Consider the following 54,183-nt stretch of genomic DNA (forward strand, 5'->3'; position numbering starts at 1 on the left):
GCCCCCTCGCCCGGCGGGCGCGCCCCGGGCGGGCCCCGCGCGCGCGCGGCCCCCCCGCCCCGGCCCCCCCCCCCCGCCCGCGCGCCTCACCCTGCCCCGGCCCCCGGGGCCGGCGCCCCCGGGCCCCGCCGCTCTGCCTGTGTGCGCGGCGGCCGAGCCTGCGCCTGCGTCCGTCGTGCTGTCTGCGCCTGCTCTGTTCCGCGCGTGCGTCCGTCGCGAGTGTGTGCGCGCCTGCCGTGTCTAGCGCGCGCGTCCCTCGCGACTGTGTGCGCGGCGACCGAGCCCACGTCTGCCTCCGTCGCGGTGTGTGCCCGCATGCCGTGTCCAGCGCGTGAGTCCGTCGCGACCGTGCGCCGGCCTGCCGTGTCCAGCGCGCGCGTCCCTCGCACTGTGTGCGCGCCTGCCGCGACCGCGCCCGTCCGTCGCAGCTGTCAGGAGACCAAGCCGGCCAGCTTGCGCAGTGACTCGTTGAGCGCGGCCGTCGCCGAGTCCTTCAGCTTGCCCGCCATGAGCGAGACGGCCGCGCCGGTGAACTCGCCGTCGATGCGGACCGTCGTCGCCTCGCCGTCGGGGGTGAGCGTGTAGCGCGTGGCGACGGTCACCGCCATCGGACCCTTGCCGCGGATGGCCAGCACGCGGCCGGGCTCCAACGTCTCGATGGTCCAGGTGACCTCGGCGGGGAAGCCCATGAGCTTCATGTTCTCCTCGAAGGTGCCGCCCACTTCGAGGGTTTCGGGGCCGCCCTTCGGGAAGCTGGTGTGGGTCGCGTTCCATTCCCCGTACGCGGACCAGTCCGTGAGCTGGGCCCAGATCTTTTCGGCGGGCGCCTCGATGCGTGCTTCCGCGCTGACTTCGGCCATGCGACCACCCCTTCGTGTCGGGCGCTGCGCCCGGCGCAGCTACGGTGTCGCGGAACGTAGCCGCAGGCCGCGGAACATTCAATACTGATGAACCGTCAGGAATTGTGGAGGGGTGTAGAGGGGTGCGGACGGGGCGGTTGCGGGTCAGCCCACCCGCCGTATCACCGCCGCGTCGAACAGGTCCCAGGCGCGCGGGTGGGGACCCTCGTCGTGGCAGTGCCACGCCTCCCAGAACAGGTCGGCGAGCAGCGCGTCCTCGGGGGCGTACACCCGGTACACGTACTGCCTGCCGTCGATCGCCGGCAGGGCGACCAGCCAGCACCTGCTGTCCATGTTCCGAGGGACGAGCGCCGGAGCGGGGCGGTTGCGCACGGGGCGCGTGGCAAGGCGGCGCACGCCCCCCGGGGAATCGGCGCGAAGCCATTCGTCAGCGCGAAGTCATCCGTAAGGAGGAGACCGCTCGTGGATGCCCAACCTGTGTCGGACGCGCAAATGCTGCCCGCCGAGGATGCCCCGGCCCGAAGAGGCTGATGGGGTAGGGGTTGTGCCATCCCGTATCCCCCAGCAGTCCGCCGCCGAGAGCGGCCCGAACCGTGCGGAACTCGATGCCGGGCTCAGTGCCGAGCTGGCCTCGGTGGTCTCCGGCGCGCGCAGGAGGGCACTGCGAGACGGGGACCGGCAGATCGACACCGCCCATCTGCTGCACTCACTGCTGGAGTCCGACCCCGAGGTGCGCGCCGTGTTCGACGGCGGGCCGCACGTCGCCCGGCTGCTGGGATACCTCGTGCAGCGCAGCATCGGCTACGGACTGCGCTGGCAGAGCACCGTCGAGGACTCCGGTGCCGTACCGGTGGTGGCCGACGCGGGCTGGTCCCCGGTGGCGGCCGGTGCCATGGAGGCGGCGCAGGAGCGCGCCGTACTGCGGGGTGACGAGCCGGCCCGCGGCCTCGATCTGCTCGCGGCGGTCGTCGCCGAACCCCAGTCGCGGGCCGTCGAGGTGCTGGGGCGTGCGGGAGTCGACGCCGGCGAGCTGCTGGGCCGGATCGAGACCGGATTCGAGGAGCACGTCGGCCGGGGCGACAGCGGCCGCTGAACGGATCTCGACGCCCGGCCGACTCGCGGACCCCTGCGGTCCCGGCGTTGAAGCCTGCCATCGGTTACGCCTCGTCCGGCGTCGGCCAGGTGATGCCGGCCGGCGATAGCCGCGTCGGCGTCCAGTCGTTGAGACAGGTGTCATTGGGGATGACGCTCATGTCATCGCCTGTCATCATGTGCCGGTGCATACGTCTCAGGGCAGTCAGGGCAACCGTGGCAGGGGCGTCGGCCTGGGCCTCGCGCTCGGGTCGGCGGTCGCCTTCGGTGGATCGGGTGTCGCGGCCAAGCCGCTGATCGAGGCGGGCCTCGACCCGCTCCACGTGGTGTGGCTGCGGGTCGCCGGCGCCGCGCTGGTGATGCTGCCACTGGCCGTACGCCATCGCGCACTGCTGCGTCAGCGCCCCGCGCTGCTCGTCGGGTTCGGGCTGCTCGGTGTGGCCGGTGTCCAGGCCTGCTACTTCGCCGCGATTTCCCGTATCCCGGTCGGCGTCGCGCTGCTCGTCGAGTACCTCGCGCCCGCGCTCGTGCTCGGCTGGGTGCGCTTTGTGCAGCGTCGGCCCGTGACGCGCGCCGCGGCCCTCGGAGTCGTCCTCGCGGTCGGCGGACTCGCCTGCGTGGTCGAGGTGTGGTCGGGGCTCAGCTTCGACGCCGTCGGACTGCTGCTCGCGCTGGGCGCCGCCTGCTGCCAGGTCGGCTACTTCGTTCTGTCCGACCAGGGCACCGACGCGGGCGAGGAGGCGCCGCACCCGCTCGGGGTGATCGCGTACGGGCTGCTCGTCGGCACCCTCGTGCTGACCGTCGTCGCGCGGCCCTGGACCATGGACTGGTCCGTGCTCGGGGGCGGCGCGGACATGAACGGCACGTCGGTCCTCGCCTCGCTGCTCCTCGGCTGGATCGTGTTGATCGCCACCGTTGTCGCGTACGTCACCGGAGTGCTCTCCGTGCGCAGGCTCTCCCCGCAGGTCGCGGGCGTCGTGGCCTGTCTCGAAGCGGTGATCGCGACCGTCCTCGCCTGGGTGCTGTTGGGCGAGCACCTCTCGGCGCCGCAGATCATCGGCGGTGCGGTGGTGCTCCTCGGCGCTTTCATCGCGCAGTCGTCGGCGCCCGCGAAGTCCTCGGACGGGTCGGTCGCGAGCGGTGCGAGCGACGCCGAAAGGGAGTTGTCCGCTCACGGGACCGCCGTCTAAGGTGCGGATCGTGCCTTTGACGCTCGTTCTTCCGCCTCCGGCCGCCTGAGGCGGGCCCTCCGGAATTCACGCCCGGTCCCGTGCCGGGCGGAACGGTGCTGCCCGCAGAAGAAGTCCGAGGACCTTCCGTCCGTACGCCGATGCCCTGTGCCCGCTGCCTTGCGTGCCTTGCGCACCGACCGCGACGTGGTCCCTTCCTGAACTTCTGCGTATCTGCGGAGAGAACACGTGTCGAACGCTGCTTCCGGCCTGCCCATCGGGCGAGGCCTCCTCTATCTGATCGTCGCCGGTGCCGCCTGGGGCACCGCGGGTGCGGCCGCGTCCCTGGTCTACCGGGCCAGTGACATGGGACCGATCGCCCTTTCCTTCTGGCGCTGCGCGGGCGGACTCGTGCTGCTGCTCGCCGTACGGCTGCGACGGCGCCGCACGGTCGCGCCCGCCGTTTGTGAGCCCCTCGGTCGCAAGGCCCTGCGGATCGGCGTGACCGGCGTCGGCCTCGCCGTCTTCCAGACCGCCTACTTCGCCGCCGTGCAGGCGACCGGCCTCGCCGTCGCGACCGTGGTCACGCTGGGCGCCGGGCCGGTGCTCATCGCGCTCGGCGCCCGGCTGACCATGGGGGAGCGGCTCGGGCGCGGCGGGAGTGCCGCCGTCGCCGGGGCGCTCCTCGGGCTCGGGGTGCTGGTGCTGGGCGGCGGGGGTGCGACGGTGCGACCCTCGGGCGTCGCGCTCGCGGTCGTGGCCGCGGCCGGGTACTCCGTGATGACGTTGCTCACCCGCTGGTGGGGACGCGACGGCCGAGTCGACGGATCCGGCACGACGGTGTGGACGTTCGCCGTCACCACCGTCTGCCTGCTGCCGCTCGGGCTGGCCGAGGGGCTGGTGCCGCACGCCGCCCAGCCGGCGCATGTCCTGGCCCTGGTGGCGTACATCGCCGCCATTCCCACGGCCCTGGCCTATGCCCTGTTCTTCGCGGGCGCCGCCGCCGTCCGTTCCGCGACCGTATCCGTGATCATGCTCCTGGAGCCGGTGAGCGCGGCCGTACTCGCCGTCGGGCTGCTCGGCGAGCGACTCACCGCGCCGACGCTCGCGGGCACCTTGCTGATGCTCGGCTCGGTCGCGGGGCTCGCGGCAGCGGAAACGCGCGGCGCGGGCGCCGACGGGCGCCCGGCACCCGAGGAGGAAACGGCACTCGTCTGAGGCACCCGGTGCGGGCCCTTGCACGGGCCCGCACCGCTGCGCTCGTCATCTGGGGAGGGCCAGGGTCACAAGGTGGCCAGATAGTCCGGAACCTTGATCCCGGGGGCCAGGTCGTCGGCGGGGATCGGGGCGCCGAACCCCTTGGTCAGGGGCAGGACGCCGGTCCAGTGGGGGAGCGGGAGGTCCTCGGGCTCGTCGTTCGGGCCGCCGGTGCGCAGCTTCGCGGAGACCTCGTCCAGGTCGAGGCGGATGACGGCGGTGGCCGCGAGTTCCTTGGCGTTGGCGGGGCGGGAGTCATGCGAGCGACCGGGGACGACATGGTCGACGAGGGCATCCAGGGCCTCTCGCTTCTCGTCCGGGTCCGTCACCTGCTGGGCGATGCCGTGCACCACCACGGAGCGGTAGTTGAGCGAGTGGTGGAAGGCCGAGCGGGCCAGCACCAGGCCGTCGACATGGGTCACGGTCAGACAGACGGGCAGCCCGCGATCGGCCTGGCCCGTCATCCGCAGCGGGCGCGAGCCGGTCGAGCCGTGCACGTACAGGCGCTCGCCGACGCGGCCGTACAGCGTGGGCAGGACGACCGGGGCGCCGTCGCGCACGAAGCCGAGGTGGCAGACATAGCCCTCGTCGAGTATCGCGTGCACCAATTCACGGTCGTACGCGGCACGGTCCTTGGAGCGGGTGGGGACGGTGCGGTCGGTCGGGGCGTAGGCGGCGGGCGGCGTCGCCCCGGGCTGGGCGCTCGTCTCCGGCATTGCGTTCTCCATTGCACTAGTGCATAATCTGCTTTGTGCTAGGAGAGTATCGGATCGAAGGGCGTCGCGCAGTCGAGATCGCCGCGAGCGTCGAGCGCGGGGTGGGGTCGGGAGATCTCGAGCCGGGTCAACCGCTGCCGCCGATGCGGGAGTTGGCCGATCGGCTCGAGGTGAATCCGAATACGGTCGCGGCCGCCTACCGCACGCTGCGCGAGCGGGGGGTCATCGAGACCGCGGGCCGTCGGGGGAGCCGGGTGCGTGCAAAGCCCGCCACCACGGGCCGCGAGGACATCCGCGTCGAGGTGCCGGACGGCGTGCGCGACGTGGCCGACGGCAACCCCGACCCCGCCCTGCTGCCCTCTCTCGCCGAGGCGTTCGCGGCGGCGGCCGAGCGCTCGGACCGCGACCCCGTGATGTACGGGGAGGCCGCCGTCGAACCGGAGCTGGAGCGGCTCGCGCGCGCCGACCTCGTCGCGGACGGGGTCCCCGACGGGCCCGTCGTCGTCACGTCCGGATCGCTCGACGCCATCGAACGCGTGCTGTCGGCGCATCTCAAGCCCGGTGACGCCGTCGCCGTCGAGGACCCGGGCTGGGGCAGTCTCCTCGACCTCGCCCCGGCGCTCGGGCTGCGCACGGTCGGCGTCGGTGTCGACGAGGAGGGGCCGCGTCCCGACGACGTACGCCGTGCGCTGGAGGCGGGTGCACGGGCCCTCATCGTCACGGACCGCGCGCAGAACCCGACCGGCGCCGCGGTGAGCGCCACGCGTGCGCGTGCCCTGCGTTCCGTGCTCGAAGAGCACCCGCACGCCCTGCTGATCGAGGACGACCACGGCCACCGGATCGTCGACCTTCCGCTGCACCCCCTGGCCGGGGTGACGCACAGCTGGGCGTTCGTGCGCTCCGCCGCCAAGGCGTACGGCCCCGACCTGCGGCTCGCCGTCCTCACCGGGGACCCCGTCACGGTCGACCGCGTGCACGGGCGGCAGCGGCTCGGGCCCGGGTGGGTGAGCCGGCTGCTGCAGAAGGCCGTCGTGCACCTGTGGACCTCCGGCGCGGTGGACGTCGGGGCCGTGGCAGCGGCGTACGGGCGACGCCGGGACGCGCTGATCGACGCCCTGAAGGAGCGCGGCGTCGAAGCGCAGGGGCGCAGCGGGATGAACGTGTGGATCCCCGTCCCGGACGAGACCGGGGGGGTCGCGCGGCTGCTGCACTCCGGCTGGGCGGTCGCGCCCGGGGCACGCTTCCGGATGAGCGCGCCGCCCGGCATCCGGATCACCGTCTCCACTCTGACCCCGGACGACATCGAGCCGCTGGCGGATGCCGTCGCGTCCGCCGTCGCCCCGGCACCCGCACGCCGCTACGTCTGAGGCGTCGACGTCAGCGGCGCGGCTTGGCCTGGGTGAGCGCCGCGCCCGCGAGGACGATCACGGCGCCGACGGGAGTCGACCAGGTCAGCGACTCGCCGAGGATCGCGACGCCCGCCGCGGTGGCTATCACCGGGATGAAGTACGTGACCATCTGGGCCGTCGTCGGGCCGACCTCGGCGACGATGCCGTACTGGATGAGCATGGCGAGGCCCATGCCGAGGGCTCCCAGGGCGACGATCGCGAGCAGCGGGACGAGGGGGAAGTGGCTCGGCAGAGTGGTGAACAGCGGGGTGACCAGAGCCAGTTGGGCCGTGGCCAGCAGCAGCTGGGCGCCGGTCATCGACAGATGCGAGTGGCCGGTGCCGGCCAGCGTGCGGCGGACGTAGATCCAGCCGATCGGGTAGCTCAGCGAGGCCAGCAGGGCCATCGCCGTGCCCGTGGTGTCCAGGCCGTGGAAGCCCTGCCAGACGCCGAGGACCGTCAGGACGCCGAGGAAGCCGATGCCGAGACCGGCGACCCTGCGCCGGGTCGGCCGGTCCTCGGAGAGGGCGATGAGGGACAGGGCCATGCCCCACAGCGGAGAGGTCGCGTTGCAGATGCCGGCGAGCGTGGACGGGATGGTCAGCTCGGAGTAGGCGAAGAGTGAGAACGGCAGCGCGTTGAGCAGGAACGCCGCGACCGCGAGGTGTCCCCAGGTCCGCGCTCCGCGCGGTAGCCGCTCCCGCTTCAGGACCATCGCCGCCGCGAGCACCGCGGTCCCGAACAGCAGCCGTCCGAAGGTGACCTGGAACGGCGCGTAGCCCTGCGTGCCGACCTTGATGAGCAGGAAGCTGAAGCCCCAGATGAGGGAGAGGACGCCGAAGCGGACCCGCCAGTCGAGGGCGGCGCGACGGCCTGCGGCAGTGGTGGGTGAGGCGGCGGTGCGCGGGTTGGCGACGGTGCTCATGGACACCACGATGAAGGAAACGATCTCGTAGCACAAGCGAGATTTATCGAGCGATATCTCGTAGCATTGCTTACATGTTGAATCTGGAGCGCCTGCGCACCCTCGACGCCCTCGCCCGGCACGGCTCGGTGAGCGCCGCGGCCGAGGGGCTGCACGTGACCACGTCGGCCGTCTCGCAGCAGATGTCCAAGCTGGAGCGCGAGGTGGGACAGCAACTGCTCGCCAAGAACGGCCGGGGCGTGCGCCTCACCGACGCGGGGCGGCTGCTCGCCGACCATGCCGCCCGCATCCTGTCCCAGGTCGAGCTCGCTCAGGCCGACCTGGAGGCGCAGCGCGGTCAGGTGGTCGGTGAGCTGCGGATCTCGGCGTTCCCGACCGCCGCGCGCGGACTCTTCCCCGGCGCGCTGGCCACGCTCCGCAGGGACCATCCCGGACTGCGGGTGCGCTCGTGCGAGCTGGAACCCGAGGCCGGGGTCGCCGGGGTGGTGCGCGGCGACCTCGATCTGGCGGTCGTGCTCGACTGGTACAACAAGCCGATGCCGCTGCCCGACGGCCTGGTGAAGGCGTCGATCCTCGACGACCCGGCCGATGTGGCGATGCCGGTCGGGCACCCCCTCGCGGACCGTGCGGAGGTCGACCTCGGCGACTTCGCCGACGACGAGTGGATCACCTGGGCCGAGGGCGAGTTCTGCCACGAGTGGCTGATATTCACCCTCCGCTCCAAGGGCGTCGAGCCGCGCATCGGGCACCGCGCCGCGGAGACCCACACCCAGCTCGGGCTGGTCGCCGCGGGTCTCGGGGTCTGTGTGGCGCCGCTCCTCGGGCGGCATCCGGTGCCCGAGGGAGTCGTCACCGTGCCGGTGCGGCAGCGCGTACGCCGTCATGTCTACGTCGTGTGGCGGGCCGACGCCGACCGCCGGCCGTCAATCAGAGCGGCGGTGGACGCCTTGCGCGGGGCCGGGGAAGCCGTCAAGTGAGCTACCCGGCGGGGAGTTTGCGGAAGTCCCATGAGGCGATCGCCTCCGGGGTCAGCCGCATCCAGGCGTGCCGGCCATCGTGCGGCATCTCCTCCAGACCGAAGTTCTTGCGCGCGAACAGGGTCTCCGGGACATCGAGTTCGGCGCGGAGTTCGCCGGTGCGGGGTATCTCGCCCACGAACTCCACCGTGCCCGACAGCTCCACGCCCCGCAGTTCCCCGTACTCCTCACCGGAGTCGATCACGACGGCGATGCGCTGATCCCGGCGCAGCTCCGTCCAGCGCTTGCTGCGCACCACGGAGTACAGCCACAGCGAGCTGCCGTCCCAGGCGAACCAGAGGGCACTCACATGCGGGGCGCCGTCCTTCGAGACGGTGGCGACGCGGCAGGTGCGCTGGGTGGTGAGGAACTCGTCCAGTTCGCCGGGAGTCATCATGATCTTCCGGCCTCTGCGCTGAGTCACGGCCATGCGGTCCCCTCTTCTTCCACTTCTTCCACGGGGAGCTTTCCCGTGGATCTCGTACGTCGACAAAGATCCTCTGACGTCACGTCAGAAAAGCATGGGCCGTCTTCCGTCCTCGCGCAATGGCCGTTACGCTCGCCCGCTCCGACCCTCGACGACAAGGGGAGCCATGCCGTCGTACGAACAACTCAGTGAACTCCTCGACCCCGTCACCACGGTGCTGCTCACTGTCGAGTGCCAGCAGGGTGTCGTGGGCCAGGACAGCGCGCTGCCAGAACTCGCCAAGGAGGCGCGGTCGTCCGGAGCGCTGGGCAACGTCGCCAGGCTGGTGGCCTCCGCCCACGAGAGCGGCGTGCAGGTCATCCACGCCATCGCCGAGCGGCGCCCGGACGGCCGGGGCGCGAACCGCAACGCCCGGCTCTTCCGCGCGGCCGAGCGGCTGCCCGTGCGCCAGCTGACCGGGACCACAGCCGTGCGGGTCGCACCGCCCATCGAGGTCGCCGAGGAGGACTTCGTCGTACGCCGCCTGCACGGTCTGTCGCCCCTCGCGGGCACCGACGTCGACGCGCTGCTGCGCAACGTCGGCTGCCGCACTCTCGTCGTGACCGGCGTGTCGGCCAACGTGGCCATACCCAACGCCGTGTTCGACGCCGTGAACCGCGGCTACACCGCCGTCGTACCGGCGGACGCCATCGCGGGGGTGCCCTCCGACTACACCCCCGCGATGATCCGCAACACGCTCGCCCTGGTCGCCACCATCACGGCGACCGACGACGTGCTGACCTGCTTCAAGCGGACGCGCCGCTGAAGTCCCCAGCGCTCACGCGAGTGTGATCGAGTCGCCATCCACGGTGATCTTGGTGGCGGCCAGAGCGGCCGTCGCGGGCCCCTTCTTCACGCTGCCGTCGGTGGCCGAGAACTGGCTGCCGTGACATGGGCAGTTGATCACGCCGTTCGAGATGCCCTTCACCGCGCAGCCCTGGTGGGTGCACTTGGAGGAGAAGGCCTTGAAGGTGCCCGCCGTCGGCTGGGTCACCACCACACCCTGATCGGCGAAGACCTTGCCGCCGCCCTCCGGGATGTCGGTGGTCTTGGCGAGCACCGTGCCGCCGGCACTCCCGGCCGCGGCGTTGTCGCCGCCGCCCGAGCTGCCCCCGCTCACCTCGGTCGAGCCGGACGACTTCTTGTCGTCCCCGCACGCGGTCAGCGCGACGGCGAGCCCCGCCGCGCCGACCGCGGCCACCACAGCCCGGCGAGCCGGTGCCGGGACGGGGTGAAGCGATTCGCTGGTCATGCTGACTTTCCCTTCAACGGAGGTGATCGTGATCCGTACAGAAGTACGGTCCGCCCGTGTGCCCCGTTCAGGGGGTTGGGCACTTCTTGACCGAATCGACAGCGGGTCGACAGCCCTTGTGCCCCGATCGACAGCGGGTCGACAGCGGGTCCCGCCCACCCCAGTAGCCTGGGGCGATGCTCAAGGAAGTCATCGCGACCCGCTACATCACGCCCCTGCGTGAGGGCGGCTCGCTGCCGGGGCTCGTCGAGGCCGACGATCTCGGGACGTACGTCATGAAGTTCACCGGCGCGGGGCAGGGCCGCAAGACGCTCGTCGCGGAGGTCGTCTGCGGTGGACTGGCCCGCCGCCTCGGCCTGCGAGTGCCCGGTCTGGTGACCATCGGCCTCGACCCGGTCATGGGACTCGGCGAACCGGACCAGGAGGTCCAGGAGCTGCTGAAGTCGAGCGGCGGGCTGAACCTCGGGATGGACTTCCTCTCCCGTGCGATCGGCTTCGATCCGCTCGCTTTCGGCATCGGTGCGCAGGAGGCCGGACGGATCGTCTGGTTCGACGCCCTGGTCAACAACGTCGACCGCTCCTGGCGCAACCCCAACCTGCTGATGTGGCACGGCGACCTGTGGCTCATCGATCACGGCGCCACGATGATCTGGCACCACCACTGGCCCGGCGCCCAGGCCTCCGCCGCCAAGCCGTACGACGTCTCCGACCACGCCCTCGCGCCCTTCCGGCCGGACATCGCCTCCGCCGCCGCCGAACTGGCGCCGCTGGTCACCGAGGAACTGCTCGCCGAGGTGACCGCCGAGATCCCCGACGAGTGGCTCGCGGGCGAACCCGGCTTCGACTCGCCGGACGCGCTTCGGCGCGCCTACGCGGAGCCGCTTCTTGCCCGCGCCGCCGTCATCCACGAGCGCGTCAAGGGCATTGACGGCATCGAGGGGGACAAGTGAGCGAGCGGGACGTCTTCGAGTACGCGCTGCTGCGCGTGGTGCCGCGGGTCGAGCGCGGCGAGTGCTTCAACGCGGGCGTACTGGTGTACTGCCGTGCCAAGTCCTTCGTCGCGGCGCGGACCCACTTGGACGAGGCCAAGTTGCGGGCGCTCGACCCGGAGGCGGACGTGGCGGGCGTACGGGCCGCGCTGCGTGCCGTCGAAGGAGTCTGTGCCGGGGGAGACGCCGCTGGTCAGGCGGCGCGCGATGATGCCGGGCGGCGCTTTCGCTGGCTGATCGCACCGCGCTCGACGGTGGTCCAGCCGGGGCCCGTGCACACGGGACTCACCGCCGATCCGCAGGCGGAGGCCGTGCGACTGCTCGACCTGCTGGTGAGGTAATGGATCACAGCGGGAGTGCGTGACGTTGACACCGAGTGCCAGGACTTCTAGTTTCACGTGTACCGAAGGTACTAAGCGGTCGCTCACCTGAGGGCGTACCGTGGACCGCAGGCTTTTCAAGGGCGAGGAGAACCAGCAATGTCCACCACTGAGCAGCGCGTCGCCGTAGTCACCGGTGCCGCGCGCGGCATCGGCGCCGCGACCGCAGTACGTCTGGCCGCGGAGGGCCGCGCCGTCGCGGTGATCGACCTCGACGAGGCCGCGTGCAAGGACACCGTGGAGAAGATCACCTCCGCCGGTGGCAAGGCCATCGCGGTCGGCTGTGACGTCTCCGACGAGGCCCAGGTCGAGGCCGCCGTCGCGCGGATCGCCGAGGAACTCGGCGCGCCGACCATCCTGGTGAACAACGCGGGCGTGCTCCGCGACAACCTGCTGTTCAAGATGAGCGCGTCCGACTGGGACACCGTCATGAACGTGCATCTGCGCGGCGCCTTCCTGATGACCCGCGCCGTGCAGAAGTACATGGTGGACGCGAAGTTCGGCCGCGTCGTCAACCTGTCCTCGTCCTCGGCGCTCGGCAACCGCGGCCAGGTCAACTACTCGGCCGCCAAGGCCGGTCTGCAGGGCCTGACCAAGACCCTCGCCTTCGAGCTCGGCAAGTTCGGCGTCACCGCGAACGCCGTCGCGCCCGGCTTCATCGTCACCGACATGACCGCCGCCACCGCCGCGCGTGTCGGCATGGGCTTCGAGGACTTCCAGGCCGCCGCCGCCACCCAGATCCCCGTGCAGCGCGTCGGTAACCCCGACGACATCGCCAACGCCATCGCCTTCTTCACCGGCGAGGCCGCCGGATTCGTCTCCGGCCAGGTGCTGTACGTGGCCGGCGGACCGCTCAACTGAGGCCGGAGGGCACGGACATGACCACACTTCCCGAACTCTCGGGCAAGGTCGCGCTCATCACGGGCGCGAGCCGCGGCATCGGATACGGCATCGCGGAGGCCCTGGTCGCCCGCGGCGACCGGGTCTGCATCACCGGCCGCAACGAGGACGCCCTCAAGGAGGCCGTCGAGGCGCTCGGCGCCGAGCGCGTCATCGGCGTCGCCGGCAAGGCCCACGACGAGGCCCACCAGGCCATCGCCGTCGAGCGCGCCATGGAGGCCTTCGGGCGCGTCGACTACCTGGTCAACAACGCCGGTACGAATCCGGTGTTCGGCCCGATCGCCGAGCTGGACCTCAACGTGGCGCGCAAGGTCTTCGAGACCAACGTCGTCTCGGCGCTCGGCTTCGCCCAGCAGACCTGGAAGGCCTGGCAGAGCGAGAACGGCGGCGCGATCGTCAACATCGCCTCCGTCGCCGGCCTCGCCCCCTCGCCGTTCATCGGCGCGTACGGCATCAGCAAGGCCGCCATGATCAACCTGACCGTCCAGCTGGCGCACGAGTTCGCGCCGAAGGTGCGGGTCAACGCGATCGCGCCCGCCGTGGTGAAGACCAAGTTCGCGGCGGCTCTGTACGAAGGCCGCGAGGCGGAGGCGGCCGCGGCCTACCCGCTCGGCCGGCTCGGCGTGCCCTCCGACATCGGGGGCGCCGCCGCGTTCCTCACCTCGCAGCAGTCGGACTGGGTCACCGGCCAGACGCTGGTCGTCGACGGCGGCATCTTCCTGAACGCCGGAGTCGAGTGACCTCTGCGCCGAGGGCAAGCGTTGTGGAGGTCTGACAAAAACTACGAGGGTGTCGACCGGCAGGGAATTCTCCGCCCGGGTCGGACGACGGGTTCACAGAGCCCTGACAACGTAGTCACATCCGCGCTGATCAAGTGCCCTGCCGGGAACACGGTTCCCCCGGCAGGGCACTGCGGTATGGTCTGCCGACCCTTGGTACGGCAGATCGAGGAGCGTGCGCGTGTTCAACCGGAACCGATGTCTGCGGAAGCTGGCGGCGATTACGTCGATAACCCTGGTCGCAGGGTGTGGCGTCCTCTCCTCGGGATCGTCCGACGACAAGGGACCGATCGTCGTGGGCACCACCAGCGCGCCCAGCACGCTGGACCCGGCCGCCTCGTGGGACGGCTCCTGGGAGCTGTTCCGCAACATCTACCAGACGCTGCTGAGCTATCCCAACGGCGCGGTCACGCCCCAGCCCGACGCGGCCAAGAGCTGCGGGTTCACCAACGGGTCCGATCGCACGTACCGCTGTGTACTGCGCCCGGACATGAAGTTCTCCGACGGGGACACGCTCGACGCCCGGGCCGTCAAGCACTCCATCGACCGGATCAAGAAGATCGACGTACCCGGCGGTCCCGCGGGCCTGCTCGGCAGCCTCGACCGGGTCCAGGTGCTCGGCGACAGCGAGATCGTCTTCCACCTCAACAAACCGGACGCCACCTTCCCGTTCGTCCTGGCCACTCCGGCCATGTCGATCGTCGACCCCGACGACTACCCCGCCAACGCCCTGCGCAAGGACGGCAAGGTCTTCGGGTCCGGGCCCTACAGCCTGCAGTCCTACGAGGAGGGCAAGAAGGCCGAACTCGTCCGCAACGACCACTACGACGGCTTCGCCCAGCGCAAGAACGACGCGGTCACCATCCGCTACTTCCAGGACTCGGCCCAGATGGTCGACGCCCTCAGGGCCAAGAAGATCGACGTCACCTACCGCGGTCTCGCCGCCTCCGACATCGTCGATCTGCATGGACGCGACTCCCAAAGGGGCATCCAGCTCATCGAGGGCGCGGGCACCGAGATCAGCTACCTGGTGTTCAACCCGAAGGATCCGTGGGCAAGGAAGCCCGCGGTCCGCAAGGCGATCGCCCAGGTCGTGGACCGGCCCGCGATCGCGCACAAGGTCTACAAGGACACCGTCGACCCGCTGTACTCCATGGTCCCTGCGGGCCTGATCGGGCACACCACGGGCTTTTTCGACGACTACGGGAACCCCAGTTCGTCCAAGGCCCGCAAGATCCTCCTGGACGCGGGCATCACCCAACGGGTTCCGCTCACCCTCTGGTACACGACCGACCGCTACGGCTCCGAGACCGCTCCGGAGTTCCGGGAGCTCAAGAGCCAGCTCGAAGGCTCCGGCCTGTTCAGCGTGACGCTGAAGAGCCGCCCCTGGAAGACGTACGAAGCCGGCTACCGCAAGGGCGAGTACCCCGTCTTCGGGCGCGGCTGGTTCCCCGACTTCCCGGACGCCGAGAACTTCATCGCGCCCTTCGTGGGCGACCAGAACGCGCTCGGTACGCCGTATCCGGCCCCACGGATCACCAACAACCTGCTGCCCGAGTCGCGCCGCGAGAGCGACCGCGGCGCCGTGGTCAAGGAGTTCGAGGAGGCCCAGCAGATCCTCGTCGACGACGCCCGGCTGCTGCCGCTGTGGCAGGGCAAGCAGTACGTGGCCGCCAGCGAGGACATCTCGGGCGGCGAGCGGGCCCTGGACCCCTCGACGATCATGACGATGTGGGAACTGCACCGCAAGACCAGCTGGTAGCGCGGGTGCCGGAGCCGATTGTCAGTGGGCGACGGTAGGTTCTGTGGTCTGGAAGTGACCGCACATCGGAGGAAGTTGACGTGACCGATATCGCCATGCTGCCCGAGTCCTGGCGCGGCGTCCTGGGCGAGGAGCTGCAGCAGCCCTACTTCAAGGAACTCACCGAGTTCGTCGAGGAGGAGCGCGCGAAGGGTCCCGTCTATCCTCCGCGGGAGGAGGTCTTCGCCGCGCTCGACGCGACGCCGTACGAGCGGGTGAAGGTGCTCGTCCTCGGCCAGGACCCGTACCACGGCGAGGGCCAGGGGCACGGCCTGTGCTTCTCCGTCCGCCCGGGCGTGAAGACCCCGCCCTCGCTGCGGAACATCTACAAGGAGATGAAGGAGGAGCTGGGCACCCCGGTCCCGGACAACGGCTATCTGATGCCATGGGCCGAGCAGGGCGTGCTGCTGCTCAACGCGGTGCTGACCGTGCGCTCCGGGGAAGCCAACTCGCACAAGGGCAAGGGCTGGGAGAAGTTCACGGACGCGGTCATCCGTACCGTGGCCCACCGGCCCGACCCGGCGGTCTTCGTGCTGTGGGGCAACTACGCGCAGAAGAAGCTCCCGCTGATCGACGAGGAGCGGCATGTGGTGGTGAAGGGGGCGCACCCCTCGCCGCTGTCCGCGAAGAAGTTCTTCGGCTCGCGCCCGTTCACGCAGATCAACGAGGCGGTGGCCCGGCAGGGCCACGAGCCGATCGACTGGCGCATCCCGGACCTCGGCTGACCCCTGACCCGCCGGGCCGGACCGTCACCGGGCCGGCCCAGCGGTGTACGGGGGCGCCTCGGCGTGATTGTCAGTGGGTGCCATTAGCGTCGTCAAAGACAGTGACGAGTCTGGAGGACGCGGTGGCGGAGCAACAGGAGCAGGCGGCGCCGGACGCCATGATGACCCGGATCGGGCAGGTCGTCATGCTGCACCACGGCGGCGACCGCGAGGAGGCCCGCGGCCGCTTCCTGAACCTGTGGGCGGAGATCGGCGAGGACGGCGACCCCCTGCACCGCTGCACGCTGGCGCACTACATGGCCGACACCCAGGACGATCCCTCGGACGAGCTTGCCTGGGACCTGCGCGCGCTGTCGGCGGCCGATGAGCTCAGCGACGGGCGCCTCGCCGAGCACCACCAGTCGCTCGCGGTGCGCGCCTTCTATCCGTCACTGCATCTGAACCTGGCCGCCGACTATGTGAAGCTCGGCCGCTCCGAGGCCGCGCGCGGTCATCTGCGCCGGGCGCGCGGAGCGGTCGGTGCCCTCGCCGACGACCGCTATGGCGATGGCGTCCGAGCGGCGATCGGCCGCCTGGAGCTGCGCCTCGACGGCGACGGGACCTCGGCGGAGACCAGCGGACCCGATCGCTTCGGCGGACCCGGAGGGGAGACGCTGGGACCGCCGAGACGGCCCTGAGGCCTGTCGCCGGGGGGCCGTCAATGCCTGTGCAGCGCGCGCCCTTGGGGATTGTTGCCCGTGGCGCCGTCAGTGTTCGTGCAGCGCCCCTGGGGATTGTTGCCCGTGGCGCCGTCGTCCGCGCAGCGCCCCCGGGGACTGCTGCCCGTGGCGCCGTCAGTGTCCGTGCGGCGCCCCTGGGGATCGTTGCCCCGTGGCGCCGTCGTCCGTGCAGCGCCCTTGGGGACCGTTGCCGAGGCGCCGTCAATGCCCGTACGTCCCCGCGCAGATGACCGCCTCCGGGCTGTCCGCCTTCCAGCCTCCGTACTTCCTGCCCAGGGCGCACACGTCCGCGTTCCGCGGCACGTCGAGAGAGCGGGGCGGCACGGCGACGCGGGGCTCGGGGCGCCGCGGTTCGGGGCGCGGGGCGGTGCGGGCACGGTGCGAAGGGGCCGCCGGCGCCGCTGGGGGCGGTGGGGGAGCCGCGCGGTGCGGTGTCGCCGCGCTCTGTGAGGGCGTCCGCGAGGGCCCGACGCGCTCCAAGGCCTCCCGCGCCGGTGCCTGCACGATCTGCGACTCGGCCTTGCCGTCCGGATGCGGCGCGGCGGGCCCGGCAGGCGCGGGCGGCGGGCCGGAGGCGGGCGGCCGCTGGACGGTCACACAACCGGAGAGGGCGGTGACCGCCACGGTGACCAGGAGCGTTGCGGTCGTCGTCGTTCGATGCATCCGAGCAACTCTGCTGTGTTCGGCCCGCCTTGGGGAGCGGAGAGGCGCAGGATGCCCCACACGGGTGATCCTTCCGCTCCTGGGGTGGGCGCCGGTGTCGGCAAGCTGACCCGGCGCCGGGTGATCCGAGCCGAGGTCCCTCACTCGCCGGTCGCGCCGTCGATCCGCTCCCGGATCAGATCGGCGTGGCCCAGGTGGCGCGCGTACTCCTTGATCATGTGGGTGTAGATCCAGCGCAGGCTGATGGGTTCGCTGGTGAACCGGCTCTCGCCCGCGCAGACGTCGTCCAGGGCGAAGCGCGCCGTATTGCGCCGGGCGATCGCGATCTCCGCCTGCCAGGTGGCGTATGCCTCGTCCCAGGTGTCCGCTTCGGTGACACGGAAGTCTCCGTCCGGGTTCTCGTCGTCGGCGTAGATCGGCCCCGCGTCGTCGGCCGCCAGGACCTGGCGGAACCAGCCGCGCTCCACTTCCGCCAAGTGCCGGACGAGCCCGAGCAGCGACAGGATGGACGGCTCGACCGACGCGGTCCTGAGCTGGGTGTCGTCGAGGCCCTCGCACTTCATCTCCAGGGTCTGGCGGAGATGTTCGAGCCAGCCCTCCAGCATGGATCGCTCGTCGGCGTCGGTGGTGGGTTCGGTGCGCTCCCTCGTCATGGCGTCAGCATGCCCCTCAACAGCTCCCGGAAGCTGTCCCGCGGTGCCTTCCCCTCGTGGTCCCGCGGCGGGCCGCGCTCATCGACCGGCAGGTGTCCCGCGGCGGGCCGCGCTCATCGACCGGCAGGTGTCCCGCGGCGGGCCGCGCTCATCGACCCGCCGGCCGCCCGAAGGCACCGTATGTACGGCGGGCCGAGGTGAGCCTGCGCTGGACCCGCGCTCTTGCCGCGCGGCCTCGGCGGCCTCGATGCCGTCGACGGCGTCGACGGCATCGACGACCGGCGGCCGCCGCGAGCGCCGTATGCTTCCGGCGAGGTCGGAAACCGGAACGCATCCCTTGAGGAGACCCCTGTGAAGGTCGGCTGCATCGGACTCGGCGACATCGCGCAGAAGGCGTATCTGCCGGTGCTCGGCGCGCGGCCGGGGATCGAGCTGCATCTGCAGACGCGGACGCCCGCGACGCTCGAACGGGTGGCCGACGGTCTTCACCTTCCGCAAGGGCAGCGCCACGCCGACCTGTCGGATCTGCTCGCGCAGGATCTCGACGCGGCGTTCGTGCACGCGGCCACCATCGCGCACCCCGAGATCGTCACGCGCCTGCTGGAGGCGGGCGTACCGACGTACGTGGACAAGCCGCTCGCCTACGAGCTCGCCGAATCGGAGCGTCTTGTCCGGCTGGCCGAGGAGCGGAACGTCACTCTCGCCGTCGGCTTCAACCGCCGTTACGCGCCCGGATACGCGCAGTGCGCCGACCACCCGCGCGAGCTGATCCTGATGCAGAAGAACCGCATAGGGCTGCCCGAGGCACCGCGCACCATGGTCCTCGACGACTTCATCCACGTCGTCGACACCCTGCGGTTCCTGGCGCCGGGACCGGTCGACGACGTCACCGTGCGGGCCCGCGTCGAGGACGGGCTGGTGCACCATGTGGTCCTGCAACTCGCCGGGGACGGCTTCACGGCACTCGGCGTGATGAACCGGCTCAGCGGCTCGAACGAGGAGATCCTCGAGGTCTCGGGCCAGGACACCAAGCGTCAAGTCGTCAACCTCGCCGAGGTGATCGACCACAAGGGGCAGCCGACCGTACGACGGCGCGGGGACTGGGTGCCGGTGGCCCGGCAACGCGGCATCGAGCAGGCGGCGAGCGCCTTCCTCGACGCCGTGCGCGCGGGCAAGGTGCTCAGCGCCCGGGACGCGCTGGCGACTCATGAGCTGTGCGAGCGCGTGGTACGTGCGGTTCAGGAGCGGTACGCCGCAGCCTGAACACGCGGGCGCCCTCCGTCGCGCACAGCGCGGCCAGCACCAACAGGGCGGCGTGCACCGGCCAGTCGCCCAACCGGACGTACGGCGTCACTCCCCGGGCCAGCGGCACCTCGTACACCATCGTCCCGCTCGCGCCCGTGCCGAGCCAGGAGCCGATGCGTTCGCCGCTCGGGCCATAGACGGCGGAGACGCCGGTCAGCGTCGCGTGCACCATGGGGCGGCCGGTCTCGGCGGCCCGCAGCGCGGCGAGCGACGCGTGCTGCTCGGGGGCCCAACTCCCCTGGAAACTAGAGGTCGAGGACTGCGCGAGGAGCACCTCGGCCCCGTCCTGTGCGAGATGGCGGGTCATGTCGGGGAACGCCGTCTCGAAGCAGACCATGGGGCCGACGCGCAGCCCGTGCCCGACGTTCAGCACCACCTGTTCGGTGCCGCGCCTGCGGTCCTCGCCCGCGGCCTTGCCCACCGAGGTGGCCCAGCCCAGGAGGGAACGCGCGGGTATGTACTCCCCGAAGGGCACGAGCCGCATCTTGTCGTACCGGTCGCCGGTCGGACCCTGCGGTCCCACCAGGACCGAACTCTTGTAGATGCCGGGCCGGTCGGAGCGCCGTGCGTCGACGTTCACCATGATGTCGGCGCCGGTCAGGCGGGACAGCGCGGCGATCCGGTTTGCCAGGTCGGGGCGGTCGGTCAGGTCGAAGCCGACGCTGCTCTCGCCCCAGACGATCAGGTCGAGGTCCTGCCCGGCGAGCGTGCGGGTGAGCGCCTCCTCGCGCGCGAACCGCTTGTCACCGCTGCCGACGCCGCCCACCACACCGGGCTGTACGACGGCGATCCGGACCCGGCCGTCGACGTCCGGGCGCGGCGACCACACCCAGGCCGCCGAGGTGGCGGCCGCCGTCGCGACGAGCCCGGCCACGGCGGGCATACGGGACTCACGCACCGAGACCAGCACGGCGGCCGCGACATTGACCGCGACCACCAGGAAGCTGAGCAGCCACACCCCGCCGACCGAGGCCAGCCGCAGCGCGGGCTCCACCTGCCACTGACTCGACCCGAGCAGGCCCCACGGCCCGCCCAACCCCTGCCAGGACCGGGCGAGTTCGACCATCAGCCACCCCGACGGCAGGACGACGAGCGCGACACCGACCTGTCCGGGGGAGGACACACCGCCGAGGAACCGCCGGACGAGCCAGCCCCAAGGAGCCCACAACGCACCCAGCAGCGCCGCTATGAGCACCGTGAACACATGCAGGCTCGGCAGCAGCCAGTGGTGCACGGCCAGCATGAATCCCAGTCCGCCGAACCAGCCGTCGTACGCGGCCCGCTTGCCCGTCGGGGCCGAGCGGGCCAGCAGGATCCAGGGCACGAGGGCGATGTACGCGAACCACCACCAGGACGGGGCGGGGAACGCGAACACGGGCAGCGCGCCCGCCGAAACGGCGACAACGGCGCGCCGCCACGGGGAGGCGAGCAGGCGGTCGAGCCTCTTCATGCAGCGTCTCCCTCCCCGGTGGTGCCTCCAGTGTGCGCGCCGGGGAAGATCTCCGACAGGGGGCGTCCCCGGGGCTTGTTCCGGCGGCGGGCGAGGGCGCCGGAGGAGCGGCTCAGGTGGCCGCGGGCTCGTGACGTGACTGCGGGGCGCGGCGCCACTTCTCCTGGACGACCACCTGGCGCAGTCGCCAGCCGTCGTCCGTGCGCAGCAACCCGAAGGCGTAACGCCCGCCGCACACGAAGTCGGGCGCGGTGGACCCGCCGTCGTGGCCCGCGAACTTCATCGGATTGATGTAGTCCGCCTGGACCCGCGCCGTGTCGCCCGTGTCCTGCTCGAGGATCTCGAACCGCACGCGCCGGTTGACGATCAGATGCTGACGCATCGGGAACAGCCGCATGCTCTGCGCGAGCCACCCGGCGACCTGGCCCGCATCCCCCTCGATGCCGCCGGCCGAGCGGTAGTCCGCGCGTCCGTCCGCTGTGAACAGCCCCCGGTACGCCTCCCAGTCACCGTCGTCCACGGCCACCGCGTACTCGGTGACGAGTCCGTCCAAAGCGAACCGGTCCATCACGGTCGCGAGCTCTACACGCTGCGTCATCGGCTCAGTGTTCGCCACGGGACGTGCCACGCCAAGGGGCTGTACGGGGATATTCGGTGGCCACGGCGGTTACGTACGACGGATCCCGTTGGGGCGGATGTCGTCGCAGGCGATCGGCAGATGGCGCGGGCCGCGAAGGACCGCGTTGTTCCGGTAGGGGGGCGGGTCCTCCAGCAGCCGCGGGTTCTCCAGCCGGCTGGCCAGCTGGCTCAACGCGAGTTGCGCCTCCAGCCGGGCGAGTGGGGCGCCGAAGCAGCCGTGGATACCGCTGCCGAAGCCCAAGTGCTGGATGTCCTCGCGGTCCGGGTCGAACCGCTCCGGATGCGGGAAGCGGTCGGGGTCGCGGTTTCCCGCTGCCAGCACCAGCCACAGCGACGCGCCCTTGGGGATGGTGACGCCGCGGACCTCGATGTCGGCGAGTGTGCTGCGCTGCGGCACCAGCTGCACCGGCGGCTCGAAACGAAGCAACTCCTCGACGATGGGGACGGACAGCTTCGGGTCCTCGCGCAGCCGCTTGAGGACGTCGGGATTCCGCAGCAGGGTCAGCATGCCGTTGGTGATGAGGTTGACCGTCGTCTCATGACCGGCGATCAACAGGAGCGCCGCGGTGCTCAGGACTTCCATCGTCGTCATGGCACCGTCCGGCCCCTGCGCGGTGGCCAGCTCCGACAGCATGTCGTCGCCGGGATTCTTGCGGCGTTCTTCGATGAGCCCGGCCAGATACATGCCCAGCTCCGTGCGGGCGTTGTGCGAGACCTTGCTGCGCTCGTTGGGATCGGCGCCCGGGTCGGGGTCCAGGCTGGCGGCGATGATGTCCGCCCAGGTGTGGAAGCGGGCCTCGTCCTCGCGCGGCACTCCCAGCAGCCGGCAGATCACGGTCACGGGGAAGGGGTAGGAGAACTGGTCGACCAGATCGATCCGTTCGGTGGCGTCGATCCCGTCGATGAGCCCGGAGACGATGTCTTCCAGCTCGCCGTGCATCTCGTAGACACGCCGTGGGGAGTGCGGCGGCCCGAAGGGCCGGTTCGTCATACGCCGCAGCCGGTCGTGCTCCGGAGGGTCGAGCCGCAGGAAGCTTGGCGGCAGGGCCGTCTCCTCCTCCGTGTCGGCCAGCGGGTCGCCCGCCGTCACCTTCAGATTGCGGGCGTCGGAACTGATGCGCGGATCGTGGAGGAGGCTTTGGATGTCGTAGTACTTGCTGAGGACGTACGGCCCGTCCGCGTCGTGGTAGACCGGCGTTTTGCGGAGCTCCTCGTACAGCGGATACGGATTGGCACGGTGGGCGTAATCGATGATCTGCCGCAGGATGGCTTGCGTCATGGTCCGTCCTCGTGAGCGTCGGATCAGTGCCCGGCGGGGGTGAACGTCATTCGCCGGTCGGTCGGCGAGTATCCGCTGAGGGTGACGGTCGGGCCGTGGGTGGGCACTGACGGGTCGGGGAAGTCCGAAGGCATCGGGTGCTGCCCCTCAGGGCGGCGGTCCACCGTGGGGAAGGGCGGGGGGAACGGCGCCGCGGTCTCGATGAGCTGCTGGTAGAACTGCAGCCACTTCGACTGGTCGAAGGTGACGGCGCCGATGATGCGGCCCTGATACCCGTATACGCCGGTGAATCTGTGCTCGCTGCGGGCGCCCTGTGCGATGAGGATCTCCGTCCCCATCGGCGGCACCCCGACGGACTTGATGTTCACACCGAACTGGGAGGACCAGAAGGCGGGCACCCAGATGTGGGGGCGGCGGTCGACGCTTTCGCTCACCATGTTGTGCGCCGCGGTCTCGGCCTGGGCGACGGCGTTGCCCCAGTGCTCCAGGGACAGGAACTGGTATCCGAACAGCGGATGCGGGGATCGTGCGACGTCGCCGGCCACAAAGATGTCGTCGGTCACGATGCCCCGGATGTCGAAGGCCCGGCAGCCGGCGTCACAGGCGATGCCGCGAGGGCCCGCGCCGAGTCCGGATCCGGCGAGCCATTCGGTGTTGCGCATGGCACCGAGGGACACGACCACCACGTCGGCCTCGACGGTGTTCCCGTCGGAGAGATGAGCGGCGCGGACGCGGTTCGCCGAGTCTCCCTCCAGGCTGGTCACCATGACGCCGCAGCGCAGGTCGACGCCGTGCTCGCGGTGCAGCTCGGCCGCGACCTCGCCGACGACTCCGCCGAGCGCTCCGACCAGGGGTGCGGCGCCCCGTTCGGCCACGGTGACCGCGATCCCGCGTTCCCGGCAGGCGGAGGCGATCTCGGAGCCGGTGAATCCGGCGCCGATCACGAGCACGCGGCGGGGGCCCTGCGCGAGCGAGCGCTCCAGCGCTCTGGCATCGTCGCGGGTGCGCAGGACGAACACCCCGTCGAGCTCCGCCTCGGTCTCCCGAGGCCACGGTCTGGCCCGTACACCGGTGGCAATGAGCAGCCGGTCGTACTCCACCTCGTCGCCGTCGGCCAGCCGTACCCGTCTGGTTCCCATGTCGAGGCCGGTGGCAGGGGCCCCGAGGCGCCACTGTGCGTCGATCGTCCGCCGCCGGGGGAGGAAGGTGTGGTCCGCCGTCGCTCTGCCCAGCAGGACCTGCTTGGACAGCGGGGGGCGGTCGTACGGCTCGTAGGGCTCGTCCCCGATCATCGTGAGCGAGCCGGTGAACCCCTCCTCGCGCAAGGTCTCCGCGGCCCGCAGTCCCGCGAGTGAGGCGCCGACGACGACGATGCGTCCTTCGCGCTTGAGCCGGTCCAGGGATCCGTCACCGCTCACCGGTCGCCTCCCGGTCGGGTCCGGAGGTCTCGTCCGAGTCGTCCGCGTCTACGAGGATGGCCTGGACGGGGCACGCGGCGACGGCTCGTGCCACTTCGTCGCGCCGTTCCTCCTCGGCCTGCGGGTCGTAGAGCAGGGATTCCTCTCCGTGCATGGCGAAAACGTCGGGAGCGAGGAACGCGCACTGCGCATACCCCTGGCAGCGGTTGAGATCGACGACAAGCCTCACCGAGGATCAGCCTTTCCGTGGCCCCTTCTCGCCCCCTCCTCCTCAGCATGCGGGAGAGGGCACGGAGCCGCTCGCCGGGGCGGTCCGATGGGCCGACGAACTCACACCGTGACCCCGGAAGGGCGCGGCTCGCGGGGACCGACGCGGAGTATGTGCACGCTGACGACCAGTGCCCAGGCCGGGAAGACCAGCTCGGACCAGGGCACACTGGATGCCACGACGAGCAGGACAAGGCCCCCGAAGTACCCCAAGACGGCGAGCGCACGTGGGAAGACGCCGAGGCGATGCCCGATGGTCGAGGTCGTGAACATGAACACGGCCGCCACACGGAGGGCGTACGTCGTCATCATCGTGTACGCGAAGTGGCGGCCGAAACCCGAGGGCTGAGCCTCGTTCAGAACGGTGCCCGCAGCGGCGCCGGCACCGAACATGACAGCGACGAATACCAGTCCACTGCCCAGGAACACGGTGGCGACGAACTTGTCCTCGGCGTCGCCGACCTGTGCGCGCAGGGCGCCCATGAACCACAGGAAGAAGATTCCCGCGAACGGGAGGATCTCCAGGGCCACCCGCACCGCCCACCGCTGGTCCGGGTCGACCTTCGCGTCCGCGGGGTTCCCGGCGGGGACGGCGATCCGCACGAGCACGATCGCCGCCGCCAGCAGTACCGCGAACACCGCTCCCGCCATACCGGCGGCTCGCGGGGTGCGCAGCAGCTCTTCCTTCGGCTCCATCGACGCTCGCTCTCTTTCCCGAATCCCCTATCGGTCCAGCAAGCAGGCCCTGGCGCGCCCACGCCACCGGGGACGCCCGCGGGAGTGACAGCCCGGTCACGTCGAAGTCACGGCACCCGGCCCGCAGGTCGGCTACCTGGCCCACTCTGCATCCGTCATGTGGCCGCTGCGGCACTCGTATCGGTCGCAGGGAGGAGGGGCTCGCCGACGAGGACATGTCGGCGCATCTGCGATCGTAGGATGATCCAATTCGTGCGAGGAGGCATAAGTGACACGTCCGGTCACGATCGTCACGGGTGGCAGCCGAGGGATCGGAGCCGCGACCTGCGCGCGCCTCGCGGCGGACGGGCATGACGTGGTCGTGGGGTACGTCAGCGACGCGGAGGCCGCCGAGTCGACCGCGACCGTCGTCCGCGCGGCGGGGGCGCGCTGCGTCACGGTGCGGGTGGACACCTCCGACGAGGACGACGTCGAGCGGCTCTTCGACACGGCGGCGGACCGGCTCGGTCCGGTGACGGGGCTGGTGAACAACGCCGGGGTGACCGGCTCGCTGGGCCGGCTCGCGGATGCCGACCCCGCCGATCTGCGCAGGGTGGTGGAGGTCAACCTGCTGGGCACGCTGCTGTGTTCGCGCCGCGCCGCCCAGTCGATGGCGGCCCGGGGGAGCGGTGTCATCGTCAATGTGTCCTCGGCCGCCGCCACACTCGGCAGCCCCGGCGAGTTCGTGCACTACGCGGCCACCAAGGCGGCCGTCGACGCGCTGACGATGGGTCTCGCCAAGGAGCTGGGCCCGGACGGCATCCGCGTCAACGCGGTCGCGCCCGGCATGATCGCCACCGAGATGCACGCGACCATGGGCGACCCGGGCCGCGCCGAGCGCGCCGCCTCGTCGATTCCACTCCGCCGGGTCGGCGAGCCCGAGGAAATCGCCGCCGCCGTCGCGTGGTTGATGTCGCCCGACGCGTCGTACACGACGGGGGCGGTGCTACGGGTGTCCGGGGGGCGCTGAGGGCGCCTTGGGGCGGGGGCGGTGACGGCGTCTCTGGGTGGGGGCGGTGAGGGCGTCTCCGGGCGGAGACGGTGAGGGCCTCTTCGGGCGGGGCGCGCCGGCTTCAGCTGGCGGGTTGCCGGGTTGCCGGGGTGCGGTGCCTGGTTGGCACTTCACGGCCGATGCCGCTTTAGGCCTGCGGCTCGCGCGGGGCTGGCGGTCTTGGTGCCGATTGCCGGTTGCCCACTTCGACCTATATCGCCGTCCGGTTTGCGGTCATGGTGTCGGCTTGGCTTGCGGGTCCCGTGCGGCTTGTGGTGGTGTCGGCTTCGGGCTGTGGTGCCGGTGCGGTTTGCGGTCGAGGTGCCGGTTTCGGCTTGTGGGTCCCCCGCGGTCCGGGGTCCCTGTGCCGGTCCGCGGTCCTCGTGCCGGCCCGCGGTCCTCGCGCCGGCCCGCGGTCCTCGTGCCGGCCCGCGGTTGTCCCCGAGCCGCCCGGCGGTCGTCACGCCGCTTCGACGACCTCTCCCCGTATCGCTTCCGCCCACTTCACGACCAGCAGTGCGTACTCGGCCCGCTCCTGGGCGGACAAGGAACCGCCCGCGCGCGTCCACAGGGCGCGGATCTGCTCGTTTAACGCGGCGGCAGACCGCACGGAACCAGAGTGAGTGAAATCGGGGGACATGCGCACCAGCCTAGGGGCAGGGACTGACACTGCGCTACCGGTCGGCTACTCACACCCTATGTGCTTCGTCACGGCGGACGGAGGCCGTCCCGTGTCGCCTCTCCTTCGCCGGCCCAGGCGTGGGACCAGTCAAGCAAGGGCACCATCGCGGTCACCAAGTCCGCGCCGAGCGGGGTGAGATGCCAGGCCGACTGGTCCGTCGACGTGGCGATACCCGCCTCGCGGAGTTCCCTGAGGCGCGTGGACAGGACGCTGGAGGACATGTCGTCGCAGCGGCGCTGGAGGTCACGGAAGCCGATCGGGGCACCACCGCGGTGGAGTTCCCAGATGACGCGGAGAATCCAGCGCCGGCCGAGGAGATCCAGGGCGGCCATGACAGGACGGCCGGTGGTCGAGCCGCGCACCGGGCGACCCGGAGCCGGGGCCCCCGGCGTCCGGATGCCGGCGGCGGTGTGGTCCGGCGTGTGGCCCGGCTCGGGTGTGTTGCCCAAGTGAGTACCTCTCGGAGGAGTGTTCACCTCCCACTCTTGCGCTTCGATTTCAGAAGCGCAAGAGTGCCGGACATGAAGCAGCGCATCGACGGCGTCACGCCGCCCTACGAGCCCGAGACCGACCGTGCGTTGAACCGGTGGATGCCGCCCGGCATCACCCGTGAGCCCCTGATGCTGTTCAAGGTCCTGGAACGTCACCCCGAACTGGCCTCACGCATGAGGGCGTTGGGTGCGGGCCTCCTCGTCCACGGCCGACTGGCCGACGCCGACCGCGAGTTGGTGATCGCCCGCGTCACCGCCCGCTCCGGATGCGCGTACGAGTGGGGCGTCCACATGGCGACGTACGCGGAGACGGCCGGTCTCACCCCGCAACTGGTCGCCCTCACCGCGACCGGCGCGCCCGATGACCCGGCCTGGTCGGCCCGCCAGACGGCCCTCCTCCGCGCCGTCGACGAGCTCCACGTCACCGCAGGCGTCAGCGACCCGGTATGGAACGGACTGCGCGAACATCTCGACGAGCCCGAGGCCTTGGAGCTGCTGGTCCTCGCGGGCTGGTACCGGACGATCGCGTACGTGGCCAACGGCGTCCGGATCGAGGCGGAGCCGTGGGCGCTCGCACTGCCCGAGACGCCCAGAAGCTCCGAAGGGTGAGCCGTTACCCGCCTCCCCATCGTTTCGTCAGCCCGCCGACTCCGCCGCGTGCGGGCTCAGTCCGCCCGTCGCCACCAGCGCGATGATGGCGATGCCTAGCGCGATCCGGTACCAGACGAACGGCATGAAACTCTTGTGCGAAATAAACTTCATGAACCACGCGATCACGGCATAACCGACGGCGAACGCGATGACCGTCGCGAAGATCGTCGGCCCCCAGGACACCTGCCCGCCCTCGGCGGCGTCCTTCAGCTCGAAGGTGCCGGAGGCCAGGACGGCCGGCATGGCGAGGAGGAAGGAGTAACGGGCCGCCGCCTCACGGGTGTAGCCCATGAACAGGCCACCGCTGATGGTGGCGCCGGACCGGGAGACGCCTGGGACCAGTGCCATCGCCTGGCAGACGCCGTACAGCAGCCCGTCCTTGGTGTTCAGGTCCTCAAGTCCTTTGCGCTGCTTGGCCGCCCGGTGCCTGCCGCCCGTCTCGTCGCGCGCCGCGAGCCGGTCGGCGACGCCGATGACCACACCCATCACGATCAGCATCGTCGCCGTGATCCGCAGATCGCGGAACGGCCCCTCGATCTGGTCCTTGAGCGTCACCCCTAGCACGCCGATGGGTATCGAGCCGACGATGACGAGCCAGCCCATCTGCGCGTCGTGGTCCCTCCGCATCGCCTTCTTCGTGAGCGAGCGGAACCACGCCGAGAGGATTCGACCCACGTCCTTGCGGAAGTAGATCAGAACCGCCGCCTCCGTACCGAGCTGCGTGATCGCGGTGAAGGCCGCGCCCGGGTCCTCCCAGCCCGCGAACGCCGCGGTCAGCCGTAGATGCGCGCTGGAGGAGACGGGGAGGAACTCGGTCAGCCCCTGGACGAGTCCGAGGACGAGGGATTCAAACCAAGACATGAAGTTACGTGGTCCAAGTGCTGATCGTGGGAGGGGTGCCGGACGCGCCGTGCCGCTGGGCGCGGTGATCACGGGTATTGGGGGCAGCGTAGCGTCCGGGTGTGACAGCCCGGCCGCAGGGGTTTGGCGGCCCTACGGGGCGACGGAGCCTGGGAGTTCGCGGCTTTACGAGAGTGGCGGCGCCCGGGGATGCGCGGCGCCGCCAGCGACGGTGTGACCGGGGTGCCGTCCAGGGTGTCGCTGATGTGCCGGGCCGCGTGCTGTCCATGGTGTGGCTGATGTGCCGGGCCGCGTGCTGTCCATGGTGTGGCTGATGTGCCGGGCCGCTTGCCGTCCATGGTGTGGCCGAAGTGCCGGACCACGTGGGCTCCATGGTGTGGCCGAAGCGCCGGACCACGGCGGGGTCCATGGTGTGACGGAGGTGTTGACCGGCCGCCGGGCCGCCGCATACGTTGCGGCAGGAGAGAAAGCGCTTGCTCCCACCGGGTCCGCTCGGTGCCGTCATGCGTTGGCCACCGTCCGGCATCCCGTCCGATGGAGTGCTGATCACGTCCATGCCCACACCCCGCACCGCTACCGACCCCGAGACCTCACCGAGTCGCCCCGAGCCTGCCCCGGTCGACGGCCGCCGTATCAAGGCCGCCATCGTCGGCGCCGGCGCCATCGCGCGCGGGAGCCACTACCCGGCGCTCGCCCGGCTTGCCGACGAGGGCGAGACGGAGATCGTCGCCGCGGTCGACATCGCCGAGGGCGCGGTCCGGGGGTTCTGCGCCGAGGCGGGCATCCCGCACGCGTACACCGATCTGGACTCGATGCTCGACGAGCAGCGGCCCGACCTGGTCGCCATCTGCACCCCGCCGACCCTGCACCGCGAGCAGACGGTCGCCGCGCTGCGCGCCGGAGCGTGGGTGTGGTGCGAGAAGCCACCTGTGCCGACGCTCGCCGACTTCGACGCGGTCGAGGCGGCGGAGGGTACGGACGGGGGCCCGTACGCCGCGATCGTCTTCCAGCACCGCTTCGGTTCGGGCGCCCGGCATGTGCGGCGCCTGATCGCCGAGGAGGCCATGGGGCGCCCACTCGTGGCGCACTGCCAGACCACCTGGTACCGCAACGCCGCCTACTACGCCGTGCCCTGGCGCGGACGCTGGGCGAGCGAGGGCGGCGGGCCCGCGATGGGGCACGGCATCCACCAGATGGATCTGCTGCTCGACCTGATGGGGCCGTGGAGCGAGGTGCGGGCGATGGCCGGGCGCCTGGTGCACGACGTGGAGACGGAGGACGTCTCGACCGCCCTCGTCCGTTTCTCGAACGGCGCGATGGCCACGATCGTCAACAGCGTCCTGAGCCCCGACGAGGTGAGCCGCATCCGCATCGACTGCGAACGCGCCACCGTCGAACTCACGCATCTGTACGGCCACAGCAACGACCACTGGCGGATCACCCCGGTGCCGGACGTGCCGGACGCGGAGGTCGCCGCCTGGCGGGACTTCGGCGCCGATGTGCCCAGTTCGCACCTCGCGCAGCTGCGGGACCTGGTCGCGAGCATGCGCGCGGGCGAGCGTCCGCGCAGCAGCGGTGCCGACGGGCGGACCAGCCTGGAGCTGATCAGCGCGCTCTACAAGTCGGCGTTCACGGACACGACCGTTCGCTCGGGTGAGATCGGCCCGGGGGACCCGTACTACACGGCTCTGCACGGCGGTGCGCCGGGCTGGGCGCCCGAAGCCCCCGAGGTGCCCGAGTCCGCCGCGGGTCAGGAGGTGCCGGCATGAGTACGTCCTCGGAGCGCGGCCTGCGCGTCGTCCACACGCACGGCGAGCGCATCACCGTCAGTGAAGTCGCCACCGGCGTCGAGTTGTTGAGCTACGTCTACCGCCCCGAGGCCGCTTGGGAGTCCCCGAAGCCGTATCTGCATCCGCTCAGGACGCTGGCGAACAACGTCGTCACGGACTACCGGCCCAACGACCATCGCTGGCACAAGGGCCTCCAGATGACGGCCTCGCATCTCTCCGGCCAGAACCTGTGGGGCGGCAACACATACGTTCCTGGAAAGGGATATCTCGAACTCCCAGAGCGAGTCGGGTCGATGGCACACGTCACCTTCGACGAGGTGGCTTCGGACGGTGGCCGAGCGGTCATCGCCGAGCGCCTCACCTGGCATCCGTACGACGGTGAACTGTGGGCCGAGGAGGAGCGCCGCGTCGAGGTGCACGATGTCGACCCCGAGGCGGGCTCCTGGGCGCTGACCTGGACCACCGCCGTCACCAACCGGCGCGACGAGCCGCTGCGCTTCGGCAGTCCGACCACCGCCGGGCGCGAGATGGCGGGCTATACGGGACTGTTCTGGCGCGGGCCGCGGGCCTTCCGGGACGGGCGGGTCATCGGGCCCGATTCCGAGGGACCGGCCCTGATGGGGCGGCAGGCACCCTGGCTCGCGTACTCGGCGGAGCACGACGGCACCGACGGACACGCCACGCTCGTCTTCGCGCACGCCCCCGAGAACGACCACTCCGGATCCCGGGGTGCCCACCCGGCCCACTGGTTCGTGCGCAACGAACCGTTCGCCGCCGTCGCCCCGTCACTCGCCTTCTTCGACGAACTGGAGCTCGCCCCCGGCCACACGCTCACCCGCCGCTACCGGGTGGTCGTCGCCGAGGGGGCCTGGGAGCGCGAGGAGATCGTCAAGTACCTGGAGGAGCACCCCTGGTGACTGATGTGACCCCCCGCTCCGCCTTCGCCGGCCTCCCGGGTGCCGTGGCCGTCTCGCACCTCTCCGTGTACGACTGGCCCGCGGCCGACGGCGTGTGCGGCGGAACTCCCCATCTCCACCTGACCTGTTCGGAGGCGTACGTCGTCACCGGCGGACGCGGATCGGTGCAGACGCTGACGACGTCCGCGTACGAGGTCACTCCGCTCGCGCCCGGCACGGTCGCGTGGTTCACGCCCGGCACGATCCACCGGCTCGTCAACGAGGACGACCTGCGTATCACCGTCCTGATGCAGAACAACGGCCTGCCGGAGGCGGGCGACGCGGTCCTCACACTGCCCCCTGAATACCTGACCGACCTCGAGACGTACGCCGCCGCAACCGTCATCCCGGCGGGGGCACTGGAGGGGGAGCGGGCGCGGGTCGCCCGGGCCCGGCGCGATCTCGCCCTCGAGGGCTACCGGGCGCTGCGTGACGCGGACGGGCCCGAGCCGCTCGCCGCGTTCCACCGTGCCGCGGCCGCGCTGGTGCGGCCGCGCCTCGCCGAGTGGCGCGAGCGGTGGCAGCGCGGCGCCGTGGCCGCCGCCGCGGCCACCGGGGACCAGCTGGACCGTCTGGAACGTGGCGACACGTCCCATCTCGCCGCGGCCGTCGTACGAGCCGAACAGCCGTCGGCGTACGGCCGGTTCGGGATGTGTGGACGGCTCGACATCTACGAGGGGACCGTCTAGTCCGCGTGCGCGGGGAGCCGTTTCGGCCCGCGTACGAGCGGACCGTTTGAGCCCGCGTAGCAGGAGATCGTTCAGGCGGGCGTACGAGAAGACCGTTCAGCCCCGCCTATGAGCGGACAGGTTCAGGCTCGCGCCGCCCACCGGGCTGCGCCGCCGCGGGCCCCGTCACCGTCCAGCCGGGGACCTGCGGGTGGGCGGTCAGGTCGTCGTGCTCGACCTGCTGACCGCACTCCCTGCAGACGACCTGGGGGACGAGTTCATTGCCGCACGTGTGCTCCAGCACCATGGGGCGGAAGCCGCCCTCCTGGAGATGCCGGTCGCCCCACGCCATGAGCGTGACCAGGACGGGCTCCAGCTCGAGCCCGGCGCGCGTGGGCCGGTACTCGTAGCGCTTGGGACGGTCGCTGTACTCGACCTTCTCCAGTACGCCCGCGTCGACCAGGCGTTTCAGCCGGGTGGTCAGTACGTCGCGCGGGGCGCCGATGTTGCGCACCAGCTGGTCGAAGCGCGTGGCGCCGAGGGACACCTCCCGCAGCACCAGCAGAGAGTACTTCTCGCCGACGAGGGCGAGCGTTTCGGCGATCGAGCAGGGGCGGGCGTCCTTCATGACACCAGTCTACGGCGTGGGTTGGTTGTTCCAACCCACTGAGCTACTCTTGAGTCACTTAGCGGGTTTGGAAAGCAAACTCAGTGAGTTTGGAGATCAAACATGCGTGACGCAGTGATCGTCGAAGCCGTACGCACCCCCATCGGCAAGGGCAAACCGAACGGCTCCCTCGCCCAGGTCCACCCCGTGGAACTCCTCGCCCACACGCTGCGCACTCTCGTCGAGCGCTCCGGGGTCGACCCGGCGCTGATCGACGACGTCATCGGCGGCACCGTCGACCAGGTCGGCGAGCAGGCCATGAACACCACTCGGTACGCCGTACTCTCCGCGGGTTTTCCCGAGTCGGTGCCCGCGACCACGGTGGACCGTCAGTGCGGCTCCTCCCAGCAGGCCGTGCATTTCGCCGCGCAGGGCGTCATGTCCGGTGCCTACGACATGGTCGTGGCCTGCGGTGTGGAGTCCATGAGCCGCGTACCGATGTGGTCGAACGTGCCGACGGGCAAGGACCCCTTCGGTCCCGGGGTCGCCGAGCGCTACCCGGAGGGCCTGGTGCCGCAGGGCATCAGCGCCGAACTCATCGCCGCCAAGTGGGGCATCTCGCGCGAGCAGATGGACACCTTCGCGGTGGCCTCGCACCAGAAGGCCGCCGCGGCCTGGAACAGCGGCCTGTTCGACGCCGAGGTCGCGCCCCTGGAGGGCGTCACCCGCGACGAGTGCGTCAGGCCCACCAGCACCACGGAGATACTCGCCGGCCTCAAGCCCGCCTACTACGACCCGACCTTCGGCGAACGCTTCCCGCAGATCGACTGGTCCGTCACGGCGGGCAACGCCAGCCCCACCAACGACGGCGCCTCGGCCGTACTCATCACGTCGAGCGACACCGCGGCCCGCCTCGGCCTGCGCCCCGTCGCCCGGCTGCACAGCTTCGCCGTCACCGGCTCGGACCCGATGCTGATGCTCACCGGCGTCATCCCGGCCACCGAGAAGGTGCTGCGCAAGGCAGGCCTGGGCCTCGGCGACATCGACCTCTTCGAGGTGAACGAGGCCTTCGCGGCCGTCGTCCTCGCCTGGCAGCAGGAGACGGGCGCCGACCTGTCCAAGGTCAACGTGCACGGCGGAGCGATCGCGATCGGTCATCCGCTCGGCGCGAGCGGTACCCGCCTCACGACCACCCTGGTCCACGCGATGCGCGCCCGCGGAGCCCGGTACGCCCTGCAGACGATGTGCGAGGCCGGCGGACTCGCCAACGCGATGGTGCTGGAAGCCGTATAACCCGGCTCCCGCGTCAGTGGCCCCGCAGGTGGTGGCGCTTGCGCCAGGCCACCACCGCTCCGACGAGCGCCGGAGCGGCGATGAAGCCCATCGCGATCAGGAACGCGGGTGACGTCGGCGCCGAGGCCCGGGCGCCGGCGACGGCGTACGCGGCGGTGTTCGGGATCGAGCCGAGCGCCGTCGCCAGGAGAAAGGGCAGCCAGCCCATGCGGGAGACGGCCGCGCAGTAGTTGGCAGCCCAGAACGGCACTCCGGGGAACAGCCGGGCCACCATCATCGAGCGGAAGCCGTGGCGGCTGAGCTGTCCGTCCGCCGCCTTCAGCCAGCGGGCGCGCAGCAGCGGGCGCAGCGCGTCCTGCCCGAGGATCCGGCCGAGCCCGAAGGCGACACCCGCGCCGAGCACCGTGCCCGCGAGTGCGGTGGCCAGGCCCAGTTGGGAGCCGAAGAGGGCGCCCGCCGCAAGATTGAGGAGCGGCCGGGGCACGAACGCGACCGTGCACAGCCCGTACGCCAGGCCGAACGCGACAGCCGCCGCGGCACCGCCGAGCTGTGGCGGCCAGCCGTCGGCGAGCAGCCGCTGCGGTTCGAAGAGCAGCACGCTCGACGCGGCCGCCGCGAGCAGCACCACGAGCAGCGAGAACCGCGACCAGGGCGAGAGCAGCGCTCTTGTGCACCGGGCGGTCAGGCTGCTGCCGGCGGCGGTCAGGAAGGCGGGTGCGGCGACGGCGACCTCCGCGGCGACGGCAAGATCCGTGGCGGCGGCGAGCTTCGTGGCGGCGGCCTGGGGAGTGGCCGTGGCGGTGCCCCCAGAGCGGGTGGTGGCATCGAGCATCCGGTGACACTAACCGACCGGCGTGTGTGATCGCCGTATGGTTCGTCTCAGGGGCGTCACAGCTTTCGGAAAGTAGGCCGGCGTCGCTGTCCGCGCGCGACGACGTCGTCCCGCCAAGCACATTCCAGCACCGTGAACACCTGACGCCCCGTCCGGAACAGCCGACGGCCGCGCGCGAAAAACCATTCGACGTGGGCAGACCCGTCGGAGATGATCTCCTCATGTTCCGGTACGCCTTCCTCCTCGCAGCATCCGCAGTCGCGGATGCGCCGAAGGCTGCCGTCCCGATCATCGTGGCCGCCGTCGGCGGCGCCCGAAGCTGACCCTTCCCGGATCGTCCGGCGGACCCCGCAGGGGGAGGGTCGGCAAGTCCTTGGGGTCCCCGTCCCGGCCCGTATGCGCCGGGGCCATCACTCAGTTCCGCTGACACTGAAGAGGCTTCGAGGTACAGCCATGCCCAAGACGGCTTACGTGCGCACCAAACCGCACCTGAACATCGGCACCATGGGCCACGTCGACCACGGCAAGACCACTCTGACCGCCGCCATCACCAAGGTCCTCGCCGAGCGCGGCGCGGGCACCTTCGTACCGTTCGACCGCATCGACCGGGCCCCGGAGGAGGCCGCGCGCGGCATCACCATCAACATCGCGCACGTCGAGTACGAGACCGACACCCGGCACTACGCGCACGTGGACATGCCGGGCCATGCCGACTACGTCAAGAACATGGTCACCGGCGCGGCCCAGCTCGACGGGGCGATCCTCGTCGTCTCCGCGCTCGACGGAATCATGCCGCAGACCGCCGAGCACGTGCTGCTCGCCCGGCAGGTGGGCGTCGACCACATCGTCGTCGCGCTCAACAAGGCCGACGCGGGCGACGAGGAGCTCACGGACCTCGTGGAGCTGGAGGTCCGCGAACTGCTCTCCGCGCACGGCTACGGGGGTGACTCCGTACCCGTCGTACGGGTGTCCGGCCTCAAGGCGCTTGAGGGCGACCCCCGTTGGACGGCGGCGATCGACGCGCTGCTCGACGCGGTGGACACGTATGTGCCGATGCCCGAGCGGTATCTCGACGCGCCGTTCCTGATGCCGGTCGAGAACGTGCTCACCATCACCGGCCGTGGCACGGTCGTGACGGGCGCGGTCGAGCGCGGCACCATCCGCGTCGGAGACCGCGTCGAAGTGCTCGGCGCCGCCGTCGACACGGTGGTCACGGGCCTGGAGACCTTCGGCAAGCCCATGGAGGAGGCGCAGGCCGGGGACAACGTGGCACTGCTGCTGCGCGGGGTGCCTCGCGACGCCGTCCGACGCGGGCACATCGTCGCCGCGCCCGGCAGCGTCGTACCCAGTCGCCGCTTCACGGCACAGGTGTACGTCCTGTCGACGCGCGAGGGCGGACGTACGACGCCTGTCTCCACCGGGTACCGGCCGCAGTTCTACATCCGCACCGCGGACGTGGTCGGCGACGTCGACCTCGGCGAGCGGGCCGTCGCCCGGCCCGGCGACACCGTCACGATGACGGTCGAGCTGGGGCGCGAGGTGCCGCTCGAGCCGGGCCTCGGCTTCGCCATCCGTGAGGGCGGCCGGACGGTCGGCGCGGGGACGGTGACGTCGGTCGCCTGACGGCCGGCGCGCTGACGCGGGTGCCCGCTACGAGGGGAGCAGGCACCCGCTCGTGCCGGCACCTGTGCCGGGCGGGCCCCGCTCTTCGCGGACGCCGGGTATCCGGGGCGGCCGGTCCGCACCCGACCCCCGCCCCGGTCCCCTCGCCCGTCCCCCTTAGGGCCTTCACGGCACAATGGACCCGTGGACGAGCCGATACCCGTGACACGGGCCGTGGATCACGGGACCGCCAAGCTGATGCCGGACGTCGACCGGAAGCGGGCATGGCTGCTGACGGTGGACGGAGCGCCGCAGTCGTACGTCGATCTTGACGAGCCGACGCATCTGGAGTTCGAGTACGCGCGGCGGCTCGGGCATGTGCTGGACACGGTGGCCGAGCCGGGTCTGGCGTTGGACATGCTGCATCTCGGCGGAGGGGCGCTGACGCTGCCTCGCTATGTCGCCGCGACCCGGCCCGGTTCGCGGCAGGACGTCGTGGAGGCCGACGGCGGTCTGCTGTCCCTGGTCGCCGAACACCTGCCCCTGCCCGAGGGCGTCGGCATCACCCTGCACGGGGCGGACGCCCGTGCCTGGCTCGAAGCCGCCGCGTCCGACTGCGCCGACATCCTGATCGCGGACGTCTTCGGCGGTTCACGCGTGCCGGCGCACCTGACCTCCACGACGTACGCGCGTGCCGCCGAGCGTGTGCTGCGCGCCGACGGCGTCTATCTGGCCAACCTCGCCGACGCCGCGCCCTTCGCCTTCCTGCGCTCCCAACTCGCCACCTTCGCCACCGTGTTCGAGGAGCTGGCCCTCATCGCCGAACCGGGCGTCCTGCGCGGCCGCCGCTTCGGCAACGCGGTGCTCGTGGCGTCCCACCGCCCCCTCGACACGGCGGCCCTCGCCCGCCGCACCGCCTCCGACGCGTTCCCCGCACGCGTCGAACACGGCGCCGTGCTAAGGGAGTTCATAGGCTCCGCCGAACCCGTACGCGACGCGAACGCCGTCCCGTCGCCCGAGCCGCCCGACGGAGCCTTCAGCATCGGCTGACCCGCCCACGCCCCCCAGCGCGGGCGTCCCCCGCTCCACCGGCTTGCTCCGCCGCGGACCGAGGACATCAGCATGCCCTCGGTCCCCGGGTTGGAGAACGCCCGCCCCGTGTCGCCGAGCGCGGACAGCAGCATCATCTGCCACAGACGTGGCTGACCGCCGATGACCAGGAGCGCGAACACCGCCTGCGGCACGCAGTTGAGTGCGTTGGCCGCGACCATCATGCGATGCCGCGGCAGCCGGTCCGCGACCGCGCCGCCGATCAGCAGGAGAAGAGCACCAGCGGCAGGGCACGCCGCCGCCACGAGGCCTACGTCACCCCCGTCACCGCCCCTGTCGAGCACCGCGAACGCCGCGGCGGTCAGCAGGCGATAGTTCCGGCCCGCCCAGGATGGCGGCGCGGGCGGCGGAGGTCACCGGGCGACTGTCGCCGCCGGAGCCGTACGTTGCCCCAGTAAGGAGGCAATGGAGTACTGGCTCCTGGGCGGTGGGCCGGGCGGGTCAGGAGTCCGTCGGTTGGCCGTGCAGCCGTACCGTGCTGAGGATTTTCTGCACGGTCGCGTCCGGCACTTCCTCGGAGACACCCTTGGCGCCGTAGAACGTCCAGGACACGAAGTCGCCCGCCGAGTTCTTGAAGGCGAACGTGGTCGCCTTCCCGTCGGAGTCGCACTTGCCCTTCTTGGGGACACCGCTCGAGTACGTCGTCGCGACGCTGCCCTTGACGCCCGAGGCCGTCGTGTACGCCTTGGGCTTGCCGATGGTGAGCAGCTTCTTCGAGGCGTCCTTCTGGTCCGTGTAGCCGCCGAAGACCCACCACGCCGAGTCGTTGCGGGCGACATCCTCGGTGTTCTTGGCGCCGCTCTGGCCCTTGGTGCCCGCGGCGGCCAGCGCCGTGTCGTTCTTGTAGCCGTCCTTGTTGTCGTCGGACGTGCACCACTGTTCCTTGAGGAAGGCGGGCGCGGACATGCCGATCAGCGAGGAGCCGTCGCCCTTCTTGTCGTCCTCGAAGCCGATGAACGTGCCGGGAGTCTTCACGTCCCAGTCCGCCGGGACGTCGAAGGCGGTGCCCCACTTGGGATTGACGACGACCTTCCAGCCCGCGATCGTCGCCTTCTCCTCGTCGCCGCCCCGCGGATTGTCGTTGCTGCCGCTCGCGCTCGATGACGTAGAGGGGGACGGCTTGGGCGACTTGGAGGCGTCGCCGCCCGCGTTGTCGTCCTTGCCGCCGCCGCCCAGGACGAGGAAGCCGGTGACGCCGGCCGCGATCACCACGGCCGAGGCCGCGACGATCGCGGTGATCTTGGTCTTGTTGCCGCCACCGCCACCGCTGTTGCCGCCGCCGGCGGCCTGAGGAGCGCCGAGGGGCTCCGGCGGAGCTCCCCACTGCTGCTGCCCGTACGGGTTGGGCTGCTGCGATCCCGGCTGCTGGTACCCGGGTTGCTGATATCCGGGCTGCTGGTACGGATTCGGCTGCTGGTACCCCGGCTGCTGGTACGGGTTCTGGTCCTGCGGGTTCTGCTCGCCCCCGGGCGGCTGCTGTCCTGGCCACATGAGCAGTAACCCTAGTGCCGCCTGTGACACGTTTGGGTCACCGAGGCTCGTCAGACCTGTACCGGATCAGGAGTCGGAGGGGACCTCGTAGAGGCGCACGGTGGCGACGATTTGCCGCACCGTCGCGTCCGGGACCTCGTCGGACACGCCCTTCGCGCCGAAGAACTCCCACGACACGATGTCGCCCGAGGGGTCCTTGAAGGAGAACACCGTGGCCTTACCGTCGGCAGCGCACTTTTTCGATTTCTCCACACCCGACGACGAGGCGGTGGCGAGGCTGCCCGTGATGCCGGACTTCGTCGTGTACGAGTCCACCGCGCCGGACGTCACCAGCTTCTTGTCGGGCTGGGCGTAGGCGCCGTAGACCCATGTCGCCGCGTCGTCGCGGGCCGCCTCCTCGGGACTCCTCGCCCCGTTGTCGGCCCTGGTTCCGGCACCCGCGAGCATCGTGTACTCCTTGGTGCCGTCCTTGTCCTCGTCGGATCCGCACCACTTCTCCTTGAGGAGGGCGGGTGCCGCGACACCGATGAGGGGCTTGTCCTGCGGGTCGTCGTTCTCCGAGACGTACGTGACCCAGCCGGTCGACTTCAGTCCCCACTCGGCGGGTACGTCGAACGCGATCCCGCGCTTGGGGTTCACCACGGTCTTCCAGCCGGCCACGGTCGGCTTCCCGGCGCCGCCGGTGCCTCGCGGATCGCTCGCCGGACTCGACTGCCGGGAGGGGGACTTGGTCGGCTCGGGGTCGGTCCTGCCGTCCTTGCCGCCGCTGAGCAGGGCGAATCCCGTCACCCCGGCGGCGATCACGACGGCGGAGGCCGCGACGATCGCGATGACCTTCGTCCGGTTGCCGTCGCCGCCGCCCGGCGGCGCGGGTGGCGCGGCGCCCGCCGTCACCGTCGGGGCGTTCCACGGCTCCGACGCCTGCTGGTACGGATTGGGCTGCTGATACCCCGGCTGCTGGTACGGATTCGGCTGTCCGCCCCCGACGTGCTGCTGCGGGTTCTGCTCGCCCCCTGGCGGCTGCTCTCCTGGCCACATGTGGCGTAACGATACGGCGATCATCGACGGGCGGTGGTCAAAGATTGCTACTCACGGGTAACATGGCGGCATGAGCGCAGACCAGATGACGATCGGCGAGATGCTCGCCGCCACGGTGCCGATGGCCCGGACCCTGAAACTCGAGTTCGTGGAGACCACCCCGGAGAAGGCCGTGGTGGCGCTGCCGGACCAGAGCGACTATCACAACCACGTCGGCGGGCCGCACGCCGGAGCGATGTTCACGCTGGGGGAGTCGGCGAGCGGGGCGATCGTCCTCGCCGCCTTCGGGGAGCAGCTGTCGCGCGCCGTGCCGCTCGCGGTCAGCGCCGAGATCTCCTACAAGAAGCTCGCGATGGGGCCCGTCACGGCCACCGCCACGCTCGGTCGGCCCGCCGCCGAGGTCGTCGCCGAACTCGACGCCGGTCAGCGGCCGGAGTTCCCCGTGGCCATCGCCATCCAGCGCGGTGACGGTGCCGTGACCGGTGAGATGACGGTTGTCTGGACGCTGCGCCCCAACGGCTGAGCCCGCGCCTCCGGCATGGGCCTTGACCGACCTGGTCAGGGCCCTTGGTCGTGCGGCAGGGCCATGCCGCCGGCACCTGTGTGGGGGCATCCCGTCGCGCACCTCGGGCGGTCGTCGCGGGCACTGTGGCGCGAGTGGCCGTTCGGCCTCGGCCCGCAGACGGGAGTTGGTCGCGAGGTCGCCGTACGAACGGGCGCCGTGCCCCCGGGTATGGGCGGCCCCTCCGGCTCGATCGGACCGGAGGCCTCAACGCCTGGTTCGGCACCGACGACGACGCGGACCGGCCGTTTCCGACTCTTGTCGGACTGTCAGCTGTTTCTCCTTCACTTCGTTGACACGAGTCATCGGCGGTCATATTTCGCGCCGTACCCGTGGCGCCTGACGGAACGTCAAGTGACCTCTGATGCATAGTGCGTTCAAGGGTCGGACGCGGCTGTCGTTGGCACGTGTACATGCGGCCCACAACGACGTGCCCGCGCACCGAAGGAGTGACGCCTCATGTCCCATACCTTTTCCCGGCGATCGACGCTGCGCATGCTGGGCGGCGCCATCGCGGTCGCCGCGGCGGCCACCACTCCCCGTTCGGCCCCGCTCGCCCACGCCGAGTCCAGATCCGGCGCCGGCCCGCGCGTAGAGGGTTTGATCGGCAAGCTCACCCTTGACGAGAAGATCTCCCTGCTGCACGGCGCCACCGATCCGAACTCACTGGGCCAGGCCGGATACGTACCCGGAGTCCCGCGCCTCGGCATCCCCCCGCTCCGCCTCGCCGACGGCCCGGCCGGCGTCCACGTCACCCGGCACGCCACGGCCCTGCCCGCCCCCGTCCTGCTCGCCTCCGCCTTCGATCCGGGCCTCGCCCGCCGCTACGGCCAGGTCATCGGACGCGAGGGCCGCGCTCTCGGCCAGGACGTTCTGCTCTCCCCTATGGTCAACCTGATCCGTACCCCGTACGCGGGGCGCAACTTCGAGACGTTCAGCGAGGATCCGCTGCTGGCCGGCGACCTGGTAGCGGCCGAGATCCGCGGTATCCAGGGCGAGGGCCTCATCGCCACCGTCAAGCACTTCGCGCTGAACAACCAGGAGAAGGACCGCCAGTCCGTCGATGTGCGGATCGGCGAACATACCCTGCACGAGGTCGAGTTGCGCGGCTTCGAGGCGGCGGTCGCCGCCCGCGTGGGCGCGGTCATGGGCGCGTACAACAAGATCAACGGCACCTACGCCTGTGAGAACAAGGCGCTCCTCACCGACGTGCTGCGGGACCAGTGGGGCTTCGGCGGCTGGGTGATGACCGACTGGTCCGCCACTCACAGCACCGCCGCCGCGCTCACCGCGGGCCTCGACATGGAGATGCCCAGTGGCACGCACTTCGGCGCGGCCCTGAAGTCGGCGGTCCGCAACGGCAGCGTCTCCCAGACATACGTCGACCGTGCCGTACGCCGCCTCCTCACGGTCATGGACCGCTTCGGCCTGCTCGACGGAAGCGTCCCGCCCCGCCCGGTCCGCGACGCGAAGGCGGGCGCCGCCGTCGCCCTGGAAGTCGCCAAGGCGGGAGCGACCCTGTTGCGCAACGAGAAGCGAGCACTGCCTCTGACCGGAGCCGCCGCCCGCAGCATCGCCGTCGTGGGACCCACCGGATCCCTCCCGTTCGTCAGCGGCGGCGGCAGCGCGCATGTGGTCCCCGACCACGCCGAGGGCCCCCTCGACGCCATCAGGTCCCGTGCGGGGCAGGGCGCTCACGTCTCGTACTCCCTCGGCGAGGACCTGTTCGGAAAGCCCCTTCCCGCGGACGCGCTGAGCCCGCCCCTCACGACGGAGGCCCAGGGCGTCGCCGCCGGTCAGACCTGGACGTACGAGGGGACGCTGACCGTCGCGGACACCGATGAGTGGACCTTCGTCATCCACTACTCGGGCATGCGCCCAAAGGTGCTCATCGACGGCGAGGACCTCTTCCCCGTGGCGCCCGGATACGGCGAGCAGTTCTCCGGCGGCCTCGTCTCCGCCGCACCCGACGGCCTGTCCGTGCGGCGCAAGACACTTCACCTCACGAAAGGCGCGCACAAGGTCGGGATCACCGCGAAGGCCGGAAGCGGCGGGCAACTGTTCCGGCTGCGGCGTGTCACCGGCGCGAGCCGCGCGCGGGACGTCGCCGAGGCGGTCGAAGCGGCGCGCGCCGCGCACAGCGTCGTCCTCTTCGCCTACGAGGACGCGACCGAAGGCCTGGACCGGACGACTCTCGCGCTCCCCGGCCATCAGGCCGAGCTGATCAAGGCGGTGACGGCGGTGAATCCCCGTACGACCGTCGTCCTCAACACCTCCTCCTCGACCTCCATGCCGTGGCTGCGGCGCACGGCCGCCGTGCTCCAGATGTACTACCCGGGCCAGGAGGGCGCCGCCGCCACCGCGGCCGTGCTGTTCGGTGACTGCGATCCCGGCGGACGGCTCACCCAGTCCTTCGCGGTCGACGACGACCACCACCCGCTCGCCGGCGACCCGCGCCGCTACCCGGGCGTGAAGGGCACCGAGGAGTACGCGGAGGGCGTCCACGTCGGCTACCGCTGGTACGACGCCAAGGGTGTGCGCCCGCTGTTCCCCTTCGGCCACGGACTGTCGTACACCACTTTCGCGTACGACGATCTGCGGGTACACCGGACCCGCCAGGGCCTCGACGTGAGCTTCGCCGTGCGCAACACCGGGCGGCGCGACGGCATCGAGGTCGCGCAGGTCTACGTCGGCCCGTCGCCGCGTCTGCGACTCGACCAGGCCGTCCGGGTGCTGGGCGGCTACCGGCGGCTCGCGCTACGGGCGGGGGAGCGGCGCCGGGTGACCGTGCCGGTGGCGGCGCGCACGCTGTCCTCCTGGGACGCGAAGAAGCACGGCTGGGTGCTCGGCACCGGGCGCCGCGGCGTGTGGGTGGGGGCGTCCTCGCGCGACCTGCGGCTGAGAACAACCGTCGAGGTGAGCGCGTAGTACCGGCGGGTCACGGCGGAAGGCTCACCGGTGCTCGGCGAGCACCGCGTCCGGTGAGAGCGTGCGGCGCACGAGTGCCTGGACGGTGTCCATGAGCCGGTTGCCGTTGCGGGACGTGTGGTCGCGCAGGACCATATGCGCTTCTGCCGGGGTGAGTTCCCCCGATTCGGCCAGCATGCCGATGGCGATCTCCACGGCCGCCTTGGCCACCACGGCGGCCTCCGCACGCGTGCGGATGTCGGAGGGCCGGGCCGGTTGCGGATTCCAGTGGACCAGGGCGACGGCGGCGACGTCGGCGAGCGCCTGCGCCAGGCCCAGCTCCGTGTCCGGCAGCCCGCCCGGGGTGTTGAGCAGGAGGTTCACCGCCCCGATGGCCTGTTGCCGGACACGCAGGGGCAGCGCGTGCGCTGCTCGGTAGCCGCAGCGCACCGCGAACGGGGCCAGCCGCGGCCAGCGGTCCTCGCTCTCACGCAGGTCGATGGCGTGCACCGGCCGGTTCTCGCGGAAGCAGTCCAGGCAGGGCCCCTCCCCGGACTGCAGCTGGAACAGCTCCACCAGGACGGCCTGATCCTCGGTGACGGCCATCGTGCGCAGGTCCCCGCGGCTGGTGGCCATCATGATGCCGACCGCGTCGGCACCGATGATCTCCACGCAGTGCCGGGCCAGCCGGTCCAGCAGCGTGACCGGATCGGCGTCCTCGGCGAGGGGATCGGCGAGCGCGACGAACGCCTCGGCGAGCTGCGCCTCACGGTTCATGAACGTTCACCGTCCCTCTGCGCCGTCAGGCCGATCGTCCTCCGCGTCCTGCTCCGTGTCCGACTCCGACCGGAAGGAGAAGCTGCGGGTGACGAGGTCGGTGGCCACCTGACTCACCGTGCGTCCCTGGGTGAAGGCACGTGCCCGCATCCGGTCCAGGGCCTGGCCCGGATCCAGTCCCAGCTGGACCATCACCATTCCGATGGCCTGGCGGACCTCGGTGTGATCAGCCTGTGCGGCGGCCACCCATGACGCTACTCCGTCCAGGTCGCCTCGGGGGAAACCGCCGACGACGGTGTCCAGATTCAGTACGGCGAAGGTGACCGCGTCCCGCACCAGCAGGGCGATCCGCAGATCGCGCTCGGACAGAGCGCCGCTCGTGCCCCGGTACAGGTCGAGGGTGCCGATCGCCTGGGCGCTGGTGCCCAGCGGCAGCGAGAACACCGCTCGTACGCCCAGTTCCACGGCGTGTTGGGCGAAGACGGGCCAGCGGCGCGCGTCCGGGCCCTGGGTGAGATCAGCGGCCAGTACCGGCGCGGTCCGGTCGAGCGCGCTCTGGCACGGCCCGTCGCCGAGCGTGTACTGCGCTTCCGCCAGCCGGGCGGCAGTGCGGTCGCTGGCACACCACGTGGCCTGCATGGCGTCCCCAGCCGCGATGCAGACGGAGGCTCCGGTGATCGGAAGCATGCGTACACAGGCACGGCACAGCACATCGGGCACTTGCTGGGCATCGACATCCATGGCGACGCCCGAAAGGTCATCCGAGATCTGCCGCCCCTCGTCCTCCTCGGACGGGCGGCCGCCGACCTCCAGGCGGTCTTGGTCGTCGCGGTTCTCGGGCCGCATCGGAGTCACCTCTGCCCGGTCGCGCGGGATCGGCGGACATGGCCCGCCGGTGGGACCGACCACGGCGCCGAGGCGGGTCAGTTGCCCCGCGCCGTCGGGCCGGCCTTGACTCACGGGTCCCCCCACTGCGCCGTTGCCAACGTCCACGTCCAGGAATATCTGCCGGTATCACCAACCCACCCCGAGTTCAGCCCTGACCGCCCCGCTCGCCCGTCAGGCGACGGACCACGACCAGCAGGTCCAGCGCGGCCAACAGGGCCAGCACCGCGCACACGGCGGCGAGCGTGGCCGTCACCCCGCGCCCCGGGCTGTCGCCGGGCCCGGAGTGCGCGGACCATACGGCGAACAGCGTGGCCGCGGCGGCGAAGACCGGCAGGAACACTCCGGAGAGCAGCAGCCGCAGGCGCAGCGGGCTCTGGGCGGTGCGCGGTTCGGTGCCGGTTCTCGGCGAGCGGCGGCCGACCCAGCCTGAGCGCGGCCGCGCCACCTGTCCGGGACGCTTGTCGTTCATCGCGAGCCTCCCTGCGATGTGGATCAGTTGTTCGGATCGGCCTTGCTGATGTCCGCCAGGACATAGTGCGGGTCCTCAGCCACCACGAGGTCGCCGAGGCTGACGATGCCCGCCGGCGCGCCGCCGTGTTCGACGACGGGAAGCCTGCGCACGCGGCATTGACGCATCAGCTCGACCGCGCGTCCGGTGGGGCGACATCACCTCGCGTATCGGCCGGGTCATGGGCACCTCCAGGGGCGACGGGGTCCTGCACCGGGCCGACTAGCCCTCCCCGGCGAACCCAAACAACAGCCACCCGTCGGGTCGGCCACGGTTACCGGGACGGCACTCCGGGTACCCCGTCCGGTGCTCGCCAGGTGATCACACCAGGCGCTCGCCTCGGGGAACGTCCCTAAGGAGTGATGGCCGGATGACAAGCGCGGATGAGCTCCCCGTTCTCCGGACACTCCGCGAACTGGCAATGCTCGTGGAGCGCGGTCGGCACGTGTTCGTCCGGTGGTCGCACGGCCCCGAGGCGGACCTGAAGGACGTGGCCAGTACGGACGACCTCACCGGCGTACGCCTGTCCGGGCTGTCCGCCAATCCCCTTGAGGTCGAACCGTGGTGGGAGGACCGGCCCATCGAGCTGTGGGTGGCCCGGCGTCTGTACGACTACTCCCACCTGCCCAGGGAGAAGGGCGAGGGAGTGCGCCCATGGGTCCTGAACGGCCGCGTGACGGGGCGCGGTCCTGACAACGAGCCGCTCGTCCGCGATGTCGAGCCCATCGGCTGGATCGAGGAGAGCGTCATCGACGAGGCGCGCGCCGAAGTCGCCCGCCAGCAAGGCTCTTGGGGGCCTTTGCGCCGCGACCGGAAATGAACCGGGACACCGCACTCACGCCCTCCCCCCCTCCGGGGGCGGAGTTTCGGTCGCGTCCCCCGGGTACTCGGGAGCCACGAACGGAACACGAGCAGTGAAAGACCAAGGAGGTGCCTCCCCCATGGAATCCGGCACCAGCACAGAGACCAGCCCGGCACGTCACAACCGCGGGACCAGGGACGGTGTGGGACTCCCCGCGCGAGTCTCCCGCGGTGACGAGGACAGCGGGCCGGAGGCCCTGGAGCTGGAGAGCAATATCGTCCGAGGCGAGGATTGAGCACGCCGGCCATGGACAGCACCACTCGGCTCTCGCTGCGCGAGCGCCTCATTCTGAAGCACATCGAGACGGAGTTGCGGCGTGACCGCCGCCTGCAGCGCACTCTGCGCGCCCCGGGGCGCGACCCCTGGCTGCCCACCGCTGTGACCCTTCTCGGCGTCGCGTCGGCCTTCCTCATGGTCGTCGGTATCCGTACCTCGGATCCCGCCGTCATCTGGGCCTTCGCCGCGCTGTGGCCCCTCACCCTCCTGCAGGCGTTCCGCCTGCTGTGCCGCTGGTCGAAACCGCGCGACATCCGGTGAGGGGCGGCCCTGCGGAGGGCGGTTCGGTGCGCGGGGGCGCGGGTACCCAGCGAAGCCCCCGACGGCAGGAAAACGCGATGACTGACAAGAACCCCGTGAAGGACGCCGCCCAGAAGATCGCCGACGCGTTGCGCGACGGCCCGGCGGACGGCGTACCGGGCCGGCCCGCGGTCCAGGCACCGCCGGTCGCCGAGCCCACCGAACCCCGCGACCCGCTGGCGGCCAAGCCCGATCAAGGTGCCCCGGAGAACGTCGGCCCCACCGGCGCGGACCCGGCAGTGAGGGCGCAGAGCAGCGCCCGTCTGACCACCGCTCAGGGAAACCGTCTCTACGACACCGACCACTCCCTGAAGGCCGGCGACCGCGGCCCCGTCCTGCTCCAGGACCATCATCTGCGGGAGAAGATCACCCACTTCGACCACGAGCGCATCCCCGAGCGCGTCGTGCACGCCCGCGGCGCCGCCGCCCACGGCGTGTTCCAGGGCTACGGCACGGCCGACGGGGTCACCAAGGCGGCCTTCCTGGGCAGGGACATCGAGACGCCCGTATTCGTACGGTTCTCCACCGTCCTCGGCTCTCGCGGCTCCTCCGACACCGTGCGCGACACCCGCGGTTTCGCCACGAAGTTCTACACCAGCGAGGGCACCTTCGACCTGGTCGGCAACAACATCCCGGTCTTCTTCATCCAGGACGCGATCAAGTTCCCGGACGTCATCCATGCCGGAAAGCCGCACCCCGACCGGGAGATCCCCCAGGCGCAGAGCGCCCACGACACCTTCTGGGACTTCGTCACCCTGCACACGGAGGCCACCCATCACACGCTGTGGAACATGTCCGACCGGGGCATCCCGCGGTCGTTCCGCATGATGGAGGGCTTCGGCATACACACCTTCCGCCTGGTGAACGCCGAGGGTGCCACCACGCTGGTGAAGTTCCACTGGAAGCCGAAGCTCGGCGTCCACTCGCTGGTGTGGGAGGAAGCCCAGCTCATCAACGGCATGGACCCGGACTTCCACCGGCGCGACCTGGCCGACGCCATCGAGGCGGGCGCGTACCCGCAGTGGGAGCTCGGCATCCAGACCTTCCCGGACACGGCCGAGCAGACCTTCGAGGGCATCGACCTACTGGACCCGACCAACATCGTCCCGGAAGAGCTGGCGCCCGTGCAGCCGGTCGGCCTGCTCACGCTGAACGCCAACCCGTCCAACTACTTCGCCGAGACCGAACAGGTCGCCTTCCACCCCGGCCACCTGGTCCCCGGCATCGACATCACCGACGACCCGCTGCTGGCCGGCCGGCTCTTCTCCTACCTGGACACCCAGATCAGCCGACTGGGCGGGCCGAACTTCGCGCAGCTCCCGATCAACCGCACACACGCGCCGGTCAACGACATGCTGCGGGACGGCATGCACCAGACGGCCGTCCACACAGGCGTGGCGCCCTACCGGCCCAACTCCCTCGACGGCGGCTGCCCCTTCCTGGCGGGCGCGGACACCGGGGCGTACATCGAGACGCCCGTTCAGGTGCCCGAAGCGACCAAGGTCAGGGATGCCCCCACCTCGTTCGCGGACCACTTCAGCCAGCCGCGACTGTTCTGGCTCAGCATGACGCCGGTGGAGCGGGAGCACATCGTAGGGGCGTACACCTTCGAACTGAACAAGTGCTACGAGCCGGCGATCAGGGAGCGGGCACTTCAGGTGCTCGCCAACATCGACCCCGAGCTGTGCGAGCAGGTCGCCACCGGGCTCGGCCTTCCCGCACCCGAGGCCACCGCCCCGCTGACCACCCCCGACCCGAGCCCCGCCCTCTCGCAGGTCGGCGGGACCTGGCCGCTGGACGGTCGCGTCATCGGCATCGTCACCGACGAGGACGGCGATCTCGAGGGCGTACGCACCGTCCGCGAGACGATTCTGCGGGCCGGAATGGTCCCCCTGATCATTGCCCCGTCCGGCGGGAAACTCGACGCGGACGGCGAGCCACTCGCCGTGCAGCGCACTTTCGCCACGGCCCGTTCCATCGAGTACGACGCCGTCCTGCTCGCGGGTGCCCCGGGACCCGGCGCCGACGCGTACGGCGCGCGGGACGCCAAGGCCGGGGACACGGGAGCCGACGGGACGACGGATCCCAGGGTCGCGCTGATGCTGGCCGAGGCCTTCCGGCACGGCAAGGCGATCGGTGGCTGGGCCGGTGCGGAGTCCGCCCTGGCGAGGGCGGGCATCCCCGCCGACGCCGCCGGCGTGGTGACCGCGGACAGCGGGTCGAGCGCTTTGGAACAGATCACCGGGCTGCTGGGCGAGCACCGGGTCTGGAATCGATTCGCGACCCACCTCTGACCCTCGCGGTCGGCGACTACCGGAACGGTACGGCGATGAGCAGCGACAGCACACTCCCGGGCGAGGTTGTCTCCAGCCAGTCGGTGTTCGGCGCGCCGTGCTGGGTCAGCCTGACCACGCGTGATCTGACGGCCGCGCAGGACTTCTACCACGCGGTGCTCGGCTGGGAGTGGCGCGCGAGCCGGCTCGGCGAACAGTTCCGCGTCGCGCAGGTGGACGGGGTGCCGGTCGCGGGAGTCGCGGCGGTCGCCTCCCAGCCGACGGCCGCCGCCTGGACCCCGTACTTCGCGGTGACCAGCGCCGACGAGGCCGTGGCCCGCAGCCGCGAGCGCGGCGGGACGACCGCCGTCGGGCCGATCTCGCTGCCGCCGGGCCGGGCCGCGCTGCTCGCCGACCGGAACGGAGCGGTCTTCGGCGTCTGGGAGGGCGAACTGGTGGCCGGCTGGGAGGAGTGGCGCCGCGCGGCACCCGTCTTCGTACGGCTGCACACCCGCGATGCCTTCGACGCCGCGATGTTCTACGGCGAGGTCCTGGAGTGGGCGTCCGGGCGCCCCGGTTGTTGCGAGGTCGACTACGACGGGGACGAGGTCCTCCTGCTCAGCCGGGGCGATGTGGTGGCCCGGATCCACTCGGGCGTCCCGAAGACGGCGTGCGGCCGCGCCGTCGGGCCGCACTGGCGGATCCACTTCGCGGTCTCCGACGTGGACGCCTGTGTCCGGGCCGCGCGAGCCCACGGCGGCGGGGTGTCGGACGAAGGAACGGATGGCGCCGAAGCGGTCCTGCTCGATCCCGACGGGGCGTGCTTCACGGTGACGGCGCGAGCGCCACACTGAGCGTGGCGGCAAGGGGCCGCCCGACGTGCAGAGCCGTCCTCATCGGGTACCCGGCGGCCGAAGGGCGGTGACCGGCGCCGCCGAACCCAGGAAAGGGGAAGGCCATGGCCCAGCACGTACGCGACATCATGACCGGTTCTCCCGTGACCGTGGAACCTCAGACTTCGGTGACGGCGGTGGCCCGGCTGATGCGCGATCAGAACATCGGAGCCGTCCTGGTGACCGAGGACGACCGGCTGCGCGGCCTGGTCAGTGACCGCGACCTGGTGGTACGCGCTCTCGCGGAGGGCGGCGACCCCGAGCAGACCACCGTGGCCAAGGCGTGCAGTGAGGACCTGGTCACCGTGAGCCCCGACGAGGATCTGGACCACGCGGTGGAGTTGATGCGCGAGCACTCGATCCGCCGTATCCCGGTCGTCGACGACGGTCACCCCGTGGGCATCGTCTCCCTCGGCGACATGGCCATGGAACGCGACCCGGAGTCGGCGCTCGGTGACATCAGCGCGGCGAAGTCCAACACGTAGGCAGGTCCGCCGCACGGCTCCAGGCCGCGCGTTTCGGTGACCCCGCTCGGGCAACTGGGCGGGGTCGCTCTCTGCCCCGGCACATCCACCGCCCCGGCGACGCGCGGCATTCACCGTCGTGCGGGGCGCCGTTTGAGACAGGGCCGCCAGGCAACTCGGCCCCCAAGCGCACCAGCGCATTCGTCTGCATCCCGGACGTGCGGAGAGAGGGATGAGCCATGAACGAGAAGAACCCCGACCCGGACCCCTTCACCACCCCAGGTCTTGAACCCGGCGGAGGCGTTCCGCCCGGTGAGACCCCGCCGGCGGAAGGCAGCACACCGTGGGCCGGTCCGCAGGAGACGTACAACCCGCCGAAGGGATGGGCCAAGGGCCCCCTGACGCTCATCATCATCGTCGTCGTGCTCTGCGCGGCGTTCTTCCTCGCCTTCGCGCTCGTGCTGGCCCGGTGAGACCGCGAGCCGCACGGGCACCCGTACGGAGAACCACCCCTGAGGAGATGACTGGGATGCTGTTCATCGGACTGATCCTCCTCGCGGCCACCGGCGCCTTCACCGGCCTGGTGATCGCCGGCAACCTGTCCGGCGGCCCCGAGTACACCGTGTCGATGCTCGACCACCCCATCGCGACCATGAACACGCTCGCCATCTTCAGCGCCGGTCTGGCCCTGGCCCTCATCTTCTGCCTGGGGCTGGCCGCGGCGATGCGCGCGACGGTACGCCACCACCACAGGGGCCCACGGGCCTACGACGCCCGCGTCGGCGGACCTCACGAGACAGCGACGTAGGCGCGGGGACGCCTGCGCTCACACCACGTTGGCCGAACCCTGACGGCGCAGCTGGTGGAGGGCCGGGCCGTCCGGGCGGTGACGCCGGTGGCCAGGGCGTCGTCGACGAGGATCACGGTCCGGCCCCTGACCCGGACAGCGGGCCGCCCCGCCCGGTAGAGGTGCTCGAGTCAACGGACCTCGGTTCGCTGCCGGGCGGCTTTTTGCGCGAACTGGTCCTTCGTCAGGTCGAGCAGTGCCGCCGCGGCCTGGTCGAAGAGAGGTCGGTGAGGATTGATGTCTCGACTCACGTTCCAGGACACCGAGCCCGCGGACCGACGACTTCGGTCACCGCCGCGGCGAGGTGCTGCCGCAGCGGATCGGGCAGGGGTGCTCCGGTGACCGCGGACACGAGGTCCTGGGCCAGGTGGTGGAGTTTGATGTTGGTGTGCTGTGAGACCGCGACCAGGACGCTCCAGGCGTCCGTGGCATTCAGACCGAAGGACGCCATCAGGACGCCACGAGCCATGTCGATGACCGGCCGGGTCTGCATGGCCCGCTTGAGCTGGACGACTTCGATCCGCAGATCATCCTCGGCGTCCTCGCGCAACGCGTCCTCCGGGGCAGCGTCGTGCGCGGTGGAGGCAGGCACGAAGGCGAACAGCGACGACGTGTGGGTGAGGGCGAGCAGTCTGGCGACCGCTGGGCCGACGGACCGGATGTTCAGTGTCTTGGCGTTTTCCAGGGCGAGCCCACGGATGTGCAGCAGGACGTTGAGCCCGGAGCAGTCGCAGAACTCCACCCCGGACAGGTCGAGGTCCACGCCCCTGACCGAACGCGTCAGGGCTTCGCGCAGGCCGTGCTGCAGTACTTGGTCGGTGTCGATGTCGATCTCGCCGACGGCGACCACGACGACGCGGTCACCGGCGGGATGCGTGTCGATTTTCAACAGGGTCGAGGAGTGGCCCCTTGCCGAGCCGGCCGGGGCCGCGAAAGCGACGTCGGCCCCGCCCTCGAGCTGCGGGGAAAGTACCTGTTCTCGCATGGCGGCCCCTCCTGAGGCAGGCGCCATTTCTGTTCCTCCAGCGTCAACCTCCGCACGTCGTAGGTCAAGAGATGCATGAAATGCCTTTCACCCTTTTGTATACGTGAACGCCCCGTCGTACCCTCGAAACATGGGCGCCGTACCTGAGATGCAGACGGGTTGGACATTTCTCACCAACCATGCACGGGTGCTGGCCGCCATCGCCGACGATCCGGGCACCCGTATCCGCGACATAGCCGCGCGCTGCCGGCTCACCGAGCGCGCCGTTCAGAAGATCATTTCAGACCTGGAGCAGGACGGGTACCTCACCCACACCCGTCAGGGCCGTTCGAACGCGTACCGCATCGAAGAGGGCACCATCCTGCGGCATCCGGCCGAGGCCGGGCTGGCCGTGGAGGGCCTGTTGTCCCTCCTCGCCCAGCACGACGAGGGCGAGCGGCGCGGAAGTTCGTAGGGCTCCAGCAGCGCCCTTCGCGGGCGCACGTGGACAAGTGTGGATCTTCCGTTACAGGGGACTGGGAACGGAGACACACACGAGACCCATGGGCCCTGAGCGACCTGACGTGCTCCCGGCGGTCGCCGGTGGAGCACCTGGCACGGCAGACACCTCTTCCGTCGTACGGGGTCTCGTGGTCCGCCCCGCTACGGAGGAGCCCGATGACCACCGAGACCCGTCCACCGTCCGCATCGCCGAATCTGCGAACGCTGCCGGGTGTCTACGAGCCCCAGGACGACACCCGCCTGCTGACCGAGGCCATGCGGCGCGAGGACATCGGCCCCGGCACGGAAGTGCTCGACCTCGGCACGGGCAGCGGAGCCCTCGCCGTGGAGGCGGCGCGCCTCGGTGCCCGCGTCACCGCGGTCGACATCTCCTGGCGGGCGGTGGCGACCGCGCGCCTCAACGCGATGATCCGCCGTCAGAACATCACCGTGCGCCGCGGCGACCTCGTCTCCGCCGTGCCGGGCCGGTCCTTCGACCTGGTGGTGAGCAATCCGCCGTACGTGCCCTCGCCGGACAAGTGGCCGCCGAAAGGCGCGGCCCGTTCCTGGGACGCGGGGCCGGACGGACGACTGCTCCTGGACCGTATCTGTGCCGCCGCCCCCGCGGTGCTGCGGCCGTCGGGCGTCCTCCTCGTCGTGCACTCCGGCCTGTGCGACGTCGAGGCCACGCTGGAGCGTCTGACGTGCGCGGGGCTGAGCGCCTCGGTGACCGAGCGGGCGTTGATTCCGTTCGGACGGGTACTGCGGTCCCGACTGGCGTGGCTGCGCGCCCAGGGCCTGCCCGCCACCACAACGCTGGAGGAGCTGGTGGTCGTCCGTGCCGAAAACGCCTGAGCGTCCGCGCCGCGTCCGGATGGAGCGCAACGGTCCGCTGCTCGTCGAAGGCCCGGTCGAAGTGATCGGCGACGACGGCAGCGTGCACGTCTCCCGACGGTTCACCGTCGCCCTGTGCACCTGCCGGCGCAGCCGCACTTACCCCTGGTGCGACACCAGCCACCGCCGGCGCCGGAACCCGGCGGCCGATTCACCGTCCGACCGGACGCCCGATACGGAAGGGAACGCATGATGTCGGCTCGCCGTGAACCGCGGTCGGCCAGGCCGCCCCTGCCCACAGCGCGCGGACCGCTCTCCTCGGGTGTCATAGCCGCGTTGCGCCGCGCGGATCCGCCCTCCTGGAACGAATCCGAGGCCGCCCACGCCGATCCCTACGGAGCGGATCTCCAGCTCGCCCTGT

The 54,183-nt window shown here is 71.0% G+C and carries 61 protein-coding genes and 2 pseudogenes (1 of these 63 only partly in view); 36 read left to right on the forward strand and 27 right to left on the reverse strand.

Annotation, left to right across the window (positions count from 1 at the left end; translation table 11 throughout):
- Positions 1-431: 431 nt before the first annotated feature.
- Both AB0D27_RS08400 and AB0D27_RS08405 read right to left on the reverse strand, forming a co-directional pair.
- Positions 432-860, reverse strand: coding sequence for an SRPBCC family protein (locus AB0D27_RS08400; protein ID WP_362503897.1), 429 nt, complete (start codon positions 858-860; stop codon positions 432-434).
- Positions 861-1,004: 144 nt separating this feature from the next.
- On the reverse strand, positions 1,005-1,193 hold the full coding sequence (locus tag AB0D27_RS08405) for a hypothetical protein (protein WP_362503900.1): 189 nt from the start codon (positions 1,191-1,193) through the stop codon (positions 1,005-1,007).
- A gap of 211 nt (positions 1,194-1,404) precedes the next feature.
- Here AB0D27_RS08405 and AB0D27_RS08410 point away from each other — a divergent pair, with 211 nt between their 5' ends.
- The 3 genes from AB0D27_RS08410 (at position 1,405) to AB0D27_RS08420 (ending at position 4,339) form a co-directional block, all read left to right on the forward strand.
- Positions 1,405-1,953, forward strand: coding sequence for a Clp protease N-terminal domain-containing protein (locus AB0D27_RS08410; RefSeq protein ID WP_362503903.1), 549 nt, complete (start codon positions 1,405-1,407; stop codon positions 1,951-1,953).
- A gap of 178 nt (positions 1,954-2,131) precedes the next feature.
- Positions 2,132-3,142: an EamA family transporter gene (locus AB0D27_RS08415; protein WP_362503906.1), complete on the forward strand. Its 1,011-nt coding sequence runs from the start codon at positions 2,132-2,134 to the stop codon at positions 3,140-3,142.
- A 228-nt stretch (positions 3,143-3,370) separates the two neighbouring features.
- Entirely contained in the window at positions 3,371-4,339 is a 969-nt protein-coding gene (locus tag AB0D27_RS08420; RefSeq protein WP_362503909.1) for an EamA family transporter, read from the forward strand.
- Between the two features lie 65 nt (positions 4,340-4,404).
- Here the strand turns inward: AB0D27_RS08420 and AB0D27_RS08425 are convergent, their stop codons facing one another.
- Entirely contained in the window at positions 4,405-5,094 is a 690-nt protein-coding gene (locus AB0D27_RS08425; protein WP_362503912.1) for a pyridoxamine 5'-phosphate oxidase family protein, read from the reverse strand.
- A gap of 35 nt (positions 5,095-5,129) precedes the next feature.
- Here AB0D27_RS08425 and AB0D27_RS08430 point away from each other — a divergent pair, with 35 nt between their 5' ends.
- Positions 5,130-6,461 carry an aminotransferase class I/II-fold pyridoxal phosphate-dependent enzyme gene (locus tag AB0D27_RS08430; protein ID WP_362503915.1) on the forward strand — a complete coding sequence of 444 codons (1,332 nt, stop codon included), beginning with the start codon at positions 5,130-5,132 and terminating at the stop codon, positions 6,459-6,461.
- A 10-nt stretch (positions 6,462-6,471) separates the two neighbouring features.
- On the opposite strand, the gene AB0D27_RS08435 is transcribed toward AB0D27_RS08430, so the two are convergent.
- Positions 6,472-7,407, reverse strand: a complete 936-nt coding sequence (locus AB0D27_RS08435) for a DMT family transporter (protein WP_362503918.1) — start codon at positions 7,405-7,407, stop codon at positions 6,472-6,474.
- 74 nt (positions 7,408-7,481) lie between these two features.
- Between AB0D27_RS08435 and AB0D27_RS08440 the strand changes: the two genes are divergently transcribed.
- A complete protein-coding gene (locus tag AB0D27_RS08440; RefSeq protein WP_362503921.1) occupies positions 7,482-8,384 on the forward strand; it encodes a LysR family transcriptional regulator in 903 nt (300 codons plus the stop codon).
- Between the two features lies 1 nt (position 8,385).
- Here AB0D27_RS08440 and AB0D27_RS08445 read toward each other — a convergent pair whose 3' ends face one another.
- The gene (locus tag AB0D27_RS08445) at positions 8,386-8,853 is read right to left on the reverse strand and encodes a pyridoxamine 5'-phosphate oxidase family protein (protein ID WP_362503924.1); all 468 of its coding nucleotides are present in this window, start codon (positions 8,851-8,853) and stop codon (positions 8,386-8,388) included.
- A 163-nt stretch (positions 8,854-9,016) separates the two neighbouring features.
- Between AB0D27_RS08445 and AB0D27_RS08450 the strand changes: the two genes are divergently transcribed.
- Entirely contained in the window at positions 9,017-9,655 is a 639-nt protein-coding gene (locus AB0D27_RS08450) for a cysteine hydrolase (protein WP_362503926.1), read from the forward strand.
- Between the two features lie 12 nt (positions 9,656-9,667).
- Here AB0D27_RS08450 and AB0D27_RS08455 read toward each other — a convergent pair whose 3' ends face one another.
- The gene (locus AB0D27_RS08455) at positions 9,668-10,141 is read right to left on the reverse strand and encodes a Rieske (2Fe-2S) protein (RefSeq protein ID WP_362503929.1); all 474 of its coding nucleotides are present in this window, start codon (positions 10,139-10,141) and stop codon (positions 9,668-9,670) included.
- A gap of 176 nt (positions 10,142-10,317) precedes the next feature.
- Between AB0D27_RS08455 and AB0D27_RS08460 the strand changes: the two genes are divergently transcribed.
- The 7 genes from AB0D27_RS08460 (at position 10,318) to AB0D27_RS08490 (ending at position 16,392) form a co-directional block, all read left to right on the forward strand.
- Positions 10,318-11,091, forward strand: coding sequence for a HipA family kinase (locus tag AB0D27_RS08460; RefSeq protein WP_362503932.1), 774 nt, complete (start codon positions 10,318-10,320; stop codon positions 11,089-11,091).
- On the forward strand, positions 11,088-11,471 hold the full coding sequence (locus AB0D27_RS08465) for a DUF3037 domain-containing protein (RefSeq protein WP_362503935.1): 384 nt from the start codon (positions 11,088-11,090) through the stop codon (positions 11,469-11,471). The genes AB0D27_RS08460 and AB0D27_RS08465 overlap by 4 nt, the downstream gene beginning before the upstream one ends.
- A gap of 138 nt (positions 11,472-11,609) precedes the next feature.
- Entirely contained in the window at positions 11,610-12,371 is a 762-nt protein-coding gene (gene fabG / locus AB0D27_RS08470; protein ID WP_362503938.1) for a 3-oxoacyl-ACP reductase FabG, read from the forward strand.
- A 17-nt stretch (positions 12,372-12,388) separates the two neighbouring features.
- Complete coding sequence (locus AB0D27_RS08475; protein WP_362503941.1) at positions 12,389-13,150, forward strand: SDR family oxidoreductase; 762 nt, start codon at positions 12,389-12,391, stop codon at positions 13,148-13,150.
- Between the two features lie 220 nt (positions 13,151-13,370).
- Positions 13,371-14,951, forward strand: coding sequence for an ABC transporter substrate-binding protein (locus AB0D27_RS08480; RefSeq protein ID WP_362503943.1), 1,581 nt, complete (start codon positions 13,371-13,373; stop codon positions 14,949-14,951).
- A gap of 80 nt (positions 14,952-15,031) precedes the next feature.
- A complete protein-coding gene (gene ung / locus AB0D27_RS08485; protein WP_362503945.1) occupies positions 15,032-15,715 on the forward strand; it encodes a uracil-DNA glycosylase in 684 nt (227 codons plus the stop codon).
- A 122-nt stretch (positions 15,716-15,837) separates the two neighbouring features.
- Complete coding sequence (locus AB0D27_RS08490; protein ID WP_362503947.1) at positions 15,838-16,392, forward strand: hypothetical protein; 555 nt, start codon at positions 15,838-15,840, stop codon at positions 16,390-16,392.
- A gap of 243 nt (positions 16,393-16,635) precedes the next feature.
- On the opposite strand, the gene AB0D27_RS08495 is transcribed toward AB0D27_RS08490, so the two are convergent.
- Positions 16,636-17,097: a hypothetical protein gene (locus AB0D27_RS08495; RefSeq protein ID WP_362503949.1), complete on the reverse strand. Its 462-nt coding sequence runs from the start codon at positions 17,095-17,097 to the stop codon at positions 16,636-16,638.
- Positions 17,098-17,237: 140 nt separating this feature from the next.
- Positions 17,238-17,750, reverse strand: a complete 513-nt coding sequence (locus tag AB0D27_RS08500) for a DinB family protein (RefSeq protein WP_362503951.1) — start codon at positions 17,748-17,750, stop codon at positions 17,238-17,240.
- Positions 17,751-18,101: 351 nt separating this feature from the next.
- Here AB0D27_RS08500 and AB0D27_RS08505 point away from each other — a divergent pair, with 351 nt between their 5' ends.
- A complete protein-coding gene (locus AB0D27_RS08505) occupies positions 18,102-19,013 on the forward strand; it encodes a Gfo/Idh/MocA family oxidoreductase (RefSeq protein WP_362504335.1) in 912 nt (303 codons plus the stop codon).
- Here the strand turns inward: AB0D27_RS08505 and lnt are convergent.
- From lnt to AB0D27_RS08535, 6 genes are all read right to left on the reverse strand, one after another.
- Positions 18,931-20,505 (reverse strand): apolipoprotein N-acyltransferase, encoded by a 1,575-nt coding sequence (gene lnt / locus AB0D27_RS08510; protein ID WP_362503953.1) that lies wholly within the window; start codon positions 20,503-20,505, stop codon positions 18,931-18,933. The two genes, AB0D27_RS08505 and lnt, sit on opposite strands and share 83 nt — an antisense overlap.
- Positions 20,506-20,617: 112 nt before the next feature.
- Complete coding sequence (locus AB0D27_RS08515) at positions 20,618-21,103, reverse strand: nuclear transport factor 2 family protein (RefSeq protein WP_362503955.1); 486 nt, start codon at positions 21,101-21,103, stop codon at positions 20,618-20,620.
- Positions 21,104-21,172: 69 nt separating this feature from the next.
- Positions 21,173-22,423 carry a cytochrome P450 gene (locus tag AB0D27_RS08520; RefSeq protein ID WP_362503958.1) on the reverse strand — a complete coding sequence of 417 codons (1,251 nt, stop codon included), beginning with the start codon at positions 22,421-22,423 and terminating at the stop codon, positions 21,173-21,175.
- Positions 22,424-22,446: 23 nt separating this feature from the next.
- Positions 22,447-23,841: an FAD-dependent oxidoreductase gene (locus AB0D27_RS08525; RefSeq protein WP_362503961.1), complete on the reverse strand. Its 1,395-nt coding sequence runs from the start codon at positions 23,839-23,841 to the stop codon at positions 22,447-22,449.
- Entirely contained in the window at positions 23,831-24,070 is a 240-nt protein-coding gene (locus AB0D27_RS08530; protein ID WP_362503964.1) for a ferredoxin, read from the reverse strand. Before AB0D27_RS08530 ends, AB0D27_RS08525 begins: the two co-directional genes overlap by 11 nt.
- 101 nt (positions 24,071-24,171) lie before the next feature.
- Positions 24,172-24,804, reverse strand: coding sequence for a hypothetical protein (locus AB0D27_RS08535; protein ID WP_362503967.1), 633 nt, complete (start codon positions 24,802-24,804; stop codon positions 24,172-24,174).
- A 268-nt stretch (positions 24,805-25,072) separates the two neighbouring features.
- On the opposite strand from AB0D27_RS08535, the gene AB0D27_RS08540 reads away from it, so the two are divergent.
- The gene (locus tag AB0D27_RS08540; RefSeq protein WP_362503970.1) at positions 25,073-25,813 is read left to right on the forward strand and encodes a glucose 1-dehydrogenase; all 741 of its coding nucleotides are present in this window, start codon (positions 25,073-25,075) and stop codon (positions 25,811-25,813) included.
- Positions 25,814-26,294: 481 nt separating this feature from the next.
- Here the strand turns inward: AB0D27_RS08540 and AB0D27_RS08545 are convergent, their stop codons facing one another.
- On the reverse strand, positions 26,295-26,474 hold the full coding sequence (locus AB0D27_RS08545) for a hypothetical protein (protein WP_362503973.1): 180 nt from the start codon (positions 26,472-26,474) through the stop codon (positions 26,295-26,297).
- Positions 26,475-26,542: 68 nt separating this feature from the next.
- Complete coding sequence (locus tag AB0D27_RS08550; RefSeq protein ID WP_362503976.1) at positions 26,543-26,965, reverse strand: helix-turn-helix domain-containing protein; 423 nt, start codon at positions 26,963-26,965, stop codon at positions 26,543-26,545.
- A gap of 72 nt (positions 26,966-27,037) precedes the next feature.
- Here AB0D27_RS08550 and AB0D27_RS08555 point away from each other — a divergent pair, with 72 nt between their 5' ends.
- Entirely contained in the window at positions 27,038-27,616 is a 579-nt protein-coding gene (locus AB0D27_RS08555; protein WP_362503979.1) for a carboxymuconolactone decarboxylase family protein, read from the forward strand.
- A 27-nt stretch (positions 27,617-27,643) separates the two neighbouring features.
- Here the strand turns inward: AB0D27_RS08555 and AB0D27_RS08560 are convergent, their stop codons facing one another.
- Positions 27,644-28,519: an undecaprenyl-diphosphate phosphatase gene (locus tag AB0D27_RS08560; protein ID WP_362503982.1), complete on the reverse strand. Its 876-nt coding sequence runs from the start codon at positions 28,517-28,519 to the stop codon at positions 27,644-27,646.
- Between the two features lie 554 nt (positions 28,520-29,073).
- Here AB0D27_RS08560 and AB0D27_RS08565 point away from each other — a divergent pair.
- Genes AB0D27_RS08565 through AB0D27_RS08575 form a run of 3 tightly spaced genes read left to right on the forward strand, consistent with a single transcriptional unit; the run spans position 29,074 to position 31,954 of the window.
- The gene (locus tag AB0D27_RS08565) at positions 29,074-30,288 is read left to right on the forward strand and encodes a Gfo/Idh/MocA family oxidoreductase (RefSeq protein ID WP_362503985.1); all 1,215 of its coding nucleotides are present in this window, start codon (positions 29,074-29,076) and stop codon (positions 30,286-30,288) included.
- On the forward strand, positions 30,285-31,226 hold the full coding sequence (locus AB0D27_RS08570) for a PmoA family protein (protein WP_362503988.1): 942 nt from the start codon (positions 30,285-30,287) through the stop codon (positions 31,224-31,226). The genes AB0D27_RS08565 and AB0D27_RS08570 overlap by 4 nt, the downstream gene beginning before the upstream one ends.
- The gene (locus AB0D27_RS08575) at positions 31,223-31,954 is read left to right on the forward strand and encodes a cupin (protein WP_362503991.1); all 732 of its coding nucleotides are present in this window, start codon (positions 31,223-31,225) and stop codon (positions 31,952-31,954) included. The genes AB0D27_RS08570 and AB0D27_RS08575 overlap by 4 nt, the downstream gene beginning before the upstream one ends.
- A gap of 106 nt (positions 31,955-32,060) precedes the next feature.
- Here AB0D27_RS08575 and AB0D27_RS08580 read toward each other — a convergent pair whose 3' ends face one another.
- Positions 32,061-32,561 (reverse strand): helix-turn-helix domain-containing protein, encoded by a 501-nt coding sequence (locus AB0D27_RS08580; protein ID WP_362503994.1) that lies wholly within the window; start codon positions 32,559-32,561, stop codon positions 32,061-32,063.
- 102 nt (positions 32,562-32,663) lie between these two features.
- On the opposite strand from AB0D27_RS08580, the gene AB0D27_RS08585 reads away from it, so the two are divergent.
- Complete coding sequence (locus tag AB0D27_RS08585; RefSeq protein ID WP_362503997.1) at positions 32,664-33,833, forward strand: thiolase family protein; 1,170 nt, start codon at positions 32,664-32,666, stop codon at positions 33,831-33,833.
- A 13-nt stretch (positions 33,834-33,846) separates the two neighbouring features.
- Here the strand turns inward: AB0D27_RS08585 and AB0D27_RS08590 are convergent, their stop codons facing one another.
- Positions 33,847-34,665: a VTT domain-containing protein gene (locus tag AB0D27_RS08590; RefSeq protein WP_362504000.1), complete on the reverse strand. Its 819-nt coding sequence runs from the start codon at positions 34,663-34,665 to the stop codon at positions 33,847-33,849.
- Positions 34,666-35,118: 453 nt separating this feature from the next.
- Between AB0D27_RS08590 and tuf the strand changes: the two genes are divergently transcribed.
- Positions 35,119-36,288 carry an elongation factor Tu gene (gene tuf / locus AB0D27_RS08595; protein ID WP_362504003.1) on the forward strand — a complete coding sequence of 390 codons (1,170 nt, stop codon included), beginning with the start codon at positions 35,119-35,121 and terminating at the stop codon, positions 36,286-36,288.
- 183 nt (positions 36,289-36,471) lie between these two features.
- A complete protein-coding gene (locus tag AB0D27_RS08600) occupies positions 36,472-37,317 on the forward strand; it encodes a fused MFS/spermidine synthase (protein ID WP_362504006.1) in 846 nt (281 codons plus the stop codon).
- A gap of 50 nt (positions 37,318-37,367) precedes the next feature.
- On the opposite strand, the pseudogene AB0D27_RS08605 reads toward AB0D27_RS08600, so the two are convergent.
- The 3 genes and pseudogenes from AB0D27_RS08605 to AB0D27_RS08615 form a co-directional block, all read right to left on the reverse strand.
- A pseudogene (locus tag AB0D27_RS08605) lies at positions 37,368-37,685 on the reverse strand (MFS transporter); the annotation flags it as partial.
- 133 nt (positions 37,686-37,818) lie between these two features.
- Positions 37,819-38,868, reverse strand: a complete 1,050-nt coding sequence (locus AB0D27_RS08610) for a hypothetical protein (protein WP_362504009.1) — start codon at positions 38,866-38,868, stop codon at positions 37,819-37,821.
- Between the two features lie 66 nt (positions 38,869-38,934).
- Positions 38,935-39,906: a hypothetical protein gene (locus AB0D27_RS08615; RefSeq protein ID WP_362504012.1), complete on the reverse strand. Its 972-nt coding sequence runs from the start codon at positions 39,904-39,906 to the stop codon at positions 38,935-38,937.
- 70 nt (positions 39,907-39,976) lie between these two features.
- Here AB0D27_RS08615 and AB0D27_RS08620 point away from each other — a divergent pair, with 70 nt between their 5' ends.
- Together AB0D27_RS08620 and AB0D27_RS08625 are read left to right on the forward strand one after the other, a co-directional pair.
- Positions 39,977-40,429, forward strand: a complete 453-nt coding sequence (locus AB0D27_RS08620; protein WP_362504015.1) for a DUF4442 domain-containing protein — start codon at positions 39,977-39,979, stop codon at positions 40,427-40,429.
- A 498-nt stretch (positions 40,430-40,927) separates the two neighbouring features.
- On the forward strand, positions 40,928-43,396 hold the full coding sequence (locus tag AB0D27_RS08625) for a glycoside hydrolase family 3 N-terminal domain-containing protein (protein WP_362504018.1): 2,469 nt from the start codon (positions 40,928-40,930) through the stop codon (positions 43,394-43,396).
- Between the two features lie 24 nt (positions 43,397-43,420).
- Here AB0D27_RS08625 and AB0D27_RS08630 read toward each other — a convergent pair whose 3' ends face one another.
- The 4 genes and pseudogenes from AB0D27_RS08630 to AB0D27_RS08645 form a co-directional block, all read right to left on the reverse strand.
- Complete coding sequence (locus AB0D27_RS08630; protein ID WP_362504021.1) at positions 43,421-44,152, reverse strand: GAF domain-containing protein; 732 nt, start codon at positions 44,150-44,152, stop codon at positions 43,421-43,423.
- A gap of 6 nt (positions 44,153-44,158) precedes the next feature.
- The gene (locus AB0D27_RS08635; RefSeq protein WP_362504024.1) at positions 44,159-44,998 is read right to left on the reverse strand and encodes a GAF and ANTAR domain-containing protein; all 840 of its coding nucleotides are present in this window, start codon (positions 44,996-44,998) and stop codon (positions 44,159-44,161) included.
- A 187-nt stretch (positions 44,999-45,185) separates the two neighbouring features.
- A complete protein-coding gene (locus tag AB0D27_RS08640; RefSeq protein WP_362504027.1) occupies positions 45,186-45,509 on the reverse strand; it encodes a DUF6343 family protein in 324 nt (107 codons plus the stop codon).
- A 23-nt stretch (positions 45,510-45,532) separates the two neighbouring features.
- Positions 45,533-45,688 (reverse strand): annotated as a pseudogene (locus AB0D27_RS08645) (CBS domain-containing protein); the annotation flags it as partial.
- A 230-nt stretch (positions 45,689-45,918) separates the two neighbouring features.
- On the opposite strand from AB0D27_RS08645, the gene AB0D27_RS08650 reads away from it, so the two are divergent.
- The 8 genes from AB0D27_RS08650 to AB0D27_RS08685 all read left to right on the forward strand — a co-directional run bounded on the left by AB0D27_RS08650 (position 45,919) and on the right by AB0D27_RS08685 (position 51,424).
- Entirely contained in the window at positions 45,919-46,368 is a 450-nt protein-coding gene (locus AB0D27_RS08650; protein ID WP_362504030.1) for a DUF6098 family protein, read from the forward strand.
- Between the two features lie 121 nt (positions 46,369-46,489).
- Positions 46,490-46,645 carry a hypothetical protein gene (locus AB0D27_RS08655; protein WP_362504032.1) on the forward strand — a complete coding sequence of 52 codons (156 nt, stop codon included), beginning with the start codon at positions 46,490-46,492 and terminating at the stop codon, positions 46,643-46,645.
- An 11-nt stretch (positions 46,646-46,656) separates the two neighbouring features.
- On the forward strand, positions 46,657-46,947 hold the full coding sequence (locus tag AB0D27_RS08660; protein ID WP_362504035.1) for a DUF3040 domain-containing protein: 291 nt from the start codon (positions 46,657-46,659) through the stop codon (positions 46,945-46,947).
- A gap of 77 nt (positions 46,948-47,024) precedes the next feature.
- Complete coding sequence (locus AB0D27_RS08665; protein ID WP_362504037.1) at positions 47,025-49,280, forward strand: catalase; 2,256 nt, start codon at positions 47,025-47,027, stop codon at positions 49,278-49,280.
- Between the two features lie 35 nt (positions 49,281-49,315).
- Positions 49,316-50,113 (forward strand): VOC family protein, encoded by a 798-nt coding sequence (locus AB0D27_RS08670; RefSeq protein ID WP_362504040.1) that lies wholly within the window; start codon positions 49,316-49,318, stop codon positions 50,111-50,113.
- A 104-nt stretch (positions 50,114-50,217) separates the two neighbouring features.
- Positions 50,218-50,637 (forward strand): CBS domain-containing protein, encoded by a 420-nt coding sequence (locus AB0D27_RS08675; protein WP_362504043.1) that lies wholly within the window; start codon positions 50,218-50,220, stop codon positions 50,635-50,637.
- Positions 50,638-50,855: 218 nt separating this feature from the next.
- Entirely contained in the window at positions 50,856-51,089 is a 234-nt protein-coding gene (locus tag AB0D27_RS08680) for a DUF6480 family protein (RefSeq protein WP_362504046.1), read from the forward strand.
- Positions 51,090-51,145: 56 nt separating this feature from the next.
- Positions 51,146-51,424 carry a hypothetical protein gene (locus tag AB0D27_RS08685; protein ID WP_362504049.1) on the forward strand — a complete coding sequence of 93 codons (279 nt, stop codon included), beginning with the start codon at positions 51,146-51,148 and terminating at the stop codon, positions 51,422-51,424.
- A 286-nt stretch (positions 51,425-51,710) separates the two neighbouring features.
- On the opposite strand, the gene AB0D27_RS08690 is transcribed toward AB0D27_RS08685, so the two are convergent.
- A complete protein-coding gene (locus tag AB0D27_RS08690) occupies positions 51,711-52,448 on the reverse strand; it encodes an ANTAR domain-containing protein (protein WP_362504052.1) in 738 nt (245 codons plus the stop codon).
- Positions 52,449-52,578: 130 nt separating this feature from the next.
- Between AB0D27_RS08690 and AB0D27_RS08695 the strand changes: the two genes are divergently transcribed.
- From AB0D27_RS08695 to AB0D27_RS08710, 4 genes are all read left to right on the forward strand, one after another.
- Positions 52,579-52,902 (forward strand): helix-turn-helix domain-containing protein, encoded by a 324-nt coding sequence (locus tag AB0D27_RS08695; protein WP_362504055.1) that lies wholly within the window; start codon positions 52,579-52,581, stop codon positions 52,900-52,902.
- A gap of 203 nt (positions 52,903-53,105) precedes the next feature.
- Positions 53,106-53,783, forward strand: a complete 678-nt coding sequence (locus AB0D27_RS08700) for a HemK2/MTQ2 family protein methyltransferase (RefSeq protein ID WP_362504058.1) — start codon at positions 53,106-53,108, stop codon at positions 53,781-53,783.
- Entirely contained in the window at positions 53,767-54,015 is a 249-nt protein-coding gene (locus tag AB0D27_RS08705; RefSeq protein ID WP_362504061.1) for a CDGSH iron-sulfur domain-containing protein, read from the forward strand. Before AB0D27_RS08700 ends, AB0D27_RS08705 begins: the two co-directional genes overlap by 17 nt.
- A protein-coding gene (locus tag AB0D27_RS08710; RefSeq protein ID WP_362504338.1) for an iron-containing redox enzyme family protein crosses the window boundary here: on the forward strand, positions 54,015-54,183 show its beginning. 902 nt of this gene lie beyond the right edge of the window; 169 of the gene's 1,071 nt are visible here — the first part of the coding sequence; its start codon is at positions 54,015-54,017; the stop codon falls past the right edge of the window. The genes AB0D27_RS08705 and AB0D27_RS08710 overlap by 1 nt, the downstream gene beginning before the upstream one ends.

Source organism: Streptomyces sp. NPDC048415 (genome assembly GCF_040651675.1).
Taxonomy (GTDB): Bacteria; Actinomycetota; Actinomycetes; order Streptomycetales; family Streptomycetaceae; genus Streptomyces.

Coding starts and splice junctions, on each gene's coding strand:
- AB0D27_RS08400 (WP_362503897.1), bottom strand. CDS start 860: ATGGCCGAAGTCAGCGCGGAAGCACGCATCGAGGCGCCCGCCGAAAAG.
- AB0D27_RS08405 (WP_362503900.1), bottom strand. CDS start 1,193: ATGGACAGCAGGTGCTGGCTGGTCGCCCTGCCGGCGATCGACGGCAGG.
- AB0D27_RS08425 (WP_362503912.1), bottom strand. CDS start 5,094: ATGCCGGAGACGAGCGCCCAGCCCGGGGCGACGCCGCCCGCCGCCTAC.
- AB0D27_RS08435 (WP_362503918.1), bottom strand. CDS start 7,407: ATGAGCACCGTCGCCAACCCGCGCACCGCCGCCTCACCCACCACTGCC.
- AB0D27_RS08440 (WP_362503921.1), top strand. CDS start 7,482: ATGTTGAATCTGGAGCGCCTGCGCACCCTCGACGCCCTCGCCCGGCAC.
- AB0D27_RS08445 (WP_362503924.1), bottom strand. CDS start 8,853: ATGGCCGTGACTCAGCGCAGAGGCCGGAAGATCATGATGACTCCCGGC.
- AB0D27_RS08450 (WP_362503926.1), top strand. CDS start 9,017: ATGCCGTCGTACGAACAACTCAGTGAACTCCTCGACCCCGTCACCACG.
- AB0D27_RS08455 (WP_362503929.1), bottom strand. CDS start 10,141: ATGACCAGCGAATCGCTTCACCCCGTCCCGGCACCGGCTCGCCGGGCT.
- AB0D27_RS08460 (WP_362503932.1), top strand. CDS start 10,318: ATGCTCAAGGAAGTCATCGCGACCCGCTACATCACGCCCCTGCGTGAG.
- fabG (WP_362503938.1), top strand. CDS start 11,610: ATGTCCACCACTGAGCAGCGCGTCGCCGTAGTCACCGGTGCCGCGCGC.
- AB0D27_RS08475 (WP_362503941.1), top strand. CDS start 12,389: ATGACCACACTTCCCGAACTCTCGGGCAAGGTCGCGCTCATCACGGGC.
- AB0D27_RS08495 (WP_362503949.1), bottom strand. CDS start 17,097: ATGCATCGAACGACGACGACCGCAACGCTCCTGGTCACCGTGGCGGTC.
- AB0D27_RS08500 (WP_362503951.1), bottom strand. CDS start 17,750: ATGACGAGGGAGCGCACCGAACCCACCACCGACGCCGACGAGCGATCC.
- lnt (WP_362503953.1), bottom strand. CDS start 20,505: ATGAAGAGGCTCGACCGCCTGCTCGCCTCCCCGTGGCGGCGCGCCGTT.
- AB0D27_RS08515 (WP_362503955.1), bottom strand. CDS start 21,103: ATGACGCAGCGTGTAGAGCTCGCGACCGTGATGGACCGGTTCGCTTTG.
- AB0D27_RS08520 (WP_362503958.1), bottom strand. CDS start 22,423: ATGACGCAAGCCATCCTGCGGCAGATCATCGATTACGCCCACCGTGCC.
- AB0D27_RS08535 (WP_362503967.1), bottom strand. CDS start 24,804: ATGGAGCCGAAGGAAGAGCTGCTGCGCACCCCGCGAGCCGCCGGTATG.
- AB0D27_RS08545 (WP_362503973.1), bottom strand. CDS start 26,474: ATGTCCCCCGATTTCACTCACTCTGGTTCCGTGCGGTCTGCCGCCGCG.
- AB0D27_RS08555 (WP_362503979.1), top strand. CDS start 27,038: ATGAAGCAGCGCATCGACGGCGTCACGCCGCCCTACGAGCCCGAGACC.
- AB0D27_RS08560 (WP_362503982.1), bottom strand. CDS start 28,519: ATGTCTTGGTTTGAATCCCTCGTCCTCGGACTCGTCCAGGGGCTGACC.
- AB0D27_RS08565 (WP_362503985.1), top strand. CDS start 29,074: ATGCCCACACCCCGCACCGCTACCGACCCCGAGACCTCACCGAGTCGC.
- AB0D27_RS08570 (WP_362503988.1), top strand. CDS start 30,285: ATGAGTACGTCCTCGGAGCGCGGCCTGCGCGTCGTCCACACGCACGGC.
- AB0D27_RS08580 (WP_362503994.1), bottom strand. CDS start 32,561: ATGAAGGACGCCCGCCCCTGCTCGATCGCCGAAACGCTCGCCCTCGTC.
- AB0D27_RS08585 (WP_362503997.1), top strand. CDS start 32,664: ATGCGTGACGCAGTGATCGTCGAAGCCGTACGCACCCCCATCGGCAAG.
- AB0D27_RS08590 (WP_362504000.1), bottom strand. CDS start 34,665: ATGCTCGATGCCACCACCCGCTCTGGGGGCACCGCCACGGCCACTCCC.
- tuf (WP_362504003.1), top strand. CDS start 35,119: ATGCCCAAGACGGCTTACGTGCGCACCAAACCGCACCTGAACATCGGC.
- AB0D27_RS08610 (WP_362504009.1), bottom strand. CDS start 38,868: ATGTGGCCAGGACAGCAGCCGCCCGGGGGCGAGCAGAACCCGCAGGAC.
- AB0D27_RS08615 (WP_362504012.1), bottom strand. CDS start 39,906: ATGTGGCCAGGAGAGCAGCCGCCAGGGGGCGAGCAGAACCCGCAGCAG.
- AB0D27_RS08620 (WP_362504015.1), top strand. CDS start 39,977: ATGAGCGCAGACCAGATGACGATCGGCGAGATGCTCGCCGCCACGGTG.
- AB0D27_RS08625 (WP_362504018.1), top strand. CDS start 40,928: ATGTCCCATACCTTTTCCCGGCGATCGACGCTGCGCATGCTGGGCGGC.
- AB0D27_RS08630 (WP_362504021.1), bottom strand. CDS start 44,152: ATGAACCGTGAGGCGCAGCTCGCCGAGGCGTTCGTCGCGCTCGCCGAT.
- AB0D27_RS08635 (WP_362504024.1), bottom strand. CDS start 44,998: ATGCGGCCCGAGAACCGCGACGACCAAGACCGCCTGGAGGTCGGCGGC.
- AB0D27_RS08640 (WP_362504027.1), bottom strand. CDS start 45,509: ATGAACGACAAGCGTCCCGGACAGGTGGCGCGGCCGCGCTCAGGCTGG.
- AB0D27_RS08650 (WP_362504030.1), top strand. CDS start 45,919: ATGACAAGCGCGGATGAGCTCCCCGTTCTCCGGACACTCCGCGAACTG.
- AB0D27_RS08655 (WP_362504032.1), top strand. CDS start 46,490: ATGGAATCCGGCACCAGCACAGAGACCAGCCCGGCACGTCACAACCGC.
- AB0D27_RS08660 (WP_362504035.1), top strand. CDS start 46,657: ATGGACAGCACCACTCGGCTCTCGCTGCGCGAGCGCCTCATTCTGAAG.
- AB0D27_RS08665 (WP_362504037.1), top strand. CDS start 47,025: ATGACTGACAAGAACCCCGTGAAGGACGCCGCCCAGAAGATCGCCGAC.
- AB0D27_RS08670 (WP_362504040.1), top strand. CDS start 49,316: ATGAGCAGCGACAGCACACTCCCGGGCGAGGTTGTCTCCAGCCAGTCG.
- AB0D27_RS08675 (WP_362504043.1), top strand. CDS start 50,218: ATGGCCCAGCACGTACGCGACATCATGACCGGTTCTCCCGTGACCGTG.
- AB0D27_RS08680 (WP_362504046.1), top strand. CDS start 50,856: ATGAACGAGAAGAACCCCGACCCGGACCCCTTCACCACCCCAGGTCTT.
- AB0D27_RS08685 (WP_362504049.1), top strand. CDS start 51,146: ATGCTGTTCATCGGACTGATCCTCCTCGCGGCCACCGGCGCCTTCACC.
- AB0D27_RS08690 (WP_362504052.1), bottom strand. CDS start 52,448: ATGCGAGAACAGGTACTTTCCCCGCAGCTCGAGGGCGGGGCCGACGTC.
- AB0D27_RS08695 (WP_362504055.1), top strand. CDS start 52,579: ATGGGCGCCGTACCTGAGATGCAGACGGGTTGGACATTTCTCACCAAC.
- AB0D27_RS08700 (WP_362504058.1), top strand. CDS start 53,106: ATGACCACCGAGACCCGTCCACCGTCCGCATCGCCGAATCTGCGAACG.